Raw genomic sequence first — 57,671 nt, 5'->3', positions numbered from 1 at the left:
GGGGCCTCTCCTGGCAGATTACGCCGCGGGTGCTCACGGACGCGCTTGCGGCCGGCGGTGCCGAGGCGAAGCGCGCGTTCGACGCCATGATGAAGATGCGGAAGATCGACGTGGCGACGATCGAGGCCGCGCGTCGCGGCTACGCGGCGACGAGGTGAACTCGCCGGCGCGGCCGACGAGCCGCGCCGGGTATTTACTTGAGGAGCGCGCTCCAGTTCAGGAATACGCCGAATTCGCGCGGCGCGCGTTCGCCGCCGGGATGCGGCAAATAGAGCCGGCTGCCGTCCGAGGACACATCGTAGATCGTGCCCCAGTGACGATCGCCGAGCGGAGGGACCTTCAGCCGCGCTGCAGCGCCGAACGACAGTCCGTCCGCCGCGTCCCGTCGAACGGGAACGCCGTTCAGCGCTCCCTGCGGACCGGCAAAGAACAGCTCGCCGCCGTCGCGCCGCCAGACCGGCTGATCGCCTCCCCCGCTCGACACGACGAACCGGTGCGGAGGCCCGGTGATGCTGCGAACCGAAACCTCCGGCCGGCCGGATTCATCCGAGACGTAGGCGAGCCATCGGCCGTCGGGCGAGATGCGTGCGTCGCGTTCGATGAACGCATCCGCGAGCAGTTTCTGCGGCGCCGCGCCGGGTTCGAGCGGGATCGTCCAGATATCCCTGCCGTCGACGGTGACGACCAGGTACTTGCCGTCTGGTGACCAGTCACTGGGCTCGCAGGGCTGCTGCGGACAGGCGAGCGTTCGGGTCACGCCGGTGCCGTCCGATGCCGCAAAGCCGATCGTCGTCTCGTGAACCGTGCCTGAGCGGTAGGCGATCTCTCGTCCATCCGGGGACCAGACCGGCATCACGTCGAGATCGGCTGATGTCGTCAGCCGCAGCCGCGTGCCGCGGCGCAGGTCGTCGAGCCAGATGTCGGGATTGCCTCGGAGCGGATCGACCACGGAGCGCGCGAGGCGCGCGCCGTCGGGTGAGATTCGCGGAAACCCGCCGAGTTCGGGCTCCGTCAGCAGCTGGAGGTTCGCTCCGTCGCGCCCGACGCTCGCCAGCCGCCCGCCCCACGGCAGCATGACAGCGCTGTACGCCAGCACGTTCGTCGTCGCGGTGATCAGCGCCGCGTCGCGCGGCGACGTGGCGATGGCGTTCACGCCAATCATCTGCACGGGCCCGTCGAGGGTACGCCGCACGGGATCGAACGGCCGCACTTCAACGCGGCCGTCAGCGACCGACAGGAGCGCACCGCGGCGCCCGTCGCCGAGTGGCGCATACACGGCAGCCGATTCCGAGGCGAACAACTGGACCGATCGCGCAGGAGGATCGTCCAGGCTGCCCAGGTAGACGCCGCGGCGGGCATCGCGCAGCGACACGATGGAGTAGACGAAGTGGACGCCGTCGGGCAGAAACGCCGGCCAGCGGTGGGCGGTTTCTTCCTGCGCGCGATCGACGATCGTGACCGGCTTGAGGCCGCCACCCTGGTCGGACACGCGCATCAGCGACGTATCCCGATACTGAGGCTGGAAAACAATGACGCCCGACCGGCTCCACGTACCGCCGCGCGCGTCCGGTGCGTCCGCGAGCGCGATCGGGGAGCCGCCGCCGAGGCCGACCCGTTTCAGCTTGCCTTCCGCGAAGAAACCGATCGTCTGGCTGTCGGGGGACCAGAATGGATGACGCGCGCCTTCCGTCCCGGGGACGGTCGCGGCGTCGAGCGATGACAGATCGCGCACGAATATCCGGCGCACGCCGGCGTCGCTGCCTCCGACCCAGCAGATGCGCCGCCCGTCGGGCGACACGGAGGGCGCGGACAGCAGGCTCGTGCCGGCCGGGAGCGTCCACGTAAACCGTGCCGGCGCGGCAGGCTGCCGGTCGAGCGGCGCCGGGCGCACGGTCCACCAGGTCCCGACCACCGCTGCCAGCAACGCCAGCGGCGCGGCGATCCACATCCAGTACGCCCGCAGGGGCCGTTGCGCGCTGCGGATCGGCACGGCGGGAGGTGGCGTGACGTCAGAGGGACCCGATTGTTCCAGCGCCCATGCGAGATCCGCCGCCGACTGAAAGCGATCGTCCGGCGCCTTCTCGAGCAGGCGCGCGGCGATCCTGGCGAGACCGGCGCGAACGCCATCGGTCTGCCGAAGGAGGTCAGGGGGCTGCGAGTGGAGGATGGCATGAAGCGTGTCGACCGTATTCTCGCCGGCGAAGGCCCGTTCGCCGGTGACGAGCTCGTAGAGGATCGATCCCAGCGCAAAGAGATCGGCACGCGCGTCCACTCGTTCGCCGCGAATCTGTTCGGGAGCCAGATAGCCGGCGGTGCCGAGGAGGATCCCGGTGACCGTCGGCGCGCCATGGCGCGGGTGCGCGGCGTCGGGGCCGAGCCTGGCGATGCCGAAGTCCAGAATCTTGGTCACGCCCGCGCGGGTGAGAAAGATGTTCTCCGGCTTGAGGTCGCAGTGCACCAGGCCGGCCGAGTGCGCGGCGACCAGCCCCCTGGCAACGTCGGCGGTAATCCGGCGCGCCTCAGACGGTGTGAGGGCCTCCCGCGTGATCCTCGCCCGCAGCGTCTCGCCTTCGAGCAGCTCGACGACGATGTACGGGCGGCCGTTGAAGAGGCCGACGTCGTACACCTTCACGACGTTCGCATGATCGATCGACGCGGTGATGCGCGCTTCACGCAGAAAGCGATCGATCCGCCGCTCGTCGGGAATCCCGATCGGCGACAGCATCTTCAACGCGACGTCGCGCTGAAGCCGGACGTCCGTCGCGCGGTAGACCACGCCCATTCCGCCGTGGGCGATCAGGCTGACCACGCGATACGGGCCGACGTCTGCGCCCGTCAGCAGCGCGGTCTCGCGCGCCAGCTGGCGCGCCGCGAGGACGAAGGCCGGCGTGTCCAGGAAGTCGTCCGGCGGCGCGCCGGAGGCAATCAGATCCTCGGCATACGTCACGAGGTCCGGCTGCGTCTCGGTCAGTTGCCGGCGCAGCCGGGCCCGTCCGTTCGCATCGGCGTCGAGCCAGGCGTTGTGCCAGTCGGACAGGCGGTTCCACTGATCATTCTTCATGGGAGCCTTGTACCGTCAGGCGTCGGCGGAGCCACGCACGCGCGGTATTCCAGTCGCTCATCGCCGTCCGGACCGACACGTTGAGGGCGTCCGCCGTTTCGGCGACGCTGAAGCCTCCGAAAAACCGCAGCTCCACCACCTGACTCGCCCGCGGAGCGATGGCCGCGAGCTCGTCGAGCGCGTGTTCCAGCGCGATGACCTGGACGTCGGGGTCCGGCGCGGGAAGCTGCACGCTGTCGATCGGGACCGTCTCCGCGCCCGCGCCGCGTTTGGCCGACTGGCGGGCGCGCGCCGCGTCGACGAGCACCCGCCGCATCATCTGCGCGGCGGTCGCGTAGAAGTGGGCGCGGTTCTGCCACTCCACGCCGCGCCAGCCGATCAAGCGCAGATACGATTCGTTGATCAGATCGGTCGCTTGCCAGCCGTGCCCCGATCGTTCGCCGTCGAGCAGACGTCTGGCCATCTGCCGCAGCTCCCGGTGCACGAGCACCTCGAGCTCGCCCAGCGCGTTCCCCCCGCCGGCACTCCACGCCATGAGGAGCTCCGTCACGTCTCCGGGGTTCGCCATCCGCGACCGAGTCTACCCCGGGGTGCACTTTCCACAGGCGGATTCCGCCTGACGGATATGCAGGCGGCGTCTGGCCGCCGCGGGAACGGAACCGTCATCGTTCAGAAATGGAGCTCTATGCACATGGGAACCCTCGTTCGACGCTCAACGCCCGGAATCGCCGCCTGCGGACTCGCGCTCCTCATCACAGGCTGTTCCGACGGCAGGACCCCGGTTGCGCCGGCACCCGCCGCCGCGGACGTCCAGTCGCCGCTCCAGGGGGATCCGTCCCTGGGCCCGCAGCTGGCGGCCGTTCGCGAGGCGACCGCTCAGTTCCACGAGGTGTCTGCGGCGGTCGCGGCCGGGTATCTGAACCCGGCAGGCCGCGTGTGCGACCAGATCCCGATTGGAACGATGGGCATCCATACGCCGAACTCCGCGCTGCTGGCCACTCAGCAGATCGATCCGCTTCGCCCGGAAGTGCTGCTGTACCTGCCCAAGCCAGACGGCGGATTCCGGCTCGTCGCAGTCGAGTACATCCAGTTCGTGCTGCTGCGCGATCCCGCCACCAACCAGGTCGCCCCCTGGACCTCTCCGAGTCCGTGGCCCTCGAACTACCAGGTGGTGACGCCGACCCCCCAACTCTTCGGCCGGACTTTCGACGGGCCGATGCCGGGACACTTCCCGGGGATGCCGTGGCATTGGGACATGCACGTGTGGATCTGGGCGAACAATCCGAACGGCGTGTTCGAGCCCTGGAATCCGGCGCTCAGCTGCAGCTAGCCGGCGCTGGTGGCGACAATCTGGAGCGAGTCAGGTCGCAGACCCCGACTCGCTCCCGATTGCTTCGTTCACGGTGCTGTCGGGCGTCAGTTTCACGTTCGCCGGTTTGAGATCAGGACGATGGCGGTGGACAGTGTTCGGATCATCGTCGCACCCTTGTCGACGGGAAAGTCAGAGCATTCATGCCCCACCCGGGTTTGTGCCGTCGATTGTTGTCGCTCGATCATCCACAACAGCCGTCATGGACCTGAGCCGTTCGACCGCGATGGGTGGGGTTCGAAAGGCCGTTCAGAACGAGCCTCCGCTCGCCAGTCGAAGCTTCATCGCCGTGGAAGCGCCCTTCATCGACGGCGCTGCGGATCGGATTGCCGCCGAACGCTCCTGCTGACGTTCGAGAGTCAGCGCTGCGGAAGCGTCACGCGGACCTTCGCAGGATCGACCGCCGACACGTGCGGAGCCTCGGCGTTGCGCAGCCAAACGTTCAGCCGTGCCGATCCAGGAGTCAACGGATTCGCAGCGTCAATCACGGCATGCATGTTCTCGGCGGTAAAGCTCGCCCAACCGGGCGCCACCTGTAGCACGCCGAGTTCGCCCGCCACGACTGGCGCGTCGCCGGCTCGCATTACGACGGTTCCCTGCGCGTAACGCGCGCCCCGCTCCTGCCGGATATCGATCGAGATCTCACCAGTCTCAGTCTGCGTGCGCAGGGTGACGCGGCGCCTTCCGTTTGCTGTCATCGGACGGCTCGGCATCGCATCGGTTCTCCAGAGTACGCGTCCGCCTTGCTCGCCGGTGACCACGCCGTCACGCACCGCATGCACGCCGTTGACGAAGACATGCCGAATGCCCTCGGAAAGAACGGCCGGCTTCTCGTAGGTTGCGCGATCGACGACGGTACGAGGATCGAACACCGTCACATCGGCTGCCATACCGGGCGCGAGGTAGCCGCGATCGATCATGCCGATCGTCGCTGCCGGAAGCGCCGTCATCTTCCGCACCGCATCCTGCCAGGTGAGAATCTTCTCTTCACGCACGTACTTTCCGAGGACTCGAGGAAACGAGCCGTAGAACCGCGGATGGATGTCGCTCGCGTTCGTGGCACCGCAATCGCACGCGATCGACGTGTCGGGGTACTCGAGGATCTTCTGCAGGTCTGATTCGCGGCCGAATGGCGCGATCATCTGCGGGTCGTCCTTCTCGACCAGCCGCACCACCGCCTCGCCCGCAGACACCTCCATCTGGCGCATCACATCGGTCAAATGCCGTCGCGTCTCCGGAAGATAGATGCCCGCGACGTCGCCCAATCGACCGGCGATCGTCTGCTCGATTTCGCGGGCGATCCGCGGACGCTGGTCGGGGTCGGCAAATCGCTCGAGCATCGCCTGTCGTCCGCCATCCTGCACCCAGGCCGGAATGATGAGATTGCTCAGGCGGGTCTGCCCGGACAGATATGGGTACACGTCCGCCGCCGCGTAGTCGCCCTCCCGGGTCGACGCGGCGACGGTGGCAAGCAGCCGGGTCGCCGTTCCCTGCTCCTTCCCTTCTGCCTTCATGTGCGTGATGACCCCAATCAATCCCGCCGCCTTCGCAATGCGCAGCGTCTCTTCGAGGCCGACGCGCCAGCTGAAGCCCGACTCGGGCGTCTTCCGGACGTGGTTCGGGAAGTTCGTTCGCCATGGTGCGGCAGCGGAGACCACCTGAGTGACTTCCTCCGTTCGCGCGAAATACCCGGGCCTGTACTCGAGTCCGGCGGAGACACCCCACGCGCCCGCCTTCATCGCGGCGACGATGAGGGCACGCATCCGATCGATCTCCTCGGCCGTTGGCCGGCGATCGGAGAGTCCGACCACGGCGGACCACACGCTGTTGAAACCGATGTAAGCACCCAGATTGACCGAGAGGCCGGCTCTGGCGACGCGTGCCGTCACGGTGCGTAGATCGGTCGGCCCGGCTCCGTCCGCATTCGTGATCTCGGTGGTCACGCCCTGCGTCAGCATGTTCTCCGCACGCGGGAGCGCCGCCGGCTGAAGATGGCTGTGAATGTTGATGAATCCAGGAGCGACGTAGAGTCCGGTGACGTCGATATCGTGCTCCGCCGAGTCGCGCGGGAGATTTCCGATCCTCGCGATGCGACCGCCCGCGATCGCAACGTCCGCGCGATACGGCGGCAATCCTGAACCATCCAGAATGGTGCCGTTCTTCAAGACGACGTCAAACCGATGCGCTTGTCCGGCATCCGGCTGTGCCGCCCCGACTGCGCCCAGCAGCACGCACATCCATACTTTTCGGCTCATCATGCCTCCGCGTATGCGTGTGAATTTCCCTGTGGCCGTCGAAGAAGATTATGCGCCGTATAGCTGCATGTAGCGGATCTTCGGGGGCTGACCGTCAGTCCAGGCAGCGCTGCTCCGATCGGTGATGCCAGACTTCACTCAGTTGTCGCGAGCTTCGTCTGGGCAGGCCAGTGCGTCCACGGATGCCTGCAATGCTTTCGGCTGGCCGCCGATCCGCCCCGTGAACGGTATCCACGCCCACCGACGTGGATCAGGGAGTTCGTCAAGCGAGCGCAAACGAGCGTCTCATCCCGTATCGAGTTCGGTTGTGTCAGGGGACACAGGGGTCGTGCCACCGATCAGTACCGTGGAGGTGACTGGGCCTGGTCCAAACCGGCCGCGCGCTGCGGATCGTGGGCGAACAAAAGGCGAATATGATACCGTGATGGCCTGCGGGTGCGCCTGATTCCAGTCGTGGCACATGGTGACGCACGGTCGTTCCGAGCCGCTGTCGCAACTCGAGGTGCTGGTGATCGACTGCCAGGCCACGGCTGCGGCTCCCCGAGGACATCTGCTCGAGATCGGCTGGGCCCGCCTGCGCGAAGCCATCACGGACGCGCGGTCGTCTCTGATCGCGCTCCCCGACGGCGAACGGATTCCTCCAGCGGTTGCCCGGATCACGGGGATCTCCGACCGCATGATGAGGACGGCCGCTGTCGACCGGCACTTCGCGTGGCAGGAGCTGTCCGACCAGGCCGCGAGTCTTGCGCAGCAGCCCGCACCCGCGGTCATCCACTTCGCCCGGTTCGAGCAGCCGTTCCTCCGCGCGCTGGCGAACGGCGTGTTTCCGCTCGACGTGGTCTGCACGCACGACATCGCCAGGCGCCTGTTCCCGGATCTTCCGCGCTGCAGCCTGCGCGCGCTTTCCGGATATTTCGGCCGCGCCGTCGGCCCGCTGCGCCGCACCGGCGATCACGTCGAGGCGACGGCGTTCGTCTGGCGCGAGCTGGTCTGCCTGCTCCAGATGCGTGGCGTGTCGACCTGGGGCGCGCTTCACGAGTGGCTCGCAGGGCCTCGCGAGCCGACGAGGGATCGACGCCGCGTCTGGCCGATGCCGCGCGAGGTGCGCCTCTCGCTGCCCGACGCTCCCGGCGTCTATCGCATGCTCCGGACGGGCGGGGGCGTGTTGTACGTCGGCAAGGCCGCGTCGCTCCATCACCGCGTCAACAGCTACTTCCGTAAGCAGAAGGGCGTGCCCGAGCGGATGCTCGAGATGCTGTCGCAGGCGCGCGCCATCTCGTTCGACGTCTCACCGAGCCCGCTCGAGGCGGCGCTTCTCGAGCCGGACGAAATCAAGCGGCACCGGCCGCCCTACAACGTGGCGCTCACGATCCAGGACCGCGGGGTGTGGTTCGCCTCGCGGGATCTCGGCGTGCGCAGCGCACAGCCATCGCCGCAGTGCCCGCTCGGACCTCTGGCATCGGCCGAGACGATCGATCGATTTGCGGCATTCGCGCGCGCGCAGCGCGCCGCTCTGACGTCCGGCTCGCGGGGTCCGGATGACGCCGCGTTCACGGCGGGGTACCACCGCCTGTGCGCCGCGCATCCTGAACTGTCGCGGATCGGCCTCTCACAGCCCGCGAGGCTGCTGCGCCTTGGGACACGCCTCTGGCGAGAGGGCCGGCGAGACCACGACGGCGATGAAGTCGAGGCGGACGAAACAGCTCGCGGATTGCCGGTCTGGACGCCGGAGTTCGTGCAGCTGTCGCTCGAGTGGCTCGCCTTGCGCGCGGCGCTCGCCCGGCGCCGCGCGATCTGGTTGACGCGGTTGTTCGACTCGAGCGTGGTGTGGCGCGAGCCCGGTCACGCTCGGGCTCGGCTCCTCGTGATCGAGAACGGCGAGGTCGTGTCGCGTGAGACAGTGGACCCACACACGGCGCCGCCGATTCCGCCGGGCTGCCGCCGGCCGGTGGCCGCGCGTCGTGAAGCCTTCACCCTCGCCTCCTTCGATCGCCTGCGGGTGCTGACTACGGAGCTGAAGCGCGTCGTTTCAGCCGGTGCTCCGGTGGCGCTGCGTTTGGGAGCCGGACCGGCGCTCGACGAGTCGCGACTCGCCTCAGCGCTGTGGTGGGTCTGATGCCCGGTCCCGCCGCCACCATTCTCCACGCCGACCTCGACGCTTTTTATGCGTCGGTCGAACAGCTGCTCGACCCTCGCCTGCGCGGCAGGCCGATTGCCGTCGGCGGCGGCGTCGTGCTCGCGGCCTCCTACGAAGCGCGCGCCTTCGGGGTACGGAGCGGCATGCCCGGACGCCGCGCGCGGCAACTCTGTCCCGATCTGCTCTTCGTCGCCGGACATTTCCACGAGTACCAGCGCCTCGGTGACGCCGCGATCGCGGTCCTGAGCGATTTCACGCCATCCATCGAGCGCATCTCGATCGACGAAGCCTTCGCCGACGTCGCAGGATGCACGCATCTCTTTGGCTCGCCGGAGCAGATCGCCACGACGGTTCGGGCTCGCGTGCGCGCCGAACTGGGCCTGCCGATGTCGATCGGCGTCGCGCGTACCAAGCACCTGGCCAAGGTCGCATCGCAGGTCGCCAAGCCGGACGGACTGGTCGTGGTCGATCCGGACACCGAACTCGAGTTCCTTCACGGGCTGCCGGTCGCGCTGATGTGGGGCGTGGGCCCCGCCACCGAGGCGCGGCTCGCCAGGATCGGCGTGGCCACGATCGGTCAACTGGCGGCGATCGCGCCTCAATCGGTCGAGCGATTGCTGGGACACGCGGTGGGGAAGAAACTGACGGCGCTCGCGTGGAACCGCGATCCGCGTCAGATCCAGACGCGCCGGCGCGCGCGCTCCGCGGGCGCACAATCGGCGCTCGGACGACGGCCCGCGATCGAACGCGTGTTCAAACCGGTGCTCCATCACCTCGCCGACCGCATCGGCGGCAGGCTGCGCGCCAGGTCGCTGGCGGGCCGGACGATCACCGTCCGCGTGCGCTTCGCCGACCTGCGCTCGGTGACGCGCTCGCTCACGCTGTCGGCGCCGATCTCCGCAACGAGGGCTCTCGCCGAGGTCGCCGAGGACCTGGTGCGCGGCGTCCTTGCCGATCACCCCGGTGAACGGATGATCTCGCTGCTGGCGATCTCCGTCTCGCAGCTCGACGCGCCTGCGGTCGTGCAGCTGGAGCTGCCGCTTGGGCTGGGCGGCGACGGACGCCGCCCCGGCACCAGGAAGGGCCTGGCGCGATCCTGCGCGGACCGGGCCGTCGACGCGATCCGCAAGCGCTTCGGAGGAAACGCCGTGGATTACGCGTCGGCATCGCGGGGTGGCCGTTCGGTCCCCGACGAGTTCCGGCGCCTGGCGGAAAAGGAGCTGTGATATTCGGGTTCGTTGCGCTACCGCTCGCTCGACATCAGGACAACGTCGCTTCGGTTGACGCCGCTGCCGAGCGACAGCCAACGGCCATTCGGGGACCAGGCGAAGCTGAAGACTCTTCCCACACTGAACCTCGTGATCTGCACAGGGCGTCCGCCGGTCAGCGGCTGCCGCCAGATGTTCGACACCCCGTTCCGAGTCACGACGTAATCGAGGCCGCTGTCGTCCGGCGCCCAGACCGGCGGAACTCCGAAGCTCGCGTCCTCCGGCGCGGCCATGCTGAGCACCTGCTTCAAATCGCCGAGTGACGCGACGATCCAGCGGGTGGATCTGATGGGAACCGGTCGCTCGCTCCAATGGGACGTCGAGTAGTAGATCAGCCGTCCTCTCGGAGAGGGCAGCGCGTCGTAACTCTCTCCCTCGATCAACGGGGTTGGCTGACCGCCGTCGATGGAAACACGCCAGAGGGACGCAACGCGCTCTCTTACAGACGAGAACATCACCCACTTTCCGTCAGGCGAGCACGCGGGATTGGAATCAGAAGAGCCGCCGGTCAGTCGCACTGCACCGCCCGCATTCGCAGGGGTTCGCCAGATCCCGCCGCCGCCGGCGGCCTGGTAGACGACGTATCGGCCATCGCCGCACGTCGACACGCCTCCCGAGACTCTCTGACCGGTCGGCAAGGACAGGCTGAACGTCCGCCCGTCCTTGTGAACGGCATTCAGGTTTCCGCTCAAGTCGCGGTACACGACCGTGTCGTTGTCGGGCAGCCAGCTGTGGCGCGCGACGATCGGGTTCGACCACGTTATTTGCGTTTGCGAAGAAGGGCTCGCCGCCGGCGCGATCCACAAATCCGACACCAGCGAATTCATCACAGCCGCGACCTTGGTGCCGGTGGCGCTGACATCGAGACAACAGAGATCGTGGTCCGTCAGGTCGGACGTAAGACGTTCCGCCCGGCCGTCCGGGTATCCGACGCGCCAGATCGGCCCTCCCGAGAAGCGGACGAATTGATTCGAATGCCACGGAGGGAACTGCCGGGTCAGCGCTTGCGATACGACCGTCAGCAAGCCCGACCCGTCAGGGCGCCAGCGGATCCGTCCAATGCGGTCGTCCGTGGAGTAGAGGTCGCGGCCGGCACCGCCGGACACCGGCAGCAGCAGGATGGACCAGCGCGGACGACTGCTCCGGTAATCGACGGCGCTCACCGCCACCGTCTGCCCGTCGGGCGACCAGCTCGGTGCGACCAGCTCGAACGATAAGGGCTTCTGCCGTGCTGCCAGAATTCGTTGCGAGCCGCCCCCCGCAGCCGCGACGACGATGTGGGCCCCATCCTCCGTGCCCCGCGTAAAAGCGAATTCGCGTCCATCCGGGGAAAAGCTGACCGGCGTATCGACATCGTCGAGGATCGGCGTTTCGACGCCGCCGGCAGCGGGAATGCGGGAGAGCACGAATCTTCCGGAGGTCCGCAGACCGCGCGCGAAGTAGACCGATTCCCCGTCGGGGCTGAACGTCAAGTGCGTCAGCACCGCCGGTTCGGGGGAGACGATCTGCGTTGTCCCACCACCGGCAATCTGTTTCACCCACACGCTGTATTCGTCCCCGTCGGTCTCGACGTAGGCGACCTGGCGGCCGTCGCGGGACATGGCGCTGTCGGTGGCTTTGCCGCTTTCCGTGACCTTGCCGATGCGCCACCGGTCGAAGTCCGTTGCGGGTGTCACGCTGGTGCTCGTCCGCCACGCCAGCGCCAACACGATCGCGAGAACTGCGACGACGCCGACCGAGAGGTAAGTCGCGATTCTGGGTATCGCAGTGTCACGGGACGCAGAGGCGGACTCGGTCGAGATCGTCCTGACGGCCGCGGTGAATCGATACCCATGACCCGGGACGGTCACGATGTAACGCGGCTGCTGTGCGCTCTCGCCCAGCGCCCGGCGGAGCAGGAAGATCTGCTGCGTCAGGTTCCCTTCTTCCACCACCACATCGGGCCAGACCGCCCGGAGCAGTTCGTCCTTGGTGACCACGCGCTCGCGGTTCGCGACCAGGATTGCGAGGGTGTCGAAGGCTTTCCCCGTCAGCGGCACGGCAACGCCGTCGCTGAGGAGGAGACGCATGTCCCGCAGCACCGCGAATCCATCGAACTCCCAGTTCGGGCCAGGAGAGGCGTCGGGCATGACCGGGACGCATCTTAGCGCCTCCCGGCACGTCCCCGGCCACCGCGGACGGAATTGAGCGCATTTGTGAGGTGCGCCTGAGGATTTCGTGAGACCTGCCGGCCCACCGTGGCCTCGCGAGGACGCCTGTCCGTCCCCGCGGAGGCGGCGATGCGAAGAAAGGTGGCCGGCGTCATGCTGGTGGCAGTTCTGACGACGGGGACGCGGATCGGGAACGCGCAAACCGGAGTACCCAGGGTTCGGCCGGAAGACGCCGCGATCCGCACGCTGATCGACCGGGGCATGGAGCGGGCGGCGACGTTTCGCGATCTCTATACCGGGCTCGACACGGCAGACGTCATCGTTTACGTCAGGTTCTCCCGCTGTCACAACGGCGTGCCGGCGTGTCTGGTCTGGGCGTCGGCTGGCACGGACACGCGACGGCTGTTGATCAAGATCGACAGGTTCGGCCGCTCGCCCGACGAGTTGATCGCGCTCCTGGCGCACGAGCTTCAGCACGCTCACGAGGTGGCCGCCGCGCCCGAGATCACGGGCGTGGCGTCATTTCAGAAATCATTCGCGGCGCGCGGCTGGAAACATGGGGATGGATTCGAGACGGAGCAGGCAGGCAATGTCGGGAGGAGGGTGGCTGCGGAACTGAGTCGCGGCGCAGGCGACGAGCCGCGACGATCCGGCGGGGCGCCTGCGGCGAAGCGAAGGCGGAAATAGCGGCCAGCGAAGCTCTGCCGCATGGTATCGTCCCGCAGCCATGGCGAAAGCTGCAATCGCGTCGATGCGACTCGCGCGGTTCGACCGGCTGCGTGCGTCCGACGTCGTTCACTCGATTTCGCGTCCTCAGCAGTGCCGGCACGTGGTACGGCGAGGATCCCGTGGCGGCGGCATCCGGGCCTGAACACACCTGCAAGCCGCTGTCATAATGGCGGCACGTGACGATCGCCGACCCGCCGGTTGAGCTAACGCCGCCGATCCCCCTCACCACGAGCCAGCTCGAGTCGCACGCGGCCCGGATCGCCGCCACCCACGCCGTCTCGGATGATCCGAGACGCGCGCGTCCGCTGCTCCCGAAGCTGGAAAAGAGCGGGGCACGACTCGATGAGGCCTATCTCTTCCTGTCGGCCGCCGCTCGTCCGGACGAACAGCCGGTCGGCGCGGAGGAGTGGCTCCGTGACAACCATCACATCGTCCAGGACCAGGTCCGGGATGTCCGTCAGCACCTGCCGCGGAAGTACTACCTCGAACTGCCAAAGCTGGCCGCGGGAGGCTTCGAGGGGTACCCGCGCGTCTACCTGCTCGCGCGCGAGCTGATTGCGCACACGGCCGGGCGGATCGATCTCGAGACCATCACCGACTTCACCTCCGCGTATCAGCGGATCGCGCCGCTCACCATCGGAGAGATCTGGGCCGTGCCGATCATGCTCCGGCTGGCCCTGGTCGAGGAGCTTGACCGTCTGGCCGGGGGCGTCGTCGACGCGCGTCGACGGCGTGCGGTGGCGAAGGAGTGGCACGGCCGGCTGTCGTCGACCGATCAATGGGACGAACGCAGCATCGCTCCGGTCCTGGACAGCGGCCGCGACGAAGACGGCCGCCTGGCGCCGGCGTTCGTCGTCGAGCTGCTGCAGTGGCTGCGCGACCAGCCCGCCACGGCCGCCGCGTTCTCGCACGCGCTGCATCGGGCGCTCGAGGCGCAGGACGATTCGGCCGAGGAGATGCTGCGGCTCGAGCATCAGCGCGAGGCCGCCGACCAGCTGGCGATCGGCAACGCGATCACGAGCATGCGGCTGCTCTCCTCGATCGACTGGACCGTCTTCTTCGAGCGGACCAGCCTGGTCGAGCGGATCCTGAGAGAAGACCCGGCGGGCGCGTACCCGCTGATGGACTTCCCGACCCGCGACCGCTACCGGCATGCGGTCGAAGGCCTCGCCAAGCGCGCCGGGGTCTCCGAAAACGCGGTGGCGCAAACCGTCCTGGATTGCGCGGCGGAGGCGAGGCAGCACGACCCCGCGCACGACCGTCGTCACCACGTCGGTTACTACCTGATCTCCCGCGGCCGCTTCGAGCTGGAGAAGGCGATCCACTACCGCCCGACCGGGACGGAGCGTTTCGCCCGATTCTTCTTCGCGCACCCGGCGCTGGGCTATCTGGCGACCATCGCGGTGATGACCGCGGTGGGCATCGCCAGCCTGCTGCTCTATGCCGAACGCCATGGGGCCGGGGCCGGCGCGCTCTTCTGGATCGGATTGGTGCTGCTGATTCCGATGAGCGAACTGGCGATCAGCATCCTGCACCTGGTGCTCACGAACCAGATCCCGCCGCGCCCGCTCCCCAAGCTGCGGCTGGACGAGATCCCGCCGGAGCTGCGCACCATGGTCGTCGTGCCGGCCATGATCACGTCGGCGCGGCGCGTCGACGAGCTGGTCGCCGACCTCGAGGTCCGCTTTCTCGGGAATCGCCACGACAATCTGCACTTCGCGCTGCTCACCGACTTCGCCGACGCCGACGCCCGGGCGCTGCCGTGGGACGAGGCGCTGCTCTCGCAGGCGCGCGAGTGCATCGCGCAGTTGAACGCGCGGTACGGCAGCGGGCGCTTCTATCTCTTCCACCGCGAGCGGCGATGGAACCCTGCCGAAGGCCGGTGGATGGGATGGGAGCGCAAGCGCGGCAAGCTCGTGGAGTTCAACCGGCTCCTGCGCGGCGGCACCGGCACCAGCTTCATCGTCAGCGACGGCGACCTCAGCGTTCTGCCGACGGTGCGCTACGTCATCACGCTCGACTCCGATACGCAGCTGCCGATGAACGCCGCGTCGCGGCTGATCGGCACGCTGGCGCACCCGCTGAACAAGCCGCGCTTCGATCCCTCCGTCGGACGGGTGACGGAGGGCTACGGCGTGCTGCAGCCCGCTATCGCCGTCGATCTCGTCAGCGCCAATCGGACCCGGTTCGCGCAGGTGTTTTCCGGACACGTCGGCATCGATCCGTACACGACCGCGTTCTCCGACGTGTATCAGGACCTGTTTCACGAGGGGAGCTACGTCGGCAAGGGCATCTACGACGTCGAGGCGTTCGAGGCCGCGCTGGCGGGGCGCGTTCCGGAGAATCGGCTCCTGAGCCACGACCTGTTCGAGGGCTCGTACGCGCGGACCGCGCTCTGCACCGACATCCTGCTCGTCGACGACTACCCGGCGCAGTACCTGGCGTTCGCGTCCCGCCAGCACCGGTGGGTGCGCGGCGACTGGCAGATCATGCGCTGGGTGTGGCGAACGGTGCCGGATGCGGGCGGGCGCACGGTCCGCAACGTCCTGCCGGTCACCCCGCGGTGGAAGATCTTCGACAACCTCCGGCGCAGCCTGCTGGCGCCCTCGCTGATCGTCCTGCTCGCGGCGGGATGGACCGTGCTGCCCCGCGGCCCGCTGGCGTGGACTTCGGTCGCGCTGTTGGTTTTCGCGTTCCCGGTCCTGGCGCAGCTCGCGCGCTCGCTGACCAGCCGTGTCCGCGGCGTGCCGCTCGTCAGGCACGTCGCCGGCGAACTGCCCGCCCTCGCCCTGAGCGCGCAACAGACCATCCTGTGGATCGCGCTTCAACTCCACCAGGCGGTCCTGATGCTCGACGCGATCATCCGGACCCTCTGGCGGCTGCTGGTCACCCGGCGACGGCTGCTCGAATGGGTCGCCGCAGACCGCTTCGCCGGCATGAGCCTCACGCCGGCGAAGGTCCTGCGATCGATGTGGCACAGCCCGGTGCTTGCGCTGGCGATGATGGCCGTCGTCACCGCCGCCGCTCCGGACCGCCTGCCGGCCGCCGTTCCATTCATCCTGCTGTGGTTCTGCTCTCCTGCGCTCGTGCTCGCGTCCGGCCAGCCGACTCCGGACCCGCGCCAGCGCATCGACGACAGTCAGCGGGCGGCCCTGCGGATGATCGCCCGTCGTACGTGGCTGTTCTTCGAAGAGTTGTTCGGGCCGGGCGATCACTGGTTGATTCCGGACAACTATCAGGAGAACCGCGCCGAGCTGATCGCGCACCGGACCTCGCCCACCAACATCGGCCTGCAGCTGATCTCCACGTTCGCCGCCTACGACTTCGGCTACCTGAGCGCTGCCGGCGTCATCGCACGCCTGGAGCCCGCCTTCGGAACGCTGCTCAAGCTGCAGCGCTACCGGGGTCACTTCTACAACTGGTACGACACGCGCACCTTGATGCCGCTGGTGCCGGAGTACGTCTCGAGCGTGGACAGCGGAAATTTCGCCGGCTATCTGCTCGCGACCCGCATGGGGCTGCTGCAACTGAGCGCCGAGCCCCGCATCCACGTGCGCGCCCTCGACGGCATACGCGACGCGCTCAACCTGTGCGCCGAGTGCCTCGCGGACGCGGCCGGGACGACTGCCTCGCCGGCCGCGCGGGCGCTCGCCGACGAGCTGAAGGCACTGAACAAAGTGCTGTTGCAGCGGCCGGAGACCGAGACTGACTGGCGGACGCTGCTGACGGGCGTCGACGATCACCTCTCGAGCCTCGGGATCGCGTTTCGCGAGGTCGAGGACTCGGCGATGACGCCCGCCGATGAGAGCGCGGTGGCGAGCGCCGCTGTCTGGCTGGAGAAGGCGGCCGCCGCGCTCGCCGACCATCGCGCGTCTCTGCAGATGGAAGCGGCGGACGTGCAGGAGCTCGCCGAACGCGCCGAGCGCCTCGCCGGGCTGGCCGACGATCTCGTCGAAGAGATGGATTTCGAGTTCCTCTACGATCGAGAGCGCGGGCTGTTCTCGATCGGCTACAACGTCGTCGACGGCCGCCTCGACCGATCGTTCTACGATGCGCTCGCCTCGGAAGCGCGTCTCACCAGCTTCGTCGCGATCACCACCGGACAGATCGCGCCGGAACACTGGTTCAGGCTCGGACGATCGCTGACACCGACCGGCACCGAACGCGCGCTGCTCTCGTGGAGCGGGTCGATGTTCGAGTACTTCATGCCCCTGCTCGTGATGCGCGCCTACCCGGGGACGCTGCTCGACGAGACCTACCGCGCCGTGATCGCCCGGCAGGTGCACTACGCTTCGACTCGCAACGTTCCCTGGGGGATCTCCGAGTCGGCCTACTACGCGCACGATCTCGACAAGAACTACCAGTACCGCGCGTTCGGCGTGCCCGGTCTGGGCCTCAAGCGAGGGCTGGCCGACGATCTGGTGATTGCCCCCTACGCCAGCGCCCTGGCCGCGCCGCTCGTCGCCGGCGATGTCCTGAAGAATCTGGAGCGGTTGCGCGACCTCGGCATGTCGGGCCGGTACGGCTTCTACGAGGCGATCGATTTCACGCCGGCCCGCGTGCCTGAGAAGAGCGACCGCGGCATCGTCCTGCGGACCTACATGGCGCATCACCAGGGCATGACGCTGGCGGCGCTCGACAACGCCCTCCACGACTATCCGATGCAGCGCCGCTTTCACGACGACCCGCGGGTTCAGTCGGCGGATCTGCTGCTCCAGGAGCGAATTCCGCACCAGGTTCCCCTGAAGAACGCGCCGATCGAGCTGGTCGATCGCATCCCGTCCGCTCGCGACGCCGTCAGCGCCTCGGCACGCGTCTACCTGACACCGCACACCTTGAGCCCGCGATGCCACACGATCTCGAACGGATCGTACGTGGTCATGGTGACCAATGCGGGAGGCGGGTACAGCCAGCGGCAACAGACGGCGCTGACGCGCTGGCGCGAAGACATCACCAGGGACGCCTGGGGCAGCTTCTGCTACATCCGTGACCTCGACTCGAGGCTGGTCTGGTCAACCACCTATCTGCCGGTCGCCCGCGAGCCGGATGAGTACGAGTGCACCTTCGCGCCCGATCGCGCGGTGTTCCGCCGCGTCGACGGCGACATCGAAACCCGCACCGAGATCGTCGTCTCTCCCGAGGACGACGTCGAGCTGCGGCGTGTGTCGGTGACCAATCTCGGCACGTCTCCACGGCGGCTGGACCTGACCAGTTACGCCGAGGTCGTGCTCGCGCCGGGCGACGCGGATCTCGCCCATCCGGCCTTCAGCAACCTGTTCGTGGAGACGCGCAGCGTCCCGGGACGCGACGCGTTGATCGCGACACGCCGGCCGCGCTCCGGCACGGACCGGCGGTACCTCGTCCACCTGCTCAGCGGACGAGGACCGGGAGCGCCGGACGCGCAGTTCGAAACCGATCGCGCGAAGTTCATCGGCCGCGGCGGAAGTCTCGAGCGGCCGCTGGCGATGACGGCACGAACGCTGTCGAATACCACCGGAGCGGTGCTCGACCCGATTGTCAGCCTGCGCCGCGGGGTCCGGCTTGCCCCGGGCGCGACCGCGCGGCTCACCTTCACGACCGGGTATGCGGAGACCGAGGCGGCCGCGCTCGGCCTCATCGACAAGTATGCCGACCGGCGGGCCATCGCGCGCGCCATCGCGCTCGCCGCCGCCTACGTGCCCATCGAGCTGCGGCATCTCGGCCTGACCATGGAGGACACGTTCGCCTTCCAGCGTCTGGGTGGGCGGCTCCTGATCGGCGATCCGCGGCTGCGCGACCTGGAGGCGGTCGAGCGGAATCGCTGCGGCCAGCGCGACCTGTGGAAGTTCGGGATCTCCGGCGACCTGCCGATTGCGCTGGTGCGCGTCACCGACGACACCGGCCTGCCGCTCGTGGCCGATCTGTTGAAAGCGCACGAATACCTGCGCCGCAAGGGCCTGGTCTTCGATCTCGTCGTCCTCAACGAGCATGCGGTCACGTATCTTCAGAGCCTTCACGAGACGCTCGAGCGGACGATCGAGAGCAGCCCCGAACACGGATTGAAGGACACGCCCGGCGGAGTGTTCCTGCGCCGGGCCGATCTCATGTCGAAGGACGACCAGCTGCTCCTGCGCGCGGCCGCGCGGGTCGCCATGGACGCCGCCGAGGGCCGCTTGCGCAACCAGCTTGCCCGTCCCCACGTGCCGTTCGTGCCGGAACCCACGCGCACCGACGTATCCGATCGGCAGCGCGCAGTCGCTGCCGCGGCGGGGGCCGCGGCGCCCGCAGCGGCCGGCGATCTCGAGTTCTTCAATGGATCCGGAGGATTCGCCTCCGACGGGCGCGAGTACGTCGTGCGCACCGGGACGGCGCTGCCGCCCGTGCCGTGGACGAATGTGATCGCGCACGAGACGTTCGGCTTCGCGTGCACCGAGTCCAGTGCCGGCTACACGTGGTCGGGCAGCAGCCACGACAACCGCCTGACGCCATGGAACAACGACCCGGTTGCGGACGCCGCCGGCGAGGCGGTGTTCATTCGTAACGAGGAGACCGGCGCGTTCTGGTCGGCGACGCCGCTGCCGGCCGGGGCCGGCCAGCCCTACCAGACGCGGCACGGTCAGGGGTACAGCGTCTACGAGCACACCCGGAATGGGATCGCCTCGGAGCTGACGCTGTTCGTGCCGCGCGCCGATCCCGCGAAGATCTTCCGCCTCGCCCTCAGGAACACGGGAACGGCTCCGCTGCGGCTCTCCGTCACCCTCTACGTCGAGTGGGTCCTGGGCGAGAACCGCTCGCGCACGGCGACGCACGTCGTGACCGCCGCCGATCCCGATACCGGCGCGGTGCTTGCCACCAATCGCTTCCGTCCCGAGTTCGCCAGCCACGTCGGCGTTCTCGACCTCTGGTGCGAAACAGCCGGGGCGCGAACATTCACCGGCGATCGAACCGAGTTCATCGGCCGGAACGGCTCGCTCGCCCGGCCGGCCGCGCTCGGGCGCGACCAGCTCTCGAACCGCGTCGGCGCCGGTCACGATCCGTGCGGCGCGATCCGGGTGCAGCTCGATCTCGATCCCTTGGAAGAACGCGTGGTGCTCGGGTTGATCGGCGACGTCGACGATGCGGCGAACGCTCGAGGGCTGGTCGAGCGATTCAGGGATCGCACGGCCGTCGACGCGGCGCTTGCCGCTGTCCGCGCGTTCTGGGACGGGCTGCTCGGCACGGTGACCGTCCGGACGCCGGACCGCGCGATGGATCTGATCGTGAACCGCTGGTTGCTGTACCAGACGGTCGCCTGCCGCATCTGGGGGCGGTCCGCGTTCTACCAGTCGAGCGGCGCCTTCGGCTTCCGCGACCAGCTCCAGGACACGCTCGCCGCCCTCGCCGCCTCCCCCTCCATCGTCCGCGACCATCTGCTCCGCGCCGCCGGACGCCAGTTCGTCGAAGGAGACGTCCAGCACTGGTGGCACGAGCCCGGCGGTCAGGGCGTGCGCACCCGATTCTCGGACGACCGGCTCTGGCTGCCGTACGCGACGCTGCACTACCTGGCCGCGACGGGCGACGCCGCGGTGCTCGAGGAGCAGGTGCCGTTTCTCGCCGGCCGCATCCTCGACCCGGACGAACACGAAGCATACGAGCGCCCGACCGTCGCCGCCGAGACCGCATCGCTCTACGAGCACTGCCTCCGCGCCATCGACATCAGCCTCGCGACCGGTTCGCACGGTCTGCCGCTGATGGGAACCGGCGATTGGAACGACGGAATGAGCCTGGTCGGCGCCGGGGGCAAGGGAGAGAGCGTCTGGCTCGGATGGTTCCTCGTGTCGATCCTGCGCCCGTTCGCGGATCTGAGCGCGTCGCGCGGCGATGCGGCCCGCGCCGCGCGCTATCGCGAGTTCGCCGCAACCCTCGCCGGTGCCGTCGAGGCGGCATGGGACGGCGATTGGTACCGCCGCGCCTATTTCGACGATGGCACGCCGCTCGGGTCGAAGGAGAACGCGGAGTGCCAGATCGACGCGATCGCGCAGTCATGGGCGGTGATCTGCGGCGCCGGCGATCCGGCGCGGGCGCGGCAGGCGATGGCGTCGGTCGACGACCGGCTGGTGCGCGAAGAGGATGGCCTGGTGCTCCTGCTGACGCCGCCATTCGACAGAATGGAACCGAGCCCCGGCTACATTCGCGGCTACCTGCCCGGCGTGCGGGAGAACGGCGGCCAGTACACCCACGCGGCGCTGTGGAACGTCCTCGCCTTCGCGACGCTTGGCGACGGCGACCGCGCGTTCGAGATGTTCTCCCTGCTGAACCCGGTCAACCACGGACGCACGCCCGAGGAAGTGATGCGCTACCGCGCCGAACCGTACGTCGTGGCGGCGGACGTCTATTCGGCGCCGCCGCACACCGGCCGCGGCGGCTGGACCTGGTACACCGGTTCAGCCGGCTGGATGCATCGCGTGGCGGTCGAGGCGATACTCGGGATCAACATCCGCAACGGTGCGCTGCACATCGATCCCTGCATCCCCGGAACGTGGCGCGAGTTCGAAGTCGTGTTCGCACCGCCCGGCGCACACTACCGCATTCAGGTGGACAACCCCGAGGGCGTCTGCCGCGGTGTCGTCCGGCTGGAGGTCGACGGCACCCCGGTGACGGGTGACATTCCGATCCTGCGGGATGGGGCGTCTCACGACGTGCGCGTGATCCTGGGCGGCTAGTCACGTCCGTCCCGATCAGTGCCGCATTCTGTCAATCGGAACCCCGGATGTTAGACTCCGCAGAAGACCGAGTGGCGCAGTCAGCGTCAGTGAATGGCGCGACGGGAGATGTTCGTGCTTCGACAGAGGCTGGTCACACCGATCGTCGCTCTTGGCATCTTCGCGGCGTCGGACAGCGCAGGACAGCCGCCTCCTTCGCCACCGGCAACGGCCGCGACGATCGAGCGGAAGCTCTCGGTCGAGATGACGCGAGGAACTCTGTGGAACCCCTGGACGCTGAGCGTCGACGCCGTCGAGCTGCGCAGCTTCGCAAGCAGCGACGTTGCACGCGGACGCTTCGTGGGACCCACGATCCGCCTGCGGCCTGGGGACATCCTGCGACTTCGCGTCGAAAACCGGCTGCCGGCGTGCGCGGACATGGCCGCGCACGGCTGCATCAATGACACCAACATTCACACTCACGGGCTATGGGTCTCGCCCGCCGGCAACAGCGATAACGTGTTGATCGCGGTGCCCCCGGGCGGACGGTTCGATTACGAGTACCTGATCCCCGCCGATCATCCCGCGGGCACGTTCTGGTACCATCCGCACCGGCACGGCAGCTCGCTCTACCAGATCGGGAGCGGCATGGCCGGCGCGCTCATCATCGAAGGCGATCGGCTGCCGGCGGACGATCGGCCGGGGGATATCGACGTGCTGCTCAGGGATGAGCGCGGGCGCGCGTTTCCGGATCGTGAGCTGCTGCTCCAGCAGATCAACTACGCCTGCTTTGACGACCGGGGTGCGGTGCGGCGAACGCGCGCCGACGGAGACGACACACGGCCCTGGCGCTGTCCACCGGGCGACACCGGACGAATCCAGGCGGGCACGCCCTTCGGCAACCGCAGCTTCTGGCGGCAGACCGGGCGTTATACGTCGATCAACGGTGAGGTGCAGCCGGAGGTCGTCGCGTCAGTCGGACGATTCGAACGGTGGCGGCTGATCCACGCCGGCATCCGTGAACGTGTCCGTCTCGAGCTGCGCCGCGTGGCCGACGGCGCCCCGATGCTGCGGACCGTCCCTGCCGCCGACCAGGAAGCGTGGATGGATCGGTTCTGTACGGGCCAGCCGCTGCGATTGTGGGAGATCGCGCTCGACGGCCTTACTCGGTCCGACGTTCGCCAGACGTCGGTCGCCGTCGTGTCGCCGGGCGAGCGTCTGGATGTTCTGGCGTACTTGCCGGCCCCTGGGCGCTATTGCGCCATTCACGCGCCGTTCGAGCCAGTCGGCACCGTGGGGAACGGACGCGCCGTCGCTCCCAGGAGGATGTTAGCCATTGTCCGCGCCGAAGGCACAGGGAGTACCGCCGACCCCGAATCGGTGTTGCGCTCCAGTCTGATCAGCGCCGCGGAGCGCGCGCTTGCGGGTCCTGCGCACGCGGCGACGCGGCGGCGAGTCATTGCCGATCTGAAACAAGGCTTGCGCCTGAACGCCTTCGTTCCGCACAGGACGATCGCGGACGCCGAACTCACCGGCAGGCAGGTCGCGCTGTTCCACAACATCGCGCCCGCAGGTCAGGAGCCCACGTTCGCCATCGACGATCGAGAATACGATCACGAGCGGATTGACCGCGTGCTGCCGCTTGGCGGCGTCGAAGAATGGCGCGTCAGCACGGAGGCCGGCACGCTCGTCGACCATCAGTTCCACATCCATGTCAACCCGTTCCAGATCGTCTCGATCCGGAACGCCGATGGCCTGGACGTCATCGACACCGGGAGCCCGGGACACGATCCGGACTACGCGGGCCTCAGCGGTCAATGGCGCGACAGCATGACGCTGAAGAGCGGCTATCAGGCCGTGCTGCGCACGCGCTACGAGCGGTTCATCGGGGATTTCGTGCTGCATTGCCATATCGTCCAGCACGGGGATCAAGGCATGATGCAGAACCTGCGGATCGTGCCCGGTTCCCCTCGACGGGATCACTGACGCCTCGTCACCGCCAGCCCTGTCCCGGGTCCGAATAGAGCTGTCTCATGAAACGCGTCCTGACACTCGCCGGGGTCCTGCTCATCTCGTTGATGGCGAGTCTGGCCGCGCAGACGGGCATCAAGAGCGAGTTCGTCACACTGAAAACCGGTGACGGCGTGACCCTGCACGGTGCGCTGTGGACGCCTGCGCGGGGAAAGTCGCGCGTCGGGATCGTCATCGCCGCCGGCGCAGACTCCGAGTTCTACAGTGACTGGCTCGTTTGGCTGGGTGAGCACTTCGCGCGGTCAGGCTACATCGCGCTGTCGATGAACCGCCGTGACCACGGGCCGCAGCAGTGGTTCCACCAGTTTGAGCCATCGGCGATGGATCACAAGTACATGGTCGACCTCCTCGCCGCGCGCGGCGTTCAGGCGGTCGTTCTCGCCGGCCACAGTTATGGCACCGTGACGGCGCCGTACTACGCCATGGCCTCCGACGATCCCCGCGTCAAGGCGCTCGTCCTCTACGGACCGCATGGTTACAAGCGCGACGGGCTGACACGGTCCTTCGGCTCCCAGGCCGAGTACGAGCAGACCGTCGCCAGGGCCAGGGACATGGTCGCAGCGGGGCGAGGCCGGGAGACATTTCTGCTGCCGCCCATACTCCCCGGCGGGCCGCCCCGGCCGAGTTCCTACGAGACGTTTCTCAATCGGGGAGGCCCTGATACCAGCGCGGTCCCGATCGAGATCATCCGGAAGGTCCAGGGCCGGCCTATCCTGGCGATTCGCGACCCCGCGGATCCATACCGCGCGACCGTTCCGCCCGCCCAGCAGCAGTTGCTGGAAGCCAACAAGAATCTCGAGTACGTACTCCTGCCCGACATCAGGAATGGAAAGATGGACGGCGCCGCACATCAGTTCCAGGGGCGGGAAGACGAGGTCTTGCGCATCACCCTGGCGTGGCTCGGGAAGCAGAGGCTGAGCCCGTAGATCGGACACGAGCGCACCGCCTCGCCGATCACACCGGTGCGGCTACTTGCACGGGGCCCGGGGCCGGTACCAGCTTCCATCCGCATGCTGGCAGGTTGGGCGGCGTCATGGACGATGACGGCCAGGCAGAGCGTGATGTGATGACGACTTTCCCTGCTGAATCGCGCCCTGTTGTGGTTACCATCCCATCCTCCGGTGGGTGAAGGGGGTAGCCCCATGAATACAGATCGCAACCTGCTGTTTGCCGTGCTGGCGCTGCAAGCGGACTTTCTCGATCCGGACCAGTTCATCAAGGCGTGTACGTTGTGGACGACGCGCAAGCACGTGGCCCTTCCGCAGCTCTTGATCGAGTTGGGCTGGATGAACGCGACGGAACGGTCGGATGTCGAGCGGCTGCTCGAGCGCACGTTGAGGAAGTACGGCGGCGAAGCCAGGGCGGGCCTTGCGGTGATCGCCGATGACGTGAAGCGCTCATTGGCCGCCCTGGACGACGACGATATTCAACGGACGCTGTGCGATCTCCCGGATCCTGATGCGCCGACGACCCTGGCGACCATCCACGAACACATCTCGAATCCCCGGGACCGCTATTCAGTGAGCCGTTTGCACGCGAGCGGCGGCATTGGACGGATCTGGGTAGCGCGCGATCTGACTTTCGGCCGTAACGTCGCTCTGAAGGAGCTGCGACCCGAGCGTGCTTCCTTGCCCGCCCACCGCGCCCGCTTCCTTCAGGAAGCCCGGATCACCGGGCAGCTGGAGCATCCAGGCATCGTACCTGTCTATGAGCTGGCTGTGCGGGCCGCCGATCAGGAGCCGTTCTACACCATGCGGTTCGTCAAGGGCCGGACCCTGAGCGAGGCGGCTCGGGCATGGCACCAGACCCGCCGACAGGCGCAGGGAGAAATGCTCGATCTTCTCCCGTTACTCAATGCCTTCATCACGGTCTGCAACACAATCGCGTACGCTCATTCCCGACGAGTGATCCACCGCGACCTCAAGGGTGAGAACGTCGTGATGGGTGACTTCGGCGAAGTCGTCGTGCTCGATTGGGGTTTGGCGAAGCTGGTCGATCAGAAGCCCGAGGCGGACGCTGCCTCGCTCGACGCCGATAATGCCGGTCCGATCGATATCGGTCTCACGATGCAGGGGCAGGCGATGGGGACGCCCGCCTACATGGCACCGGAGCAGGCGTCCGGACGGGTCGATATCATCGACCGCTGTACCGATATCTACGGGCTGGGAGCGATTCTTTACGAAGTGCTGACGGGTGACCCGCCGTTCTCCGGTCAAGACACCGAAGAGGTGCTGCGGAAAGTCCGTGAGGAACCACCCCGGCCGCCCCGCGAGCGATGGCCCGACGTGCCCCCGGCGCTCGAAAGCATCTGTATGCGTGCGCTCGCGAAACAGCCGAAGGACCGCTTCGCGTCCGCCAGTGAGCTGGCCACGGCCGTTCAGAGTTGGCAGGAAGTTGAGCGTCGCGAAGCCCAGGAAGAGCGCGATCGCTTCTTCACTCTCTCCCTCGACATGCTGAATATCGCCGGCTTCGATGGGTATTTCAAGCGGGTGAACCCGGCGTTCGAACGGACCCTTGGGTACACCGTCGAGGAGGTGCTTGCAGCACCGTACCTGAGTTTCATCCACCCTGACGATGTCGAGCGGACGATCGCTGAGGCTCAGAAGATCGCCAGCGGCACCGGTACGGTTACGTTCGAAAACCGGTATCGCTGCAAAGATGGATCGTACCGATGGTTCCTGTGGACTGCGACACCGTATCCAACCCGCCAGTTGATCTACTCAGCGGCGAAGGACATTACGGACCGAAAGCTGGCGGAGGAGGCATTGCGCAAGGGCGCGGAACGCTACCGATCGGTCATCACGGCCATGCAGGATGGCATTCTCGTTCTTGACGCCGACGGCAGTATTCGAACGTGTAATCCCAGTGCGGAGCGCATTCTTGGACTCACCGCTGAGCAGATTATCGGTCGCACGGCCGTCGATCCGCGCTGGCGAGCCATTCATGACGACGGCTCGCCGTTTCCGAGCGACGCGTTTCCAGTTGCGGAAACCTTGCGCACGGGCCAGCCGTGCTCGAACGTCGTCATGGGAGTGTACAAACCGGATGACACGCTGACGTGGATTTCCATCAACTCCGAGCCCGCCTTCGAGGCCGACGGGACGACCCTCAGCGGCGTCGTGGCGTCGTTCGAAGACATTACTGAACGCAGACGGCTCGAGGAGGCTCTGCGGCAGGCGTCAACCGAGCTGGCAATTCTTCGTCATGGCAGGCCAGGAGAAATTCCGCCCGCCTCCGGACAGCCTGAGCGCGTGTGAGACGCTCATCGAGCTCGTTCAATCTACAGTGCCGCCGATTCGGCCGACGCGGGCGATGCGCTTCGACGCGATGAGGGGCCGAACACGCCTGGCGGCGATACCCGGGCGCGTGCCGCATCACGCTTCTACGGACTATCGAACGGCAGCAGTGCAGATATAGCTGCCCGCCTTCGCGAGCTCCGGCAAGGCTCCCGCTTCGGCCGGTGGCAGGTATCGAGCGCGCAACTCGCTCATGTGAACGTCCGACACAATCGCGAGCCCGCGCTTCGTGACGAAGCCCTGCCGGTCTTCGTCCGGCAGCCCGAAGATGATGGGCTCCTTCACAGCCTCGAGGCGGCTCATGACGTCTTTCAAGGTTGCGTGCGGCGACGTCAGCGTGCTCGCGAGAAAATAGTCGAAGACGATTCTGCTGCCCGGAGCCGAATGTTGCGCCACGAATCTGAGCGTCGCATCCACGGCTGCCTCGGGGATGTAGAACGTCACACCTTCCCAGATGAAGATTGTCTTCCTGCCACGGTCGTATCCGGCGGCCTCGAGTACCGTCCTGAGATCGTCCTTGGTGAAGTCGATGGGCACGTATCGAACGTGGGACGGCAGGGAGCCGACGACTTCCCTGACGCGCTTCTTCTTGTACTCCTGCGTGGGGGGAAAATCGACCTCGAAGACGCGCGCCGCCGCGAGGCGCGTCCCGTACCTGTACGGCCGGCTGTCCAGCCCGGCGCCCAGGATGACCACCTGCGTCGCACCCAGCGCGAGGCTTTCCTCGAACATTGCGTCGATGTGGCGGGTGCGCACGTGCACCGCCTGCGCGAAGCCCCGCCGGATGCCCAGGCTCGCCCATGCGCGCTCGGTGTCCAACGCCAGCGCGTTCAGCACGAGGTCCGATTTGGCCTTGCGGAGGATGTCCCGCTCTTCAGCACCGAGAAAGCGTTCCGCGAGCGTGTCGCCGTTGCGGATCGCCGGGTCGGGGTGCTTGGCGCCGATCGCACGATATGCCGTCACTTCGAGCGCCGACACCGATGGCTTGCCGGGATCGACCGCGTGGAGGGTCGCGATCAGCAGCGCCGCCGGACCGACAAACAACGTCCTGCGTGGGGTCCACGCCGCCAGGGGCCGACTCATGGAGAACCTCCCGCTCGTGTCGCGATTGGCCGATACGGCCGCCTATCATATGCGGAATCCCGATCGGAGCTCGCCTGAAGCGTGGTTCCTTCGTGTGACGCGAGCACGCCGAGGCGCAGCATTCAGGGGAAAAGCGTAGCGTCACGCAATCATTCATGAACTTTCCGGTGTTCACCTACGTCAACGAGATCTTCGCCTCGGCCGGTTCTACTGATCGCCGGCGACACAGCGCTTCGACGAGATCACCATATTTCGGCGACGGGCAACCTGAAGCGACTGGCGCTGGTGCTTGGAGCCATGTAAGAGTCTGGACCAGCAGCCTGCCGCAGGTACCGGCGGGAATTCTCGTGATCGCGAGGACACGTGCCGCGGATTGATCGCCCGACGAGTTTTCGACCGCGGCTGCTCGGCCGATCCACACGGTGGCGAATGGCCGGCGTGCTGCGGCCGCATTGGCTCAGGATGGCCGCCGCGCTCGTCGCCGTCGTGTTCGAGACGCTCGCCGATGTTCTCGAGCCATGGCCGGTCGCCATCGTCGTCGACCACGTGCTCGGCGGCAAGCCGCTTCCGCGTCAGGTGCGACCCGTCGTCGACACGTGGTTCGGCACCGATCCGGCGGCGCTCCTCGAGTTTGCGCTGGCCGCCATCATCGTGATCGCGATCGTCGGCGGCATCGCGTCGTACGTCCAGAAGTACCTGACAACCACCGTCAGCCAGTGGGTGGCACACGACCTGCGGCTGACGCTCTACAACCGGATCCAGCGGCTGTCGCTTGCGGAGCACGGCCGTTCGCGCGTCGGCGATCTGGTGATGCGGGTCACGAAGGACGTCGACGCGGTGCAGGACTTCATCGACACGGCCCTGCTCGGCCTGGTCGTCAACGCGCTCACCCTCGCCGGCATGGTGACGGTGATGCTCCTGTACAACTGGCGTTTCACGCTGGTCGGCCTGTCGGTGGCGCCGGTGTTGTCCGTGTTCGTCTACTTCTATTCACGGCGTGTGAAGGCCGCATCCCGTGTGGTCAAGAAGAAGGAGAGCGAGCTGCTCTCGAACGTCGCCGAGAAGCTGACCTCCATCCAGGTCATCCAGGCGTTCGCCCGCGAGGAGTACGAAGATCGCCATTTCAGCTTCGACAGCCGCGACAGCGTCCGCGCCGGCCTGCAGGCGCGCAGCATCAAAGCCAAGCTCTCGCCGATGGTCGATCTCATCGTCGCGGCGGGCACCTGCATCGTCCTGCTGTACGGCGTCCGGCTGATCTCGCTCGGACAGCTCTCGACCGGTGTGCTGATCCTCTTCCTCATGTACTTGAAGAAGACCTACAAGCCGATCAAAGACCTGTCCAAGATGGTCAACACGCTGTCCAAGGCGGCGGTCAGTTACGAACGGATCCAGGAGGTGATCGAGCTCGAGAGCGCGATCCGCGATCGGCCGGATGCCCGCGTGGCGCCGCCGTTCCGCGGGCTCATCGAGTTCGATCGGGTGACGTTCGGCTACGATCGCGACACGATCGTCCTCAAGGACGTGAGCTTCCGGATCGAGCCGGGTCAGAAAGTCGCCATCGTCGGGCCGTCCGGAATGGGCAAGAGCACGATCGCCAGTCTCGTCCCGCGCTTCTTCGATCCGCTGAGTGGCGTCGTCCGCATCGACGGCGTGGACGTCCGCGAGTACACGCTCACGTCGCTGCGCGATCAGCTTGGCTTCGTGCTGCAGGATTCGCTGCTCTTCAGCGGGACCATCTGGGACAACATCAGTTATGGGCGGCCCGATGCGGATCCGGAAGACACCATCCGTGCGGCGCAGCTCGCCAACGCGCACGATTTCATCGTCGGCCTTCGGCAGGGCTACGGGACGCCGGTGGGTGAGCGCGGCGCGACGCTGTCGGGTGGCCAGCGCCGGCGGATTGCGATCGCCCGCGCCATGGTGCGCAACTCACCCATCCTGATCCTGGACGAGCCCACCACCGGCCTCGACGCGGGGGCCGAGCGCGCGGTCGTCGAGGCGCTCGAGCGGCTGATGGAGGGCCGGACGTGCCTCGTGATCGCTCATCATCTGGACACCATCCGGTCGTCAGACCTGATCCTCGTCGTGAAGGACGCCGAGATCGTCGAGCGCGGCACGCATCTCGACCTGATCGCCGCTGGAGGCGTGTACTACGAGCTCTACATGCTGCAGGCGAGGCAGCAGGAGCCGCACGCGACACCGGCTCGGCACGAGCAGGCCTTTGGCTCGCCGGAGGCGAGGTGAATGCGAGCTGCGGAGCAGCGTTTCATGGCGCTTTGACTAGGCGCCGAGGTGGCGCCGCAGGAACGCGATCATCCTCTTCAACTCGTCGTCGTGCTGAGTCGCGTTCGTGAAAAAGGTGTTGTGGCCGCCTCCTTCGTAGTAGTGCGCTTCGACAGGTTTCCCGTTCCGCCGCAGCGCCGCCTCGAACTCGCGCGCCAGCGCGACCTGCGTGTTGGCGCCTCCACCATCAGCAGGCCCGTCGGCTGTGCCATGCAGGAGAAGCATCGGCACCTTGAACTCGGCGGCGCGCGCCACCGGCCGATACCCGTGCCCCGCCGCATGCAGAACCGCCGCCTGGACGTCGCCGAACGCGAGCAGGTACTGCAGTGTTTCGCCGCCGCCGCGGGAATGTCCAACGAGCCCGATCCGATCCGGACGAACGCCCGGCAGCAGGCGAGCCGCCTTCACCACCGCGTGGATGTACCGCACCGCTTCCGGGTATGCGTCACGCTTCAGCGGCGGTATCTCTGGACAGGGGATCGGCGGTGTCACGATACCGGAGCCGCCGCCGCTTCCCCCGGAAAACCAGCACGCGGCAACGGCGAGGAATCCACCGCGCGCGAGGTCCTGCGCCCATTGAACGTACTCGCGCGCGAATCCATGGGTGCCGTGAAGGACGACGACGACCGGATGAGGACCGGGGCCCGAGGGTCGTGCGACGGCGGCTAACATCACCCCGAGATCCGCGTCTGCGATCCTCACCCACTGCACGGCCAGCTTCTCGGTGCCCGCTGGTGCGTCGACCGGGGTGACGAGCGGCGGCGGAGTTTTCGTGATGCCGGGCGATATCTGGGCGGAGCCTCGCCAAGGTACCGACGCAACGACGGTCAATGCGATCGGGACTATGAGCCGCTTGCGCATGGTGGCAGGCCGAGACGCGAGCACTATACACGGGATGCGTGGTGTCCGTTGTGCTGAGCATCCTGAGCATCGCCGCCGCGTTTCTGTTCCTGCAGTTCGGGACGCGGCATTGGCGTCTCCTTTTCCAGCACCTCCTTGCGCCGCACCCGATCTTCCCTCAGATCCGCGTCGCCATGCTGAATCAGCCGTTCGAGGATTCGGATCTGCGCGGTGCGAAGGGCGTCGCCGGACGGGACGGCGAGCTCTGGCGCGACGCCGGTGCCTTCCCAGTTCGACTTCGTGTGCGGATTGACCGCCTGCGCCGTGGGCACGATCGCGGCGTAGTGGTCGCTGATTCGAAAGCGACCGGACGGGTTCGCGCCGCCGCGGGTCTTCTCGCCGACGATTGTGGCGCGACCGAGCGCCTGGAGGTCGTACGCGAATTCCTCGGCAGCGGAAAACGTCCTCGCACTCGTAAGAATGTAGACGGGTTTCGTGCGCCCGAATTTCCTGCCCGCGACATGGGGCAGCGTCCACGACTGCTTCAGCAGGTTCTCTCTCGGAACCACGATGTCGTTCAGGTGCTGCGGCTCGCTGTCGAAGAGATAGCTCGCGAGGAGCGCGACCATTCGCGAGTTCCCGCCTCCATTGAAGCGCAGGTCGACGATCAACGCGTCGGTCTCGGCGACAAAGGACATGGCCGCCGCGGCCGTGGCGCCGCCCAGCTCCGGATCGGCGAAGAAGTCGAGATCGACGAATCCAACGTTCCCCGGCAGCCGCTCCACTTTCACGAAGCCGAAGTTGAGCGCTGCCATCTGGCGGCGCGTATCGTCTGGCGATCGCGGCGACGGCGGTTGGGGTGCTTCGTTCATGGGTGGAAATGGTTCTTTGCTGTAACCCACGCGTACGTGCTGGTCGCCGGTGATCGTTCGAAGGTCGTGGGTCAGGGCATCGGCGAAGGCCTGGCCGTCCGGAATGTCCCGGTACGCGCCCGCCTGAATTCGCTTCTCGAGTTCGGGGCGCACGCGCGCACCAACGTCCGGAAAGACGTAGGTCGTCTCGAACCGGGAGGCGATTGCCCGGATGACCTCGTCGCGCCCGCTCGGGGTCGCGGGCGCCTGGGCCGCTGCAACGGGAACCAGGACTGTGATGAACGCGGTGAAAACGACGGCTGAGATGCGGTGCATGGGTCGGTCCTCTCTCATGGGTTGAGTCGTGCTGCCTGCTACAAGCCGCCAGCGGGGGCGCGGTTAACCGACCCCATGGTGTTAACCAGCCGTCTGTGCTGCAGTTGTTCCAGTCATGGAAGACAGATTCGTTGAAGTTGTCGTATGGGCCGCCCTGTCGGCGTGGGTGGCGTGGCTGGTGTATCGACGGTCGGTGCGCGGCGTGGAAGAACGCGCCAGGAACCACGCGGTCGTCGAGCGCATCCTCGATCGGTTCGCCTCAGCCGACGAACTGCTGGCGTTCGTGCGGAGCGACGAAGGGAAACAGCTGCTCTACGGCCGCGCCGGCACCGCCAATCCCCGGCGATCCGTGATTCGCTTCGTCCAGGTCGGCATCGTCGTCTTCAGCCTGGGCGTCGCGTTTCTCGCGAACGCCATACGGCTCGCCGGCGAGACGGACATCAACTTCATTCGCAAAGTGGAAGATCTTCGCTACTGGGGAACGGCCGGCGTCTCGGTCGGCGCGGGACTGCTCGTGGTCGCGGCGGTGTCTCATCTCATGGCCCGCCGCTGGGGGCTGCTCGATGGACGAGAGACGCGGCCGTAGCGGTCATGCCGGAAGCGGACTTTGGGGCGTGGTACGAGGCAACGTATCCCCGGCTGTGGAGCTGGGTGCGGCGCGTCGTTGGCGATCCGAGCGTGGCCAGTGACATTGCGCAGGAAGCGTTCGTCCGCCTGCTCCAGTCGGGGCGCGACTCGCTGCCCGAGGCTGAGCGCGCGCCGTACGTCTTCACGATCGCCCGGAATCTGATGCGCGATCACTGGAAGGGGGGCGCGCGCGGCGAGGAATCGTGGCGTGACGAAGACGTGCGCAGCCTTGTGGCGTCCGGCACCCGCGACGTTGCGGTGTCCATCGATCTCGAACGCGCCCTGGAAGCTCTGACCCCGCAGCAGCGCTCGATCGCCTGGCTCGCGTACGCCGAGGGCTGGGATCATCGGACCATCGGCCGGATCGTGGGCGTTGGAGAGAAGAGCGTCAGGGTGCTCCTGTTTCGCGCGCGCCGGAATCTCGTTCGGCTCCTTGGAGGCACGTCGTGATTGACGATCGGATGCTGGCGGAGGCCTTTCAACGAGCGAGGGCGGCGGACCGCGTGCGCGTACCGCCCATGCCGGCCATCGTCGCGCGAGCGGAATACGCACGGGAGACGCAGAAGCGGCGTCGATTCACGGCGGTGCTGACGTTCGCTTCGGGACTGGCTGTCGCCGTCACGCTCTGTTTGATCATCTTTGCGCCGGGCACTTTCCCTCTGCCAATGTCGCCAGGTGTCGTGGCGCTCCTCGCGCTTGGCGGCGGGGCCGCATTGTGGGGACTTGGACCGCCGCCGCTCCCGAGATCGAGCTGACGGAGAAGAAGGCGGGTTCCGGGATCAGGCGATTTGCCGTGCGGAGCCGCCCTCTCATTCCCTGGCTGACGCGAACTTGACGATGACGTTGGCGAGCAGGTCGCGCCCGCCGTCCATCGCGTTGTGTTCCTGGCGCTCGAGCACCACGAGCGTCGAAGTCGGCAGCGACTCCCGCAATGCGCCGATCGACTGTCTGGCGTACGGCGACGCCGTGTCTTCACCGATCAGCAGCAGTGTCGGCATCGTCACGGACTTCATACGGCTGGCGTCGAATCGGTACGCCGCCAGGGCGCGCATGGTGCGGGCATGCACGGCCATGGATGCGACGAGGCCGGGCCACGTTGAACGGGTCTTCATCCTGGCGATCTCTTCAGACGACTGCTTGACGATTTCCGTCTGGAAGATCACGAGTGCCCGTTCAAGCTCTCCACGCGCGACCATCTCCTCGACTCTGGCCGCGACGGCGAGCAGGTCGTCGGCCGGGTCGTACAGAGGCGGTTCGTAGAGCATCAGCCTGGCGATGCGGTCGGTCAGGAACGTGGCTTCGAGCGCCGCGACGCCGCCGAACGAATGACCGAACACGAAGACCGGTCCGGCGCGCGAATTCACGACCGCGGCGACGTCCTCCGCTTCCTTCGACAAGCTGTATTCGACCGAGTCGCCGCTGGCGCCGCGGCCGCGCCGATCCATCGCGCAGACGGTGAACCTCGACGCCAGGAGCGGAAACATCGGTGTCCAGCGAGTGCGATCGCCGACGCCGCCGTGGACGAAGAGCAACGTCGGGCCGGTTCCCGCACATTCCACTCCGATGCGCGTCCCATCCTTCGATGTCACCGCGATCAGTTCACTTCGACTTGCTGCGGACGCCGTCTGGCCAGCCGATGCCACCACAAGTGTGGGCTGATCGCCTCTTGGCAGCGACAGGAGCAGAATCCCTCCGGCAACGAACGACAAATGTGATGACCGCCACATGGAAAGCCCCTCACCTCCAGCCGGTGGCCTCGCGGCCTGCTGCTTGCCGCGGCCTCGCGCCTACTGTTTGCGTAGATACGCCAGCAGGGCCGGCCGCTCCTCCGGCGCGATGAAGCCGCGATCCACCACGGTGCCGTTCGACGACACGATTGCCGGCAGATTCGGTGGCGGATTGGTCCGCACGACGAAACGAAAGAACGCGTCGTAATGATCGAGCACCTGTTCGAGTGTGGCGGCGGAGTTGTTGTGGAAGTAGGGCGCGGTCCGGCTGATGCCACGCAGCTGCGTCGTGTCCATCGCGCTGAGGTCTGCAGGCTGGCCCGTGAGCAGCAGACGGCCGGGATCTGAGGTCGTCACGAACTGATAGGAGCCGTCAGCCCGCGTAATGCGATAGATGCGCGCATTGCGCGCCAGTCTCGGTGGGCAGGGATCGAATCCATCAGTGCTCGGACGCGGACACGCCGTCTGGATGTTGTGATATCGAGCCCGAATCGGCCGCGGAATCGCTGCATCGGGCGTCGATCCGCTGGGATGGAGCACGCCGCCGTGGCACTGCGCGCACGAGCGTTTGAACACCGCTTTGCCGCGTTGTTCGAGTTCGGTGAGCTCTGGATCGGGATCGGGAAACGGCGCGGCGCCAGATGCGATCGCGTCGGCCAACGTTTCAACTGCCGGTGACGAGAACAATGTGCGCTGGAACGCCGCGAGATCGTCGAGCATCCCGGCCGGAGGTTCGACGGTCACCTGCGCATGCGCCAGAAGGGCGCTGCGCGCCTGCTCCTGCAGCGTGCCGAATCGCGCGTCGTGCTGGTAGCCGCCCTGCCGGTTGGCGCCGTTCGGATCAACGCCCATGATCGGCGCGCGTGGCGCCGGGGGCCAGACGGGCGGAACGTCGTCGGGGCCGGTAATTGCCACGTTGTTCACCGGCATCACCGCTCGCCACACGTCGACCGATGTCTCGTCGCCCGGCTGGCACGCGACCGGGTCCGGCGCCGGGCAGGTCGCCGGGTCGATGAGCCTGACGTTGGGCGGGAGCGCCAGCGTCACCCGTACGAGCCCGTTCTCGACCAGATTTGAATAGTCGTTCGCCAGCTCGCCGTGCTCACGGAAATCGTCGGCATCGACAGGCCGGAACAGCGGATCGTCAGCGTTCTTGTTGACCGAGCGCCTGGCCATCAGCGCCTCGAACCTGGCCCGGGCCACCGCCGGCGAGAGCTGAAAACTCTCGGACGGCACGTGACAGTCGGCGCAGGCGCGGCCGTTCCCGCCCAGACCGTGCAGGTTGCGGTCGTTGAACGACACACGTCCCCGCGCCACTGCATCGCAGGGCGAATCCTGACAATTCAGTGTGATCTCGCCGCGTCCTTGAGCGGAGACGACGATCCATGTTCCCACCGGCAATGCGGCGGCGATGAGTGCACCCGTCAGACATCGACCAAACACGCGCATGCTTGCCTCCCGCGCACACCGACCTGCCTTTGCCTGTGCCGCCTCATAACGCGTAAACGGTGGTCGGACTGCCTCATGGAGCGGGATCGCGTCACTCATGAGAGCCATGACATGCAGCACGGCCGATGGTGATTGGCTGAAGCGCTCTATAATCGGCCCGAGCCAGCTGCCCGCAGCCGGGGGCCGAATGATGAGCGACCGATGGGAAGATCCCGGGACATGAATGCGGCGCCCACCGGGACCGTCAGTCAGTTGCTCCGGGCATGGGGACGTGGGGACACGCAAGCGCGGGAAGACCTCCTCCCGCTCGTGTACCAGGAGCTTCGGCGGCGCGCGTCGGCATACCTTCGCCGCGAACGTCCGGATCACACGCTGCAACCCACCGCGCTCGTGCACGAGGCGTACATCCGTCTCACGGCACAGACACGTGTGAGCTGGTTGAATCGTTCACAGTTCTTCGCGATTGCCGCGCAGCTCATGCGCCGCATCCTGGTCGACCACGCGCGCGAGCGGCAGGCCGTCAAGCGCGCGCGCGGCATTCGCGTGAGCCTCGACGAAGGAGCACGCGCGGTTTCACCACCCGACTGCGAGCTCCTCATGCTGGACGATGCGCTGCAGGACCTGGCGCGGCTCGATCCGCGTCAGGCTGAAATCGTCGAGCTGAAGTACTTCGCCGGCCTCTCCGAGACCGAGATTGCGGGCGTGCTGTCGCTGTCGCGCGCCACGGTCACGCGGGAGTGGCAGTCCGCGCGAGCATGGCTCTATCGCCGGATCACGAAGGGGCGGGCCGCGCGACCATGAACGACCCGGCCCGCTGGCCACGAGTCAAGGACATCTTCCACGCCGCGCTCGCGCGCGCGCCGCACGAGCGCGGCGCGTTCGTACGCGAGGAGTGCCGGGAAGACGCCGCGCTCAGAGAAGACGTGGAGTCGCTCCTCGCCGCGCATGCCGACGCTGAAGGGTTCGCGGAGACGCCTGCCGTCGCCGCGCTCGCTCGAGCGGCAGATGCTGGCGCACCTGTCGCTGCCGCACTGGCTCCGGGCGCCGAGCTCGGGCCTTACACAATCCTGGGGCCGCTCGATTCGGGCGCGATGGGTGAAGTCTATCGCGCGCGCGACACCCGGCTGGCGCGCGACGTCGCGGTCAAGGTCCTGCCCGCCGCGTTCTCCGTCGACGCTGAACGGATTGCGCGACTGGAGCGAGAGGCACGTCTGCTCGCGACCTTGAACCACCCGCACATCGCGACGATTCACAGTCTCGAAGTGTCCAACGGGGTCTGCGCGCTCGTGATGGAGCTCATCGAGGGGCCGACGCTCGCCGAGCACCTCGCCGGCAGAGCCCTGCCGATGAATCGCACGCTCGAGATCGCGCGGCAGATCGCCGACGCGCTGGCGGCGGCGCATGCGAGAGGGATCGTTCACCGCGACCTGAAGCCGGCGAACATCAAACTCACGGGCAGCGGCGCCGTGAAGATTCTCGACTTCGGTCTCGCGCAGGCCGTCGGGCCCGACGATCGCGACGTCGGTACGGCTGGTGAGGCCGGCGATGTTCCCATCCGGGACGATCTGATCGCCGGAACCCCGGCTTACATGAGTCCCGAGCAGGCGCGGGGCGAGCGCGTCGACCAACGCGCCGACGTCTGGGCATTCGGATGCGTGCTCTACGAGATGCTCGCCGGGCGGCGGCCGTTCGCCGGCACCACGACGTCCGAAACGTCCGGTGCCGTTCCGGACCGCGGGCCCGACTGGCAGGCGCTGCCGCCGACCGTGCCGGATGGCATCCGCCGGCTGCTGCGCCGCTGTCTCGAGCGCGATCCGACGCGACGGCTGCATCACATGGCCGACGCGCGAATCGAAATCGATGACGCCGCTCTCGACGGCGGGGATCGCTCACCGGCCCAACCACGACGATCTCGATATCGCGGGCGCATTGCTGTCGGATTGGCTGCCGCGGCGGCGATCGTGGTCGGCGTCCTGTTCGTGCAGTCGGCACCCGACGCACCGGCGATGCGCATCGGCGACATCACGACGCCGTGGACCTCCGATCCGGCGTCGTTCGCGCTCTCGCCCGATGGACGTCGTCTCGCATTCGTCGGCGATTACCAGGGACAGCCTGCGCTCTGGGTGCGTCCGCTTGACGCGGCCGAGGCGCACCCTCTGCCGGGAACTCAAGGCGCGCGGCGGCCCTTCTGGTCACCCGACAGCCGCTCGATCGGGTTCTTCGCATTCACCGAACTCAAACGGATCGAGGCAGATGGCGGCGCGCCGCAAACGGTCACGTCAATCATCGCCGGCACCGCAGCAGCGTGGGGCGCGGGAGGGACCATCCTCTTGTCGGGCAGGATGTCGCGCACGATCTCCCCCTCCCCGAGCGGGCTGGTGCGCGTCGACGTCGCCGGAGGTGCGTCGGACATTGCGACGTGGCCGGTGCCGCAATCGACCGGGCATCGGTATCCGGAGTTTCTGCCCGGCGGACGACAGTTCCTGTTCTTCGCCGGCGGCGCGGCTGATGTGCGCGGGGTGTACGTCGGTTCTCTTGATTCCTCCGACACGACTCGCGTCGTCGCATCCGACTCACGGGGGGCGTACCTGCCTCCGGGGTGGTTGCTGTTCGTCCGGGAGGGGGCGCTCCTGGCGCAGCGGTTCGACATCAGCCGCCGCATCGTCACCGGCGAGCCGATCACGGTGGCGGATTCGGTCGCCTTCGACCCGGTGACCGGCGACGCCGCGATCTCCACGTCCGACACGGCGGTGTTCGCGTATCGCTCCGGTCGTGGACCAGTGAGCCAGCTGGCGTGGTTCGACCGATCGGGCCGTCCGCTTGGAACGATCCGCCCCCCCGACGAAGCGGCGGTGTCGAATCCAAGGTTGTCGCCCGACGGACACCGCGTTGTCGCCGAGCGTACCGTTCAGAACAACACGGCGCTGTGGCTGCTGGATCGCGGCCGTCAGATGCTGTTCACTCGGACAGACGACGAGGGCATGGCGCGATATCCCGTCTGGTCGCCGACCGGCAACCGGATCGCGTTCGCATCCGTCCGGATCGCGTCCGTGAGGTTGTCCGCGAAGCCATCAGAGGGCACCGGGGACGAAGAGGTGCTGTTGGAGTCCTCGCAGGACGCGCTGCTCACCGACTGGTCGCAGGACGGTCGGTTTCTGCTGTATTTCGCTCCGGATCCGAGAACCGGCACGGATCTGTGGATGCTGCCCCGCGACACGCGCGTGCCCAAGGTCTTCCTCGCGACCGCGGCGAACGAAATGTGGGGGCAGTTCTCGCCCGACGGACGCTGGGTCGCGTATCAATCGAACGAGACCGGCAGGTTCGAGATCTATGTTCGGTCTTTTCCCGCCGGGGGTGTCGCGATTCCGATCTCTACCGCCGGCGGCGTCTACGCCCGCTGGTCTCGTGATGGGAACGAACTCTATTACGTGGCACCCGACGCAACCATGATGGCGGTGCCGGTTCGCCGCACGCAGACGACGCTCTCGGCCGACTCGCCGGTCGCATTGTTCAGGACGCGACGCGTGGGCGGCGGCGTGAACGTGATCGGATATGGACATCAGTACGACGTCGCGCCGGACGGCCGCTTTCTCATCAACGTGGAGCCTGAGTCAAATCCGCGACCGATCACGCTGGTGATGAACTGGAAGCCGTCCACTGGCTCCTCCATGTGGCGTGACCTCGGACACCTGCTTCGAAGAGTCGGCGACCGCAGTTTCAATCTGCTGCCGCACCTTCGGCAGCACCTTCTTGCCGGGCAATTCGATGCGCTCGAGGAACGTCTCGTGCGGAACCGCGGCCGGCGACGACGTCGATGCGGCCGGGCGCGATCGCCGCGGCGGTCGCGAGCTGTTGGAACACACGAATCGGCTCGTCCGTGGAGAGCCAACGAACGCGCGAATGAACGAGCGACTCCTCACGAGGGCGCAAGTGCCCGCGCGATTCGCGGCGATTCATCTCGGTCCCAATCACTGCGGGGTTCCGCAGCGAGGCGAGCGAACAGCCAGGACTGAACACGCCGCGGATCGACGCCAAGCAACTCCGCGAAACGCTGAATCGTGCCAAGAGGATCCGCGCGCAGCCTCCCGACACAGTTCAAGAGGTGCTGGGTTGCGTCGAACGCAGGATCACCGAAGAAGGGCTTCGGGTCGATGACAAGCCAAGGCTCTCGCTGCGCCTCCAGCACGTTCCCAGCGTGAAGGTCGGTCGCCAAGAGGACGCTGTCCTTCGCCGTTCGCGACAACTCATCGAACACGGACAAGCCCTCGCGGACCAACCAGGCATCAGACCACTGCGCCGAGCACGTCAAGGTTTCCACAGTCCAACGGGCGATCAGCGATGAGAGAGGGCGGAAGGGGTGTTGCGCGCTCGGCGATCGCCAGAGTCGACGGAGGAGTCCTGCGATTACTGCGTCCTGTTCGCCTTCCTGCCGCAATCCGCGAAGATGTCTTCCGGGCGTACAGCGCTCGAGCAGCATGGCTCCGAACCCCTCGTCGTCGTCGATGAGGCGAACCGTCGGGTCACCATTCCAGAACCGCAACCCGTCAATCTCGTGCATGGCCTCGAAGTGAGGCATGCTGACCTTAAGAACAGCCGCCGATCCATCCGCAGAGGTGACGGGTGCCACCCAGGCGCAGCTCAGCTCGTCGTTGTCGTACGGGCTGCCGAGGGTTAGTGACCAACGCGCCTGCAATTCGCGAATGACGGCTGGAAGACGGGAAAGCCATTCGGTTGCCTCAGGCGAGTTGCGGCAGCTCGCCGAGAGTCGGGCGGGAAGCACAAGATCCATGCAACATGGCTCCGTCGTCGGCAAGGTTCAGCGGCGACAGCATGACAGGTTTCGCGCCGCTCTCGCGTTCGTGATGGAAGGCGTGCTGTTCTCATGCACCCTCGCCAGCCAATGGTCGGGGATGACGACTGATCGAGCCGACGTTGCAGAAGTTTCTAGCGTGGTGGAGTGGCCGTTTTCGGCCGCTGCCCCTTCAGCGCCACCAGGTTGGGCCGATCGGGGATCGAGGGCGCGGATTTCGAATGGAATGCCCTCGGCTTTCAACACGCCCGCGAGATACTCGACGACCAGCCGCTCGTTCCCTGGGCATTGCTCGTGTCGAGACGAAGCGGCGCCTGATAGTAGCGCATCGTCTCGGTCTCGACGGCGGGCCAATTCGGCTCTGATCGGGTCTGCGCGGCACGATCCGATGCAGCCAGCCATATCCCGCACGAAACCCACTCTCGTTCAGCTCGGTTCTACCCCGTCGTCACGACGATATCCCACTGCGCCCGGAGGACGGGACTCGCAGAGGACGCGGAGACATTTGCGATCAACGTGTCCGGCCGCCGGACGGAATTGAGGTGGCGATCCTGATCGTTGAGTGGCTCATTGGGAAAGAAGAGTTGCGTGACTTTGCGATCAGTATGTCCCTGAATTTCGACATGGATATGGGGCGCTCGCATGTCGCCGCGGGCAGTCGGGTACGGTCCCGGTTTGATCGTCGTCAGCGCGTAGCGACCATCCTCGTCAGTTCGCAGGAGGGCGTATCCTTGAAAATCGGGGTCGAGTGGTAGATGAGTGTTGGGATCAGACGGGTGAGCGTACCGCCCGTTCGTGTTTGCCTGCCAGATTTCAATCTGTACACGGCGCAGCGGCTCTCCTTTCAGGTTTGTGACGCGGCCGGTCAGTTGTACTACCTGCCCGGCAGCTCGCCGATGATGTCCACGCACCAACGTCAAGTCGGGATCGCGGTCCGTCGGCTTCACGCGAGGGTAGAACGGACCGGTGATCAGGTCCGCCGTCTCCCGTCGAACGGCGTCCTGCCCTGCGACCAGCAGGACGGGGACACCAGCAAACGCGAGACCGCTCGCCGCAATTGATCCGAGTCGGATCAACCGCCGTCGTGACAACCCGAAGTCGCCACAGCCCATACGTCATCCTTGCCTTTTCTCAAGCTCGTTTTCGAGGCGCGGTTCCTCTCGTATTCGGGCGACATCCTACAGCGAATTCGACACTGCCCGACGGGCCCGATTTTGCCGGCGGACACGGGCCATTCCGCGTTCCCGGATGTGTCAACCCCTCGCGCGGTGCTCACGCGATCAGCAGTTGGAGCGACGCCCGGAATCAGCGCGTGTCTCGGCGGAAACTGTCCTGCGGGAACAGCCATGAGCATCCACGGTCTGGTCCTCGGGCCGGATTGAGAGGTGTGGCAACGAGCGGGAACTACTGATGAGCTGGCTGGAACGCAGGGATTCGTCCGCCTTCGCACCGCGCTTCGGCGGGATCTCATCGTGTCGGTGAGCCATTCCGCCGTAGCTCGCCTGAATCGTGCGCGAGCGGAGGCGGATGGCTGGGTGTTCGGGACGGTTTCCGCAACTGGTCCCTTCCAGCTTCGCCATCGCCGGTGCCTTCCACGCCTTGAGCCGACTTTCAAGGTCAACATCTCGCTCGACGAACGCATGCACCATGACGACGAGCACCGCTCCTCGAGCCTTCTGTTCGAGAAGGTCGATCAGGTTTGGCGGCGTCGACCCGTTCGCGAAGGGATTCCACCAATGCCGGTACAGGTGGTTTCCGCCGAAGATCAATAGCGCCTTCTGGCGCTTGGCGATCACTTCGCGATCGATGATCTCAAAGAAATGTACATCGCGTGGAAAGCGCTGTTTGGTCGCCTCGATCTCCTGACGCGTGCCGCTCCAGTCCACCGGGAGATCCGCGGCGACAACCCGAAGCCGGCGCTCCGTCGGCCGCGCCTTTGACGTCCCTGACGACATCGAAGAACCGTTCGTACACCGGCGCGTCCCATGGGGCGAGCGGGGAGAACCCCGTGTTGCGCCACGCGCGGCTCACAAGTGCCTTCGACTCGTCCTCGCCAGCCACGTACCGATCAATCGAGTCCTGATGGAGCGCGTTCGCCCATTCAACGACGGTGGTGGGTGCCGCATCGGCAAATCGAGGATCGCGGATCAGCCGAACGATCAGATCACGGCGGCGACGACGCGAACCGCTGGCCGGCTCGTGAGAACCTCGCGCGTGCCACCGATGTCTGGCATCACCGCAAGTTCTCGCACGCGTGTTCAAAGTGCGTCAAGATCCCCGGAGAGCAATGAGTGTGGGATTCGAACCGAGCCGATTTACTCCAACCGATTGATATCGTTGAAGCTGAAGCGGCGCGATCGACTTGAAAAGTGCTGGCGGGGACGATTTTCGAACCTGGTTCGTCCAAAACGCTGCGTGAGCTGGTTCGTCTCGGATCAGGCTCACCAGCTCGCGCCCACTGGCATCAACAACTTTAGAGCAGCGAACAGCCCAATCGCAGACGATAATCGCACGAGCAGTTCGTGTCTTCGCGGGCCCAGTACGATCATCCGGTGTGAAGCGATGGAGCCAGCATGACGAGGTGGCGGACCTTAGTCCTCTCAAAGTTGCCCCGCTACGGTGCCATTATCCTCGCCCTGGGTCTGGTCGCGATCACGTGGACGGTTTCGGGCGAGCAGGTCAAGCAGTCGCCACCCGATCCCGCAACGCGACAGCGCTTCCTGGCAATGTTCGCACGGGCCTATTTTCCAGGCCGAACGGGCCAACTCCTGATCGTCCCGCGTGAAGGGGACTTCATCACACGGGCTGACCCGAATTTCGAGTACATGCACGGGTCCCCCTGGTCCTATGACGTCTCGATTCCGCTGATGTTTGCGGGCCCTGCGGTGAAAACCGGCGTGTTCTCAGTCCCAGCCGCGCAGCAGGACGTGGCGCCCACGCTTGCGGCGTCGCTTGGCGTACAGATGCCCCCGTCAACGACGGGCCGCATATTGCCGGTTCTGCGGGCGGGCGCTCGACCGCGAGTGGTGATGCTGCTCGTCCTGGATGGCATGCGGCGCGATTACTTCGATCGCTACGCCGCGTCCATGCCAACCCTGACCGCTCTGCGTCAGCAGAGTGCCTGGTTCACTCAGGCGCGGCTGAACGTTCTGCCCTCCAACACCGCAATGGGGCACTCGACGATCTCGACGGGCGCCGATCCTCGCGTGCACGGAATCACCGGCGTAAGCGTGTACGATCGCACTCACGGACGGCGCCACGACCTGTTCGCGGGAGGAGTGCCGCACGATCTGGTGGCACTGACGCTGGCAGACGTCTGGCAGCTCGAGACGGCTGGCCGCGCGATCGTACTGGCCCAGGGCAGCATCGACCGAGCGGCGACGCCGCTTGCGGGTCACGGAGCGTGTCAGTTGAATGGAACGCCAGTGCTGCTCGCAAGCTACGATCAACAGACGGGCAACTGGACCACGAACCCCAATTGCTTCCGGCTGCCTGCGTACCTGAAGGATCGAAATGCGAGCGCACTGTGGCGGGCCGACGGGGAGTGGATGAGTCACAGAATCGACTCGGCCGCCGCTGTGCGCTATTCGGCCCTGTTTCCGGCATTCGAAGCCGATGCGATGACGACGATGATTGAGCGCGAGCCGGTGGGCGCAGACAACGTCGCGGATCTCATTCTGCTCAACTACAAGGGGGCCGATTTCGTGGGCCACAAGTACGGTCCGGATTCGAGCGAGCTCCGCGTCACCCTCGGCGAGATGGACCGCCACTTAACGCGAATGCTGCGGGCGCTGGAGGCGAAGGTTGGCAACGACTATCTTCTCGCGGTGACCGCGGACCATGGCATGCCGTCGCAACCCTCGTCGCCGGACCGTCGACACTTTGCGCAGTCGATCGTAGATCTGTTGCACGAAAGGTTTGATCCTGAGGCGAAGCAGCTGATTACATCCTTCGAACCGGAGAACAGCCAGATGTTCGTCGATGAGAACCGGCTGTCGGCCCTTCATCTGACGCTGCGCGATCTGGCGCGCGTTCTCGAATCACAGCCGTTCGTTTTTGCGGTTTTCACACACGACGACGTGCGGCTTGCGGCCAATGCCGCGAAGTGAGGCCGGTGCGGCGGCACTCGACTCGTAACGTGCGGCGCCATTGAACGCAACGTTTGTCGTCGCTTCGATTCAAAGCGTTGGGAAATTGTCGCAAGGACGTCGGGATTCGTCCGCCTTCGCGCTCCGCGCTGCGGCCCCGAGCAAAGTACTGGAACGTAGATTGTCATCTGATGAGCTGCTGGATGTTCGGGAGGATTTCCGCAACTGGCGCAACCATGCTGCGTGATCGCCGCTGAGTTCGTCGCCCGGGCTGTTGTGTAGACTGCGTCAATTGGTTCAGGAGGTTGACGAGTGGCCATCGCCGTTGTGTACAAGGCGCCAGCGATGTCGGCCGATCAGTATCGGCAATCCTGGACGGGCGGTCCTCCAGTCGCGCCGCCTGCCGGGTTGATCTTTCACGCCGGCGTCGGTGAGGACATCGCGTTCTTCACGATCACGGTTTGGGAATCCCGAGCAGCCTATGATGCGTTCGCCCCCGTTTTCACGCAGGCGATGAGGGAACGGGGCTTCGACGTCGGAACGCCGGAGATTCTTCCCGTTCACCACTTCCTTCCTCCGCGCGTCACTTAGGCGGGCGTTGGTCGATTGCACGACGCGGCGAAAGGTCCACAACCGCAGACGGACCGCCGAGCGTCAGCATTTTCAACATCAGAGCTCCAGCAGGTCTCGCCCGACGATCACGGTACCCCGGAAGTGGCGCCGAGCGGCCTCGAGCCACATCGCGTCGGTCACGGCGGCATCGTCGGGCGGTACGAAATGCGAGAGGACCAGTGTCTTCACGCCAGCGTCCTGTGCGATACGGCCCGCGTCTTCCGCCGATGTCTGATGCGCGAGGATGCTCGCCTTCAGCGCCGCCGCATTTGGTATGCGGGCGACGAGCCGGTCGATGGCCGGCGGATACATGACGGAGTGGACCAGGACGTCCGCGCCGGCGGCGAGCTTCACCAGGCTCTGCGACGGTGCCGTGTCGCCCGAGATCACGATCGAGCGATCGGCGGCGTCGAAGCGGTAGGCGAAGGCCGGCACGACCGGTGGATGATCCACGAGCGTTGCGGTGACCCTGAGATTGTCGTCCGCCATGACTGGGCCGCCTTGACGCACTTCGTGCACGCGCACGAGCGGCGCGAGCGGCACACGGCCCTCGTTGGCGATCCGGATCTCGATGTCGGACTGGTTCATCTCGAGGAACAGTCTGGTCATGCGCTCGAGCGGCGGCGGTCCCCACGTATCGACGCGCGAGCTCAGTCCGGCCGTCCACGCGAGCCAGATCAGATTGCCGTAGTCGGCGGTGTGATCGGAATGTTGGTGCGTGATGAACACGTGGCGCAGCGATGCCAGCGGCACGCCCGCAAAGGCCATCTGCCGGGCCACGCCATCGCCGCAATCAATCACGTAGGCCGCGCCGTTGCTGACGATCACCTGCGCGGAAGCGGAATTCGCCGTTCGGGGCCGCGGCCCGCCTCCTGTCCCAAGCAGCACGAGCCTGGTGCGCCGGCTCTGTCCCACGACGGAGCGGGCGGCCGCGGCAAACATGCCCACGCCGGCGAAAAACTCTCTTCGGCTGAGCGGGCTCGTCATGAAGCTTGTCTCCTTGGTTATCAGCACGCGAGCGTCGCGCGTCCTCCGTTCATCACGTAGGCTACCGCAGTCCATGACGCAAATCAGACGGCTGATTCGCCGGGGAGCAGAGCTGTACCCGAGGCAGGAGCTGCCTGGGATTCGAACTTCGCCGATCCCGACGAAGATCTCGAGGAGGTGGAGGCTCCGCGCTGCGGCGGGATCTCAGCGTGTCGGTGAGCCATCCCGCCGTAGCTCGCCTGAATCGTGCGCGAGCGGAGGCGGATTGGCTGGGTGTGCGGGACGATCTCCGCAACTGGTTGGTCACGGCTGCGTGAGGCTTGACAGAGTGTTGGTGTGCCTCGCCCACTGCTACTTGCACGCGGCAAGCTTGGGACCGGTACCCTCTTCCATCCTCATGGTGGCAGGCTGGGCTGCGTCATGAACGATGACGGCCAACACATGGCGACGCGCTGATCCGGTGACCACGGCCCGCATGGGCGTGCCGCCGGGCAGGGCGAGCGTTTCCCCCTTCTGCAGCTTGGCGGCGCGAGTCGGTGTCTCGTAGCACGCTTCGCCCTCGAGCACGTAGACGGCTTCGACACCGGAATGATGATGTGGAAGCGAGCCTATCTGACCGCGCCTCTCGGGTGAGTCCGGGGCGCACGTTGACATCAGCTGTGCCGCCGCGATGTTCGGCGCCAAAACCGACAGTACGGCCGCTACTGCGACCGACCACCCGCAGGATCGCGTCATTGCACAACCTCCACGCCGCCCCGCGCTTTGATGCAGGACGAGCCACGCTCATTGGCGGCGGCGACTGATGATACAGGTGCCGCTGCGTACGCACGATCACCATCCTTGACCGTCGGCAGCTCGCCGTTTCATCCGAGCTGTTGGTCGGCCTCGCTACCAGGTCACCGAGCGGGCGGCGGTGTCTCGCAGTAAACGGATGCCTGACTGAAATGAAGTCCGGTGACCATGCCGACGTTGAAGCAGCCGAACTCCGGGCGCTTCGCGTCTGGCGGTACGTCCAGGCAGGCCACCTCGGTCAGGTGATCGTGTCCAGGCGTGCCGGGCACTTGAGCCCACAGGTTGCCAGTTGTCGCGATGTGAAAGGCGACCAGAAACAGTGCCAGTCCCGCGATAAGCGGAGTTCTAGCTATGCCGGAGCCTCCGAAAGCACGTCGCTTCAGTTCAGGACACAGGTCCGTCGAATCAACAGCCGCCATAGCAGGATGCTTCAGCCCGTCGCTCGATCCCCATAGCAACACTAGAAACCTCGTGTCAGTTGAACGACGAACCAGACGATCAAAGCGGTGACGATGAGCATCGTCACTTTCATGACGGGCGGGCCCGACGTCTGGGCCGATAGAGCGACCCCTCCAAACGAATTGCCGCGAGCGCTTCGACGAACCCGCAGGGATTCGTCCGCCTTCGCGCTCCGCGCTGCGGCGGGATCTCAGCGTGTCGGTGAGCCATCCCGCCGTAGCTCGCCTGAATCGTGCGCGAGCGGAGGCGGATGGCTGGCTGTTCGGGACGATTTCCGCAACTGGCTCATCCGTGCCGCATGATGTTTGAGTTCTCTCTCAAGGCCGCCTACCCTGTTGGCGTCGAAACGCTGCAATGTCGAGCAGATCTGGTCTCACGCACGCGCTGGTCCTCGCGGCAGTCGCGGCCGCTTTGGTGCGCGGACAGCAGACCGTCAATCCCCCGAACGATCTGAATCGAATCTCGTCGACCGTTCTGCGTGGCCAGTCCATGGAACTGCTTCGCGAGTTGACGGACGACATCGGCGCGCGTCTAGTCGGATCTCCGGCATACGACCGAGCCGCGCAATGGGCCGCGACGAGGCTCCGCGAAGCCGGACTTACCAACATTCGCTTCGAGGAATTCACTTTGCCCGATACCTGGCAACGTGGGTCCGCGCGAGCTCGACTCATCGCGCCAGTCGAACGCGCGCTGAGAATCGGATCCGTCGGTTGGGGACCATCGACTCCACCCGGCGGCATTCGCGGCGACGTGATTCTGGTTTCCGATCTTTCGGCAGCGACGATTCGATCGCAGTCAGCGCAACTGAAGCATCGAATCGTTCTCGTCGATCTCGAGAAGGCCCTGCCGTCCGATCAGCCCCTCGCATTCGCACGCCTTCGCAATGCGTATGCGCTGCTCAAGGATCTTGGCGCGCAAGCGGTTCTGTTGCCCCACAGAGTGGCGAACAACGTCGCTGGTTGGGTAGACACTGGCAATGCGCGAGGCACAGTCCTCCCGCTGCCAGTCGGGGACATCGGACTCGAAGACAACCTGCTGCTTCGTCGTCACCTCGCCCGTGGGCCTGTCACCATTGAAGCGGAATGGCGGAACGAGGTGTCAGGGCCGACCCAGGTAAGCAACCTCGTCGCAGAGATCACCGGTCGCGAGCTGCCTCACGAGTGGGTCCTTTTGGGTGCCCACCTCGATTCGTGGGATCTCGGGACCGGCGCGCAGGACAACGGCACGGGCGTGGTAATGGTCCTCGAGGCGGCGCGTGCGATCGCGTCACTCGACAAACCGCCGCGGCGCTCGATTCGATTCGCGCTCTGGGCCGCTGAGGAGCCGGGCCCGCCCGGTTCGGCGATGTTCATCAAGCGGCATGCAAACGATTTGCAGAATTGTATCGCCGTGCTGAACACCGATAACGGCGCCGGACGGCCACGCGGCTGGTATGTGAACGGGCGAAACGATCTGCGCGCGGCGATGCGCCCGATTTCGGCACGTTTACGCGATCTGCGTGCCGACGGGTTATCGATGGACGCGAGCTGCGGGTCGGATGAATGTCCGTTCCTGCTTGAAGGAATCCCGGCGTTGAAGCTGTGGGTGGACACCACCCAGTATCGACAAGTGCACCATCAGGCAAGCGACACGTTCGACAAAGTCGACGCGACCTCGTTCCGGGCGGGCGGCGCAGTCGTCGCGATGACAACGTACACGATCGCCAATCAGCCGAGTCGACTCGCACCACACATAGGGCAGGACACTGTTCGGCAGATCCTGCGCACGGCCAAGCTCGATGTCGAGTTGATGTATTCGCTGTGGAAGCCTTGAGGCGTTCTGGCTCCGAAGTTCGACAGTGAAATCACCCTGGGCTGCAAGTCATTGAAAACAGGCCGATGCGGTACAGGATCGCGGGAATTGACGTCCACTAGAAGATGTTGGCCGTCGTGGTGGCCGACGTCGAGCTCGATGAAGAGTACCGGTTCGAGCGACCCTGGCTCATCGGTGCAGCGCACGCGTGACCGTCGGAGCACTCACAATCCGGGGCAGCGGCGGCTAGTGTCTCGAAGCGACGTGCAGCCGGTCTACGACGTCGCTCAGGAATCGGCCGATCAGGGTCGCGCCATTTTCGCCGTTGGTCATGACCACCGCGCCACACCGGCGTTCGACGGAGCCGACGGCAAACGCGTGGAAGCCGGGATTGTCGCCGCCGTGTTGAATGACGTCCCCCTTGTCGGCGTGAACGAGCTGCCATCCAAGGCCGCGGGCGCCCCACGCGTTCGGCTCCTTCACATGCGGTCGACACATCTCCTTCAGGGACGCGGCGGTGAGCCGATACTCATCGGGCGGCTTCGGCGCGATTACCTCGAGCAGGAACTTCGCGTATTCCGTGGGCGTGGCCTCGAGATCGCCGGCCGCGGCGTAGCGCGCCACGTCGGCGGCAGTGCGCTTCCGATTGTCCTCTGGCCGTCCTTTGGCATCGTGCGGGCGCGCGGCGCGCGCCGCGAAGGTCTCGTTCCAGACATAGCCGCTCGTTGTCATACCGAACGGCTCGAGCAAGTTTGCCTTCATGAACGGCTCGATGGGCTGTTGGGTGACGTGGCTGACGACCGACTGCAGCCACGCGAAGCCCTCGCCCGAATATCGATACTGCGTGCCCGGCGTGAAATGGATGCGGAGCGGCTCCGAATCCGAACGCCAGTTCTGGAAACCGGTCGAGTGTGAGAGGACGTGGCGAGCGGTGATCGACTTGATGCGCGGATCGCCTTCGAGAAACGGCGGCCCCCCGTAGGCGACCAGCGGTGTGTCGAGAGCGAGCACCTTCTTCTCGCACAGCTTCAGCACTGCATAAGCGAAGACCGGTTTGCTCATCGACGCCGCTTCGAAGATCGTGTCGCTATCGACGGGCCGCTTCATCGAGGCGTCGGTCACGCCAAAAGCGCGTTGCCACGCGATGGCGCCGTCACGAATCAGCACCACCGATACGCCGGGCACCAGGAGTTCCGTCATCAGCGAAGGAATCTGCGCTTCGAGGCCCGCGATCAGCGCGTTCCAGGCCGAGTCGCCGGTCAGCTGCGTCGAGAGGCTTTTGGACTGCCACAACAGCGCGCTGCCGAGCGCGACACGTCCGCTACGGTGGAGGAAGACGCGTCGTGTGGTCTCGCGCATGGTGGGCAGGGTAATGCATCGCCCGCGCAGCGTCCACTTACGGAACGCAGCTCCCATTCCATCGCCAGGCTGGTTCTTCGCAGAGTTTAGGTTGGAAGGACCGAGCGCGTGTCCGCCGTCAAGGGGACATCGATGACGGTGTTCGACACACCGGCAAATGCGCGCGGCGCAGTCATTGTTGTGTGAAATAGAAGTTGGCTGGGTGTTCGGGACGATTTCCGGACCCGGCTCGTACGCGCCGCATGATCGCCTCGAGAGCCGAAAGCCTCCGCCGCATCCAGGTCAGCCTACCGCCGGCGCGGCGATCCGCGTCAGCTGCTCGGCGACCAGCTTCCAGCTGCCGCCCTGGTGGACCCACACCCGCGTGTAGCGGGCCGCGGGCCTGCTGTCCGGCTTCGGATTGTCTGCGCTCGTAAACGTCACGCGTCCGGTGACTACTGCCGTATCGCCGTAGACCCGCACCTGCTGATCGTCAACCTCCATCACGGCCCCCTTGCCAGGGGTGGATTTCGGCCTCGCCAGTATCTGCGCCTTGGTCATGACACGTCCCATCAGATCCGTGAAGAGGAAATCGTCGGCGAGGTAGCGCTCGGCAAACGCATGTCCGGTCCCGCGCTCGGCCGCCTCCAAAGACTGTTTCTCGAGATCCCGAATCTGCTGTTCGGCGCTGGCCTGCCCAACGGCTGGAGCGGAGGCTGCAAGGGTCAAGAGCACAACGAAGAGAATGCGTCGCATCAGAAGCCCTCCTTGGATCTGTCAAGTCGGTGACATTGTCCCGACGGCTGGTCGGGAGCGCCGAGCGAGCGCGATGAGTCGCGGCGGCTCACAATGCCGCTCCGGCGCCACGCGAAGTTACAATCGGCAGCGGTCCGCCGTCCTTAGGACCGTCTTAGGTTCGTGGCAGGATCGCCTGAGGAATCACGTGAACGACGCGCCGAGCTTCCGGATCGGGCCCTGGACCGCCATACCGAGCCAGAACCTGATCGAGTGCGACTCGCGCTCGATTAGGCTCGAGCCGCGTGCCATGGACGTCCTGGTCGCCCTGGCCCGGGCCGGCGGTGCCGTCGTCTCCATCGAGTCGTTGATGACGACGGTCTGGGAAGACGTCACGGTGGGCGACGGGTCGGTGTATCTCGCCATCGGGCAGCTGCGGCAGGCCCTCGGGAATGGCGACAAGCGCACGCGATACATCGAGACGATCCCCAAACGGGGCTATCGCCTGACGGCGTCCGTGGAGCGTGTGGATGCCGATACCCCCGCCGCGCCCACGGCTCCGACAGCGCCCGTTCTCCACGGGTCGCCCGCTTGGTTGATGGCCGTGGCTGCACTGGTTGGCGTCGCCGCGGCCGGCGCCGCTGCGATACTCACCTTCCGCAACAGTGTGCGGCCTCCCGCGACCCAGTCGGTGGCCGTGCTGCCGTTCGACAACCTGTCGTCGGATCCCGAGCGGGAGTTCTTCGCCGACGGGATCACCGTCGAAACGCTGAATGCGCTGTCACGTGTGCGTGAGTTGCGCGTCACCTCACGAACGTCGTCGTTCCGGTTCAAGGACAGGGGCGGGGACCTGCGTGCCGTCGGCGAGGCGCTCGGCGTGGAGCACGTGCTGCAGGGCAGCGTGCGCACGGCAGGGGATCAGGTGCGCATCACGGTCCAGTTGAGTCGCGCAGGGACCGGCGACCGTCTCTGGTCAGAAACCTACGAGCGCCGGGTCGACGACATCTTTGTGATTCAGGATGACATTGCCAGGTCGGTCGCGGATGCTCTGCAAGTCAAGCTCGGGATCGGCGCCGTCGGCCGCGTGCCAGGCATGACCCGCAATGTTGCCGCCTACGAGGAGTACCTGCGTGCGCGCGCGCGCAATCTCGACTGGCAGCCCCAATCTTTTCCACTCGCCGTCGCGCACCTCCAGCGGGCGGTCGCGCTCGATCCTTCGTTCGCGATCGCCTGGGCGCGTTTGAGCTCGGTCTATCAGAACGGCATGTTCCTCGTTCCGGAGCGGGCGGAGGAATGGCGGAAGAACGCCGCCGAAGCGCTCGCGCAGGCGAGAGCGCTGACGCCCGATGCACCCGACGTGCTGGAGGAAATCGGGATTGTGGAGGCGAGGCGCCGGAATTGGGCATCAGCGGCGCGCGCGTTCGAGGAGCTGCAGATGTCCTCCGCGCGTTACGGACTCGCCGATCGGGCATCGGGTCCCCGGGGCGTTCTTCTGCTGGCGGTGGGTCGCACGCGCGAAGCCATACCTGCACTCGAGCGGGCGCGGGCGCAGGACCCCTTCGCGCCGGCCATTGCCGGCTTCCTGAGCGCGGCGCACTTGGCCGACAGGAATATCACCGGTGCGCTCGCCGAGATCGATCGCGGTCTCAGGCTCGAGGGCCTCGAAACACAGCTGCTCGATGGCGGGTTCGTGGCGGCGCTCAATCAGGACGACCAGGCGCTGATTCGCATGCGCCTCGCCGCGATTCCGGACGAGTCTTTGACCGCGCGCGTGAGCCGCAGGCTGCTGCGGTTCATAGATGCCCCGGCGGGGGCCGCGGCCGACATTCGCCTTCTGGCGTCTTCGGCGAGCGCGGATGAGAAGGCGCTGCTCGCTGAGTGGGCCGCCTTCTACCGCGAGCCGGAGCTATCGCTGCGCCTCTTGACGGACGCAGCTCCACACGTGCGCCATCCAGCGCTCTTGTGGCAGCCGCTGTTTCGGGACGTCCGAGGGCTTCCGGCATTCAGGGATCTCGCCCGTACATTGGGACTCGTCGAGTATTGGCGCGCTTTTGGCTGGTCAGACTTCTGCCAACCCACAACCGGGGACGAATTTGCTTGTCGGTAGCCGAGAACTCGGAGCAACGCACCTGCTTCGCGGTGCATGAAGGGCATGGCTGACGTCCGAACGCCTTCACAGCACGCGAGCGCCTGAGTGGCCGTGACCGTGGCGGGTCGGCGCGCTAATGGACGTGATTCTACGCTGCCAGCAAGCATCAAAGTGACGCATACGGGAGCGGCGAGCCGACTCACGATTGTGGGCGGTTCGGAAGTGCGCACATCCGGCGGATGATGTGTAGGGTACAAGGCCAAGCAAGAATTGGCTGGGACGTAGGGATTCGTCCGCCTTCGCGCTCCGCGCTGCGGCGGGATCTCAGCGTGTCGGTGAGCCATCCCGCCGTAGCTCGCCTGAATCGTGCGCGAGCGGAGGCGGATGGCTGGGACGTAGGGATTCGAACCCCAATAACCGCGTCCAGAGCGCGGTGTCCTACCGTTGAACGACGTCCCAGCAGGACGGTGGAACTTCAGATTGTATCAAAAACACCCCCCGCGGTCAGCGCCAGTCACCCGCCGCCACGAATGCCGCCCAGTAGAACGGATGCGCGCTGCGGCCGCTGCTCCGCCGCTGGCGCAATACGGCCAGGCTCGCCGCGCGGACGGCGTCCGCCGTGCTCAACTGCCTGGACCATCGGCCCTCGTACAGCGACGTCATCCAGCGGCGCGTCGTCTCGTCTTCGACCGGCCACAGGGTCATGATCACGGCCCTGACGCCGGCGATCTGGAACGCTCGCCGCAGCCCGAAAACCCCCTCGCCGCTCCTGATTTCGCCGACGCCGGTGTCGCAGCCCGACAGCACGGCCCATTCGACTCCGTCGAGGTTCAGGGCCGCGACTTCCTCCGCGGTGAGGACGCCGTCCTCGTCGTCCGGCGCGGCCGCCCCGCGGCGGTTCGCGCCGGCGAGGATCAACCCGGACAGGAGCAACGGATTCTCCCGTGCGATCCTCGACGGAGAAACCGCCGGTGCGGGTGCGGCCCGCGGATCGGGCGCCGGCGCACAGTTGCGGTCGAGAAAATACCCGTGAGTCGCCAGATGCAGGATGCGGCGTCCGCCGGCGGTCTGCTTGAACGCCGCTTCGGTCGCGGCGGCACCGGTCAGCCGCAGCGTATCGCGCGCGCCATGTGCTCGATCCCACACCGACACCACATCGTCGACTTCCTTGATCGAGGCGGGCAGGGCATCGAACCGCAGTGACTGGAAGTCGAGGCAGGTGGATCGCGTGCCGCGGAAGGAAGGCGCAGCGGCGCGTCCCGACCCGATGTCGTCGAACGCCGCGCCGCCGAGGGCGAGCAGGCCGCGGGCGCCGGTCGGTCCGCGCTGCAGGGGCACGAGGTCGCGTTCCGCGGAGAGGTAGTGAATGACAGGTCCCGTCTCGACCATGTACTGGGACAGCCCTTCCGGCAGCGCGGCGAAGCTCACGAGGTGAAGCGCGCCGTCGGGCACCACGAACACCCGTGTCGCGCCGCCCAGATGCCTCCGCAGGGGATCCCAGATCGCCGCGCGCAGTTCTCCCGCCATCCGCCGATACGCCCCTTCGCTGCGGCCGGCGACGGCGAGCGGTGCGATCGCCTCCTCGTTAATCTGCCGGCGCACCTGCTGGATCAGGCGGTCGATCGTTGCTTCTGTTCCGAGCGGAACGAGCACCGGTCGAGCGCCGGCGCCCCGCAGCACGAACGCGAGGTACGACGGGTCCGGATCGCCCTGGTATTTCACGAAGGCCACCAGCGCGCTTCCCGACGGCAGCGCTGCCGACACCTGGGGAAGCGCGACACGCCTGCTCACTTCGCCGTCCCTGAATGCCGCGCTGGTTTCCGCGAGTGCCCGCTCGGTACGGTCCTTCTCGCCACGGGCGTCCTCCAGGAGACGCCGGTAGCTCGCGGGCGCATCGTTGCGCACGCCGCGCACGGCGAGAGTGGCGAGGCGCTGACGCGCGGCTGCCAATTCGGCCGCGAGCGCGGTGACCGCCTCCGCCTCCAGCGCGCCGGAAGCGCGGTGGCGCGCCGCGACCTCGTCGAGCACCATGCCGCGGGCCTGGATGACGGCGTCCCACCCGGCGGTCACGATTGGGGAGTCGTCTGCGCGCGCCGAGGCCACACGGAGCATCAGCTGCAGGTCCGCGCCGCGCGACGCCGCATATGCCAGCGCCTGCCGTTCGGGAAGCGCGCGGAGCGTGAGCCGCAGATGCTCGCGATTGACGGCGTCCGCCTGCGCCGCGAGTGCGAACGCGTCGACCGCAGCGCCGGTACGCGCCGAGACTTCGGCGAGACTGCTCAGCGTCACTGCCGTGTCCGGGTGATCAGGCCCCAACGCCGCAATCTGAATGGCGAGCGCACGATCGAGCAGCGGTCCGGCGTCCCGCGCGGCGCCGGCTCGCACGTGGACGCGCGCCAGGTTCACCAGAGCGGTCGCCACCCTTGGGTGGCGCGGGCCCAGCGCTCCTTCCCAGATCGTCAGCGCGCGCTGGTACAGCGCCGTCGCCTTTTGCAGGTCGCCCATGCCGGCGCGCACGCGCGCGAGATTCGTTGCCGCCGCGGCGACTTCCGGATGATCCGGGCCGAGGAATCGCTCCTGCGATTCGAGCGCACGCTCGAACATCGGGAGGCTCCGGCGAAAGTCGTCGGCTCCGGACAGCAGCGCGGCAAGATTGCTCATGCCTTCCGCCAGGCGCGGATCGGCAGGACCGCGCTGCTTCTCGCGATTTGCCAGCACCCTCTCGAAGAGGTCCAGGTCGTCTGGTCCGTAGCCGGAGAGCGGCAGCAGATCCGGTATGAGCCACGACGCGCGCGCGCTCGGGAGATTGGATGGCCTCAGCACCTCCTCGTTGATGCGCGTCGCCCGCTCGAAGAGTCTCGTGGCTTCGGCGTAGTCACCGGATGCCGCGAGGATTGCGGCCAGGGCGTGCAGGCTGCGGGCGACGTCGAGGTGGCCGGGACCGAGCGCGCGCTCGCCAATCGCCAGCGAGCGTTCCGCCAGCGCGCGCGCTCCAGCGTAGTCGCCAAGATCCCGCAGATCCGTCGCCAGGTTGTCCAACGCGGTCCGCACGCGCGGATCGCTGGCGCCGAACGCGTCCTCCGTGAAGGCCAGCAGGCGTTCGTTCAGGCTCGCCGCGCCGGCCGGATCGCCGGCGAGATCGCTGAGTACCACCGCGGTGCCGGACAGAACATGGAGCGTGAGCAGGTCAGCAGAGAGGCGCATCGTTCCGGCGAGCATCCGCGCGCGCCGATAACGCTCCCGCGCCCCGGCGTAGTCTCCTGTCTCCTGATGCAGGATCGCCAGGTTGACCAGCGTGCGAAGCGTGGCCGGGTCGCCGGCCCCATAGGCCGCCTCGCGAATGCGCTGCGCGCGCTCGAGCCGTGCTTTCGCTCCCGCATCGTCGCGGAGCGCGATCAGCAGGCCGCCGAGCGTCTGCAGCACTGCGGCAACGGAAGGGTGATCGGCTCCTGCTGCCGCCTCCTGAATCGCGAGGGCCCGCTCCAGCAGCGGTGTTGCTGACGCGGGGCTTCCCGCGAGCGCGCGCTGGACGCCGAGGTTGACGAGGCTGACGGTCAGAGCGGGGTGCGCGGAGCCAAGCCGCTGCTCTTTGATCGCGACGGCCCGCTCCGCAAGCGCGCTCTTCTCCTCGTTCGCGACCTTCGACGATCGCCGGATCGCGCGGCCGAGGAGATCGAGAACCTCGGCAACTTCGAGCGCGTCGGGACCGGTGGCCGCCTCGACGCGGGCCAGCAGCGCCCGCGAGACGTTCTCTGCTTCGATGCCCCGCCCCCGGTCGAGAAGCTCGCGGATCATGCGCAACGACTCGGCAAAGCCCT

At 66.6% G+C, this 57,671-nt stretch carries 34 protein-coding genes and 1 tRNA gene (1 of these 35 running past the window's edge); 18 read left to right on the top strand and 17 right to left on the bottom strand.

Annotated features, from left to right (window positions below):
* Window positions 1–158, top strand: partial view of a VOC family protein gene (locus tag VFK57_12725; GenBank protein HET7696569.1) — the 3' end only. 334 nt of this gene lie to the left of the window's left edge; the window shows 158 of its 492 coding nt (coding positions 335–492); the start codon falls outside the window, past its left edge; its stop codon occupies window positions 156–158.
* A gap of 35 nt (window positions 159–193) precedes the next feature.
* Here VFK57_12725 and VFK57_12720 read toward each other — a convergent pair whose 3' ends face one another.
* Together VFK57_12720 and VFK57_12715 are read right to left on the bottom strand one after the other, a co-directional pair.
* The gene (locus tag VFK57_12720; GenBank protein HET7696568.1) at window positions 194–3,061 is read right to left on the bottom strand and encodes a protein kinase; all 2,868 of its coding nucleotides are present in this window, start codon (window positions 3,059–3,061) and stop codon (window positions 194–196) included.
* Complete coding sequence (locus VFK57_12715; GenBank protein ID HET7696567.1) at window positions 3,051–3,629, bottom strand: sigma-70 family RNA polymerase sigma factor; 579 nt, start codon at window positions 3,627–3,629, stop codon at window positions 3,051–3,053. The genes VFK57_12720 and VFK57_12715 overlap by 11 nt, the downstream gene beginning before the upstream one ends.
* A gap of 117 nt (window positions 3,630–3,746) precedes the next feature.
* Here VFK57_12715 and VFK57_12710 point away from each other — a divergent pair, with 117 nt between their 5' ends.
* Window positions 3,747–4,391: a hypothetical protein gene (locus VFK57_12710; GenBank protein ID HET7696566.1), complete on the top strand. Its 645-nt coding sequence runs from the start codon at window positions 3,747–3,749 to the stop codon at window positions 4,389–4,391.
* Between the two features lie 398 nt (window positions 4,392–4,789).
* On the opposite strand, the gene VFK57_12705 is transcribed toward VFK57_12710, so the two are convergent.
* Window positions 4,790–6,685: an amidohydrolase family protein gene (locus tag VFK57_12705; GenBank protein HET7696565.1), complete on the bottom strand. Its 1,896-nt coding sequence runs from the start codon at window positions 6,683–6,685 to the stop codon at window positions 4,790–4,792.
* A 460-nt stretch (window positions 6,686–7,145) separates the two neighbouring features.
* On the opposite strand from VFK57_12705, the gene VFK57_12700 reads away from it, so the two are divergent.
* Window positions 7,146–8,801, top strand: a complete 1,656-nt coding sequence (locus tag VFK57_12700) for a hypothetical protein (protein ID HET7696564.1) — start codon at window positions 7,146–7,148, stop codon at window positions 8,799–8,801.
* A complete protein-coding gene (gene dinB, locus VFK57_12695; GenBank protein ID HET7696563.1) occupies window positions 8,801–10,048 on the top strand; it encodes a DNA polymerase IV in 1,248 nt (415 codons plus the stop codon). Before VFK57_12700 ends, dinB begins: the two co-directional genes overlap by 1 nt.
* 17 nt (window positions 10,049–10,065) lie before the next feature.
* On the opposite strand, the gene VFK57_12690 is transcribed toward dinB, so the two are convergent.
* Window positions 10,066–12,129, bottom strand: coding sequence for an LpqB family beta-propeller domain-containing protein (locus tag VFK57_12690; GenBank protein HET7696562.1), 2,064 nt, complete (start codon window positions 12,127–12,129; stop codon window positions 10,066–10,068).
* A 240-nt stretch (window positions 12,130–12,369) separates the two neighbouring features.
* Here VFK57_12690 and VFK57_12685 point away from each other — a divergent pair, with 240 nt between their 5' ends.
* From VFK57_12685 to VFK57_12665, 5 genes are all read left to right on the top strand, one after another.
* Window positions 12,370–12,927 carry a hypothetical protein gene (locus tag VFK57_12685; GenBank protein HET7696561.1) on the top strand — a complete coding sequence of 186 codons (558 nt, stop codon included), beginning with the start codon at window positions 12,370–12,372 and terminating at the stop codon, window positions 12,925–12,927.
* 218 nt (window positions 12,928–13,145) lie between these two features.
* Entirely contained in the window at window positions 13,146–21,650 is an 8,505-nt protein-coding gene (locus tag VFK57_12680; GenBank protein ID HET7696560.1) for a glucoamylase family protein, read from the top strand.
* A gap of 243 nt (window positions 21,651–21,893) precedes the next feature.
* On the top strand, window positions 21,894–23,615 hold the full coding sequence (locus VFK57_12675; protein HET7696559.1) for a multicopper oxidase family protein: 1,722 nt from the start codon (window positions 21,894–21,896) through the stop codon (window positions 23,613–23,615).
* A 47-nt stretch (window positions 23,616–23,662) separates the two neighbouring features.
* Window positions 23,663–24,586, top strand: coding sequence for an alpha/beta fold hydrolase (locus VFK57_12670; protein HET7696558.1), 924 nt, complete (start codon window positions 23,663–23,665; stop codon window positions 24,584–24,586).
* Window positions 24,587–24,802: 216 nt separating this feature from the next.
* Window positions 24,803–26,917, top strand: coding sequence for a PAS domain S-box protein (locus VFK57_12665; GenBank protein ID HET7696557.1), 2,115 nt, complete (start codon window positions 24,803–24,805; stop codon window positions 26,915–26,917).
* Window positions 26,918–27,049: 132 nt separating this feature from the next.
* Here the strand turns inward: VFK57_12665 and VFK57_12660 are convergent, their stop codons facing one another.
* Window positions 27,050–28,039, bottom strand: coding sequence for an SAM-dependent methyltransferase (locus VFK57_12660; protein ID HET7696556.1), 990 nt, complete (start codon window positions 28,037–28,039; stop codon window positions 27,050–27,052).
* Window positions 28,040–28,477: 438 nt separating this feature from the next.
* On the opposite strand from VFK57_12660, the gene VFK57_12655 reads away from it, so the two are divergent.
* Complete coding sequence (locus VFK57_12655) at window positions 28,478–30,283, top strand: ABC transporter ATP-binding protein (protein HET7696555.1); 1,806 nt, start codon at window positions 28,478–28,480, stop codon at window positions 30,281–30,283.
* Window positions 30,284–30,319: 36 nt separating this feature from the next.
* On the opposite strand, the gene VFK57_12650 is transcribed toward VFK57_12655, so the two are convergent.
* Both VFK57_12650 and VFK57_12645 read right to left on the bottom strand, forming a co-directional pair.
* Window positions 30,320–31,033, bottom strand: a complete 714-nt coding sequence (locus tag VFK57_12650; protein ID HET7696554.1) for a dienelactone hydrolase family protein — start codon at window positions 31,031–31,033, stop codon at window positions 30,320–30,322.
* Window positions 31,034–31,206: 173 nt separating this feature from the next.
* Window positions 31,207–32,349, bottom strand: coding sequence for a S41 family peptidase (locus VFK57_12645; GenBank protein HET7696553.1), 1,143 nt, complete (start codon window positions 32,347–32,349; stop codon window positions 31,207–31,209).
* A gap of 115 nt (window positions 32,350–32,464) precedes the next feature.
* Between VFK57_12645 and VFK57_12640 the strand changes: the two genes are divergently transcribed.
* Both VFK57_12640 and VFK57_12635 read left to right on the top strand, forming a co-directional pair.
* Window positions 32,465–32,935: a hypothetical protein gene (locus VFK57_12640; protein ID HET7696552.1), complete on the top strand. Its 471-nt coding sequence runs from the start codon at window positions 32,465–32,467 to the stop codon at window positions 32,933–32,935.
* Window positions 32,936–32,940: 5 nt separating this feature from the next.
* Window positions 32,941–33,426: an RNA polymerase sigma factor gene (locus VFK57_12635; protein ID HET7696551.1), complete on the top strand. Its 486-nt coding sequence runs from the start codon at window positions 32,941–32,943 to the stop codon at window positions 33,424–33,426.
* 359 nt (window positions 33,427–33,785) lie between these two features.
* Here the strand turns inward: VFK57_12635 and VFK57_12630 are convergent, their stop codons facing one another.
* Together VFK57_12630 and VFK57_12625 are read right to left on the bottom strand one after the other, a co-directional pair.
* The gene (locus VFK57_12630) at window positions 33,786–34,703 is read right to left on the bottom strand and encodes an alpha/beta hydrolase (protein ID HET7696550.1); all 918 of its coding nucleotides are present in this window, start codon (window positions 34,701–34,703) and stop codon (window positions 33,786–33,788) included.
* A 60-nt stretch (window positions 34,704–34,763) separates the two neighbouring features.
* Window positions 34,764–36,152, bottom strand: a complete 1,389-nt coding sequence (locus VFK57_12625) for a hypothetical protein (GenBank protein ID HET7696549.1) — start codon at window positions 36,150–36,152, stop codon at window positions 34,764–34,766.
* Window positions 36,153–36,353: 201 nt separating this feature from the next.
* Here VFK57_12625 and VFK57_12620 point away from each other — a divergent pair, with 201 nt between their 5' ends.
* Together VFK57_12620 and VFK57_12615 are read left to right on the top strand one after the other, a co-directional pair.
* Window positions 36,354–36,953: a sigma-70 family RNA polymerase sigma factor gene (locus tag VFK57_12620; GenBank protein HET7696548.1), complete on the top strand. Its 600-nt coding sequence runs from the start codon at window positions 36,354–36,356 to the stop codon at window positions 36,951–36,953.
* Window positions 36,950–40,165: a protein kinase gene (locus tag VFK57_12615; protein HET7696547.1), complete on the top strand. Its 3,216-nt coding sequence runs from the start codon at window positions 36,950–36,952 to the stop codon at window positions 40,163–40,165. Before VFK57_12620 ends, VFK57_12615 begins: the two co-directional genes overlap by 4 nt.
* Here VFK57_12615 and VFK57_12610 read toward each other — a convergent pair.
* From VFK57_12610 to VFK57_12600, 3 genes are all read right to left on the bottom strand, one after another.
* Complete coding sequence (locus VFK57_12610) at window positions 40,069–40,941, bottom strand: aminoglycoside phosphotransferase family protein (protein HET7696546.1); 873 nt, start codon at window positions 40,939–40,941, stop codon at window positions 40,069–40,071. The two genes, VFK57_12615 and VFK57_12610, sit on opposite strands and share 97 nt — an antisense overlap.
* Before the next feature lie 458 nt (window positions 40,942–41,399).
* Window positions 41,400–42,074, bottom strand: a complete 675-nt coding sequence (locus VFK57_12605) for a hypothetical protein (GenBank protein HET7696545.1) — start codon at window positions 42,072–42,074, stop codon at window positions 41,400–41,402.
* 168 nt (window positions 42,075–42,242) lie between these two features.
* Window positions 42,243–42,848 carry a hypothetical protein gene (locus VFK57_12600; GenBank protein ID HET7696544.1) on the bottom strand — a complete coding sequence of 202 codons (606 nt, stop codon included), beginning with the start codon at window positions 42,846–42,848 and terminating at the stop codon, window positions 42,243–42,245.
* 687 nt (window positions 42,849–43,535) lie between these two features.
* Between VFK57_12600 and VFK57_12595 the strand changes: the two genes are divergently transcribed.
* Together VFK57_12595 and VFK57_12590 are read left to right on the top strand one after the other, a co-directional pair.
* Window positions 43,536–45,071, top strand: a complete 1,536-nt coding sequence (locus VFK57_12595) for an alkaline phosphatase family protein (GenBank protein HET7696543.1) — start codon at window positions 43,536–43,538, stop codon at window positions 45,069–45,071.
* Between the two features lie 291 nt (window positions 45,072–45,362).
* Window positions 45,363–45,641: a hypothetical protein gene (locus VFK57_12590; protein ID HET7696542.1), complete on the top strand. Its 279-nt coding sequence runs from the start codon at window positions 45,363–45,365 to the stop codon at window positions 45,639–45,641.
* 78 nt (window positions 45,642–45,719) lie between these two features.
* Here VFK57_12590 and VFK57_12585 read toward each other — a convergent pair whose 3' ends face one another.
* Entirely contained in the window at window positions 45,720–46,649 is a 930-nt protein-coding gene (locus VFK57_12585; GenBank protein ID HET7696541.1) for an MBL fold metallo-hydrolase, read from the bottom strand.
* Between the two features lie 1,605 nt (window positions 46,650–48,254).
* On the opposite strand from VFK57_12585, the gene VFK57_12580 reads away from it, so the two are divergent.
* On the top strand, window positions 48,255–49,712 hold the full coding sequence (locus VFK57_12580; GenBank protein HET7696540.1) for a M20/M25/M40 family metallo-hydrolase: 1,458 nt from the start codon (window positions 48,255–48,257) through the stop codon (window positions 49,710–49,712).
* A 225-nt stretch (window positions 49,713–49,937) separates the two neighbouring features.
* Here VFK57_12580 and VFK57_12575 read toward each other — a convergent pair whose 3' ends face one another.
* Window positions 49,938–51,050, bottom strand: a complete 1,113-nt coding sequence (locus VFK57_12575; protein HET7696539.1) for a serine hydrolase domain-containing protein — start codon at window positions 51,048–51,050, stop codon at window positions 49,938–49,940.
* A gap of 282 nt (window positions 51,051–51,332) precedes the next feature.
* Window positions 51,333–51,785, bottom strand: a complete 453-nt coding sequence (locus VFK57_12570) for a nuclear transport factor 2 family protein (GenBank protein HET7696538.1) — start codon at window positions 51,783–51,785, stop codon at window positions 51,333–51,335.
* A 187-nt stretch (window positions 51,786–51,972) separates the two neighbouring features.
* Between VFK57_12570 and VFK57_12565 the strand changes: the two genes are divergently transcribed.
* Entirely contained in the window at window positions 51,973–53,871 is a 1,899-nt protein-coding gene (locus VFK57_12565; protein ID HET7696537.1) for a winged helix-turn-helix domain-containing protein, read from the top strand.
* Between the two features lie 367 nt (window positions 53,872–54,238).
* On the opposite strand, the gene VFK57_12560 is transcribed toward VFK57_12565, so the two are convergent.
* Together VFK57_12560 and VFK57_12555 are read right to left on the bottom strand one after the other, a co-directional pair.
* A tRNA-Gln gene (locus VFK57_12560) sits at window positions 54,239–54,312 on the bottom strand.
* 45 nt (window positions 54,313–54,357) lie between these two features.
* A partial coding sequence (locus VFK57_12555; protein ID HET7696536.1) for a CHAT domain-containing tetratricopeptide repeat protein occupies window positions 54,358–57,671 on the bottom strand: 3,314 nt, incomplete at its 5' end.

It is taken from the genome of Vicinamibacterales bacterium, from assembly GCA_035699745.1.
GTDB lineage: Bacteria > Acidobacteriota > Vicinamibacteria > Vicinamibacterales > 2-12-FULL-66-21 > JAICSD01.
Note: the sequence above shows the minus strand (reverse complement) of the source record. Positions and strands in the feature narration are given on the sequence as shown.

Excerpts from the sequence above, each read along its gene's own strand:
- VFK57_12675 (HET7696559.1), top strand. The coding sequence starts at position 21,894 with ATGACGCGAGGAACTCTGTGGAACCCCTGGACGCTGAGCGTCGACGCC.
- VFK57_12575 (HET7696539.1), bottom strand. The coding sequence starts at position 51,050 with ATGCGCGAGACCACACGACGCGTCTTCCTCCACCGTAGCGGACGTGTC.
- VFK57_12710 (HET7696566.1), top strand. The coding sequence starts at position 3,747 with ATGCACATGGGAACCCTCGTTCGACGCTCAACGCCCGGAATCGCCGCC.
- VFK57_12665 (HET7696557.1), top strand. The coding sequence starts at position 24,803 with ATGAATACAGATCGCAACCTGCTGTTTGCCGTGCTGGCGCTGCAAGCG.
- VFK57_12585 (HET7696541.1), bottom strand. The coding sequence starts at position 46,649 with ATGACGAGCCCGCTCAGCCGAAGAGAGTTTTTCGCCGGCGTGGGCATG.
- VFK57_12700 (HET7696564.1), top strand. The coding sequence starts at position 7,146 with ATGGTGACGCACGGTCGTTCCGAGCCGCTGTCGCAACTCGAGGTGCTG.
- VFK57_12645 (HET7696553.1), bottom strand. The coding sequence starts at position 32,349 with ATGCACCGCATCTCAGCCGTCGTTTTCACCGCGTTCATCACAGTCCTG.
- VFK57_12705 (HET7696565.1), bottom strand. The coding sequence starts at position 6,685 with ATGAGCCGAAAAGTATGGATGTGCGTGCTGCTGGGCGCAGTCGGGGCG.
- VFK57_12570 (HET7696538.1), bottom strand. The coding sequence starts at position 51,785 with ATGCGACGCATTCTCTTCGTTGTGCTCTTGACCCTTGCAGCCTCCGCT.
- VFK57_12620 (HET7696548.1), top strand. The coding sequence starts at position 36,354 with ATGGGAAGATCCCGGGACATGAATGCGGCGCCCACCGGGACCGTCAGT.
- dinB (HET7696563.1), top strand. The coding sequence starts at position 8,801 with ATGCCCGGTCCCGCCGCCACCATTCTCCACGCCGACCTCGACGCTTTT.
- VFK57_12635 (HET7696551.1), top strand. The coding sequence starts at position 32,941 with ATGCCGGAAGCGGACTTTGGGGCGTGGTACGAGGCAACGTATCCCCGG.
- VFK57_12685 (HET7696561.1), top strand. The coding sequence starts at position 12,370 with ATGCGAAGAAAGGTGGCCGGCGTCATGCTGGTGGCAGTTCTGACGACG.
- VFK57_12630 (HET7696550.1), bottom strand. The coding sequence starts at position 34,703 with ATGTGGCGGTCATCACATTTGTCGTTCGTTGCCGGAGGGATTCTGCTC.
- VFK57_12640 (HET7696552.1), top strand. The coding sequence starts at position 32,465 with ATGGAAGACAGATTCGTTGAAGTTGTCGTATGGGCCGCCCTGTCGGCG.
- VFK57_12595 (HET7696543.1), top strand. The coding sequence starts at position 43,536 with ATGACGAGGTGGCGGACCTTAGTCCTCTCAAAGTTGCCCCGCTACGGT.
- VFK57_12720 (HET7696568.1), bottom strand. The coding sequence starts at position 3,061 with ATGAAGAATGATCAGTGGAACCGCCTGTCCGACTGGCACAACGCCTGG.
- VFK57_12615 (HET7696547.1), top strand. The coding sequence starts at position 36,950 with ATGAACGACCCGGCCCGCTGGCCACGAGTCAAGGACATCTTCCACGCC.
- VFK57_12715 (HET7696567.1), bottom strand. The coding sequence starts at position 3,629 with ATGGCGAACCCCGGAGACGTGACGGAGCTCCTCATGGCGTGGAGTGCC.
- VFK57_12670 (HET7696558.1), top strand. The coding sequence starts at position 23,663 with ATGAAACGCGTCCTGACACTCGCCGGGGTCCTGCTCATCTCGTTGATG.
- VFK57_12605 (HET7696545.1), bottom strand. The coding sequence starts at position 42,074 with ATGGGCTGTGGCGACTTCGGGTTGTCACGACGGCGGTTGATCCGACTC.
- VFK57_12580 (HET7696540.1), top strand. The coding sequence starts at position 48,255 with ATGTCGAGCAGATCTGGTCTCACGCACGCGCTGGTCCTCGCGGCAGTC.
- VFK57_12610 (HET7696546.1), bottom strand. The coding sequence starts at position 40,941 with ATGGATCTTGTGCTTCCCGCCCGACTCTCGGCGAGCTGCCGCAACTCG.
- VFK57_12625 (HET7696549.1), bottom strand. The coding sequence starts at position 36,152 with ATGCGCGTGTTTGGTCGATGTCTGACGGGTGCACTCATCGCCGCCGCA.
- VFK57_12660 (HET7696556.1), bottom strand. The coding sequence starts at position 28,039 with ATGAGTCGGCCCCTGGCGGCGTGGACCCCACGCAGGACGTTGTTTGTC.